This window comes from Pseudomonas laurylsulfativorans, assembly GCF_002906155.1.
In the GTDB taxonomy this organism is placed as follows: domain Bacteria; phylum Pseudomonadota; class Gammaproteobacteria; order Pseudomonadales; family Pseudomonadaceae; genus Aquipseudomonas; species Aquipseudomonas laurylsulfativorans.
This window is the reverse complement of sequence record NZ_MUJK01000001.1, coordinates 1,325,384-1,383,054: the sequence shown is the minus strand read 5'-3', so window position 1 is coordinate 1,383,054 and position 57,671 is coordinate 1,325,384. Positions and strand designations below refer to the sequence as shown.

48 protein-coding genes (1 of these 48 cut by a window edge) are annotated in these 57,671 nt (G+C 61.0%); 34 read left to right on the top strand and 14 right to left on the bottom strand.

Annotated elements, in window-relative coordinates:
* Together B0D71_RS06095 and B0D71_RS06090 are read left to right on the top strand one after the other, a co-directional pair.
* Positions 1–372 carry the 3' portion of a hypothetical protein gene (locus tag B0D71_RS06095; protein ID WP_103393942.1) on the top strand. The gene continues 693 nt to the left of window position 1, outside the view, so the window shows 372 of its 1,065 coding nt (coding positions 694–1,065); its start codon lies beyond the left edge, outside the window; its stop codon occupies positions 370–372.
* Between the two features lie 17 nt (positions 373–389).
* Positions 390–743, top strand: a complete 354-nt coding sequence (locus tag B0D71_RS06090; RefSeq protein ID WP_103393941.1) for a DUF1428 domain-containing protein — start codon at positions 390–392, stop codon at positions 741–743.
* A 14-nt stretch (positions 744–757) separates the two neighbouring features.
* On the opposite strand, the gene B0D71_RS06085 is transcribed toward B0D71_RS06090, so the two are convergent.
* Positions 758–952 (bottom strand): hypothetical protein, encoded by a 195-nt coding sequence (locus B0D71_RS06085; protein WP_103393940.1) that lies wholly within the window; start codon positions 950–952, stop codon positions 758–760.
* A gap of 121 nt (positions 953–1,073) precedes the next feature.
* On the opposite strand from B0D71_RS06085, the gene thpR reads away from it, so the two are divergent.
* Positions 1,074–1,616: an RNA 2',3'-cyclic phosphodiesterase gene (gene thpR / locus B0D71_RS06080; protein ID WP_103393939.1), complete on the top strand. Its 543-nt coding sequence runs from the start codon at positions 1,074–1,076 to the stop codon at positions 1,614–1,616.
* A gap of 413 nt (positions 1,617–2,029) precedes the next feature.
* Here the strand turns inward: thpR and B0D71_RS06075 are convergent, their stop codons facing one another.
* The 5 genes from B0D71_RS06075 to B0D71_RS06055 all read right to left on the bottom strand — a co-directional run bounded on the left by B0D71_RS06075 (position 2,030) and on the right by B0D71_RS06055 (position 7,389).
* On the bottom strand, positions 2,030–3,127 hold the full coding sequence (locus B0D71_RS06075; RefSeq protein ID WP_103393938.1) for a polyamine ABC transporter substrate-binding protein: 1,098 nt from the start codon (positions 3,125–3,127) through the stop codon (positions 2,030–2,032).
* A 214-nt stretch (positions 3,128–3,341) separates the two neighbouring features.
* A complete protein-coding gene (locus B0D71_RS06070) occupies positions 3,342–4,226 on the bottom strand; it encodes an ABC transporter permease subunit (RefSeq protein ID WP_103393937.1) in 885 nt (294 codons plus the stop codon).
* Entirely contained in the window at positions 4,223–5,137 is a 915-nt protein-coding gene (locus B0D71_RS06065; RefSeq protein WP_103393936.1) for an ABC transporter permease subunit, read from the bottom strand. The genes B0D71_RS06070 and B0D71_RS06065 overlap by 4 nt, the downstream gene beginning before the upstream one ends.
* Positions 5,134–6,276 (bottom strand): polyamine ABC transporter ATP-binding protein, encoded by a 1,143-nt coding sequence (gene potA, locus B0D71_RS06060; protein ID WP_103393935.1) that lies wholly within the window; start codon positions 6,274–6,276, stop codon positions 5,134–5,136. Before potA ends, B0D71_RS06065 begins: the two co-directional genes overlap by 4 nt.
* A gap of 351 nt (positions 6,277–6,627) precedes the next feature.
* On the bottom strand, positions 6,628–7,389 hold the full coding sequence (locus B0D71_RS06055; RefSeq protein ID WP_103393934.1) for a gamma-glutamyl-gamma-aminobutyrate hydrolase family protein: 762 nt from the start codon (positions 7,387–7,389) through the stop codon (positions 6,628–6,630).
* A gap of 283 nt (positions 7,390–7,672) precedes the next feature.
* On the opposite strand from B0D71_RS06055, the gene B0D71_RS06050 reads away from it, so the two are divergent.
* The 7 genes from B0D71_RS06050 (at position 7,673) to B0D71_RS06020 (ending at position 16,622) form a co-directional block, all read left to right on the top strand.
* The gene (locus B0D71_RS06050; RefSeq protein ID WP_103393933.1) at positions 7,673–9,049 is read left to right on the top strand and encodes a glutamine synthetase family protein; all 1,377 of its coding nucleotides are present in this window, start codon (positions 7,673–7,675) and stop codon (positions 9,047–9,049) included.
* Positions 9,050–9,258: 209 nt separating this feature from the next.
* The gene (locus tag B0D71_RS06045; RefSeq protein WP_103393932.1) at positions 9,259–10,749 is read left to right on the top strand and encodes an aldehyde dehydrogenase; all 1,491 of its coding nucleotides are present in this window, start codon (positions 9,259–9,261) and stop codon (positions 10,747–10,749) included.
* 53 nt (positions 10,750–10,802) lie between these two features.
* Positions 10,803–12,101: an NAD(P)/FAD-dependent oxidoreductase gene (locus B0D71_RS06040; protein WP_103393931.1), complete on the top strand. Its 1,299-nt coding sequence runs from the start codon at positions 10,803–10,805 to the stop codon at positions 12,099–12,101.
* A 338-nt stretch (positions 12,102–12,439) separates the two neighbouring features.
* The gene (locus B0D71_RS06035) at positions 12,440–12,988 is read left to right on the top strand and encodes a cupin domain-containing protein (RefSeq protein ID WP_007982140.1); all 549 of its coding nucleotides are present in this window, start codon (positions 12,440–12,442) and stop codon (positions 12,986–12,988) included.
* Positions 12,989–13,395: 407 nt separating this feature from the next.
* Complete coding sequence (locus tag B0D71_RS06030) at positions 13,396–13,842, top strand: anti-virulence regulator CigR family protein (protein WP_103393930.1); 447 nt, start codon at positions 13,396–13,398, stop codon at positions 13,840–13,842.
* An 88-nt stretch (positions 13,843–13,930) separates the two neighbouring features.
* Positions 13,931–14,419: a hypothetical protein gene (locus B0D71_RS31555; RefSeq protein ID WP_205885969.1), complete on the top strand. Its 489-nt coding sequence runs from the start codon at positions 13,931–13,933 to the stop codon at positions 14,417–14,419.
* A gap of 283 nt (positions 14,420–14,702) precedes the next feature.
* Complete coding sequence (locus B0D71_RS06020; protein WP_103393928.1) at positions 14,703–16,622, top strand: tyrosine-protein phosphatase; 1,920 nt, start codon at positions 14,703–14,705, stop codon at positions 16,620–16,622.
* Between the two features lie 291 nt (positions 16,623–16,913).
* Here B0D71_RS06020 and B0D71_RS06015 read toward each other — a convergent pair whose 3' ends face one another.
* The 7 genes from B0D71_RS06015 to B0D71_RS05985 all read right to left on the bottom strand — a co-directional run bounded on the left by B0D71_RS06015 (position 16,914) and on the right by B0D71_RS05985 (position 24,235).
* Positions 16,914–17,861: a helix-turn-helix transcriptional regulator gene (locus B0D71_RS06015; RefSeq protein ID WP_420825130.1), complete on the bottom strand. Its 948-nt coding sequence runs from the start codon at positions 17,859–17,861 to the stop codon at positions 16,914–16,916.
* A gap of 281 nt (positions 17,862–18,142) precedes the next feature.
* A complete protein-coding gene (locus B0D71_RS06010) occupies positions 18,143–18,595 on the bottom strand; it encodes a hypothetical protein (RefSeq protein ID WP_103393926.1) in 453 nt (150 codons plus the stop codon).
* 209 nt (positions 18,596–18,804) lie between these two features.
* Positions 18,805–20,178: a DUF1329 domain-containing protein gene (locus tag B0D71_RS06005; RefSeq protein WP_103393925.1), complete on the bottom strand. Its 1,374-nt coding sequence runs from the start codon at positions 20,176–20,178 to the stop codon at positions 18,805–18,807.
* Between the two features lie 34 nt (positions 20,179–20,212).
* Positions 20,213–20,626: a GFA family protein gene (locus B0D71_RS06000; protein WP_103393924.1), complete on the bottom strand. Its 414-nt coding sequence runs from the start codon at positions 20,624–20,626 to the stop codon at positions 20,213–20,215.
* A gap of 31 nt (positions 20,627–20,657) precedes the next feature.
* Positions 20,658–22,046, bottom strand: coding sequence for an MFS transporter (locus tag B0D71_RS05995; protein WP_103393923.1), 1,389 nt, complete (start codon positions 22,044–22,046; stop codon positions 20,658–20,660).
* A gap of 54 nt (positions 22,047–22,100) precedes the next feature.
* Positions 22,101–23,093, bottom strand: coding sequence for a flavin reductase family protein (locus B0D71_RS31720; protein ID WP_240635675.1), 993 nt, complete (start codon positions 23,091–23,093; stop codon positions 22,101–22,103).
* Between the two features lie 74 nt (positions 23,094–23,167).
* Positions 23,168–24,235 carry an LLM class flavin-dependent oxidoreductase gene (locus tag B0D71_RS05985; RefSeq protein WP_103393922.1) on the bottom strand — a complete coding sequence of 356 codons (1,068 nt, stop codon included), beginning with the start codon at positions 24,233–24,235 and terminating at the stop codon, positions 23,168–23,170.
* Between the two features lie 83 nt (positions 24,236–24,318).
* On the opposite strand from B0D71_RS05985, the gene B0D71_RS05980 reads away from it, so the two are divergent.
* The 24 genes from B0D71_RS05980 to B0D71_RS05865 all read left to right on the top strand — a co-directional run bounded on the left by B0D71_RS05980 (position 24,319) and on the right by B0D71_RS05865 (position 55,365).
* Positions 24,319–25,233 (top strand): LysR family transcriptional regulator, encoded by a 915-nt coding sequence (locus tag B0D71_RS05980; RefSeq protein WP_103393921.1) that lies wholly within the window; start codon positions 24,319–24,321, stop codon positions 25,231–25,233.
* Positions 25,234–25,277: 44 nt separating this feature from the next.
* Positions 25,278–26,999: a SulP family inorganic anion transporter gene (locus tag B0D71_RS05975; protein WP_103393920.1), complete on the top strand. Its 1,722-nt coding sequence runs from the start codon at positions 25,278–25,280 to the stop codon at positions 26,997–26,999.
* Between the two features lie 58 nt (positions 27,000–27,057).
* Complete coding sequence (gene ppk2, locus B0D71_RS05970) at positions 27,058–27,876, top strand: polyphosphate kinase 2 (RefSeq protein WP_103393919.1); 819 nt, start codon at positions 27,058–27,060, stop codon at positions 27,874–27,876.
* Between the two features lie 470 nt (positions 27,877–28,346).
* Positions 28,347–28,850, top strand: a complete 504-nt coding sequence (tssB, locus tag B0D71_RS05965) for a type VI secretion system contractile sheath small subunit (protein WP_103393918.1) — start codon at positions 28,347–28,349, stop codon at positions 28,848–28,850.
* A gap of 34 nt (positions 28,851–28,884) precedes the next feature.
* The gene (gene tssC, locus B0D71_RS05960; protein WP_103393917.1) at positions 28,885–30,423 is read left to right on the top strand and encodes a type VI secretion system contractile sheath large subunit; all 1,539 of its coding nucleotides are present in this window, start codon (positions 28,885–28,887) and stop codon (positions 30,421–30,423) included.
* Between the two features lie 41 nt (positions 30,424–30,464).
* The gene (gene tssK / locus B0D71_RS05955) at positions 30,465–31,820 is read left to right on the top strand and encodes a type VI secretion system baseplate subunit TssK (RefSeq protein WP_103393916.1); all 1,356 of its coding nucleotides are present in this window, start codon (positions 30,465–30,467) and stop codon (positions 31,818–31,820) included.
* On the top strand, positions 31,817–32,494 hold the full coding sequence (gene tssL, locus B0D71_RS05950; RefSeq protein WP_103393915.1) for a type VI secretion system protein TssL, short form: 678 nt from the start codon (positions 31,817–31,819) through the stop codon (positions 32,492–32,494). Before tssK ends, tssL begins: the two co-directional genes overlap by 4 nt.
* A gap of 10 nt (positions 32,495–32,504) precedes the next feature.
* On the top strand, positions 32,505–34,244 hold the full coding sequence (locus B0D71_RS05945; RefSeq protein WP_103393914.1) for an OmpA family protein: 1,740 nt from the start codon (positions 32,505–32,507) through the stop codon (positions 34,242–34,244).
* 15 nt (positions 34,245–34,259) lie between these two features.
* Complete coding sequence (gene tssD, locus B0D71_RS05940) at positions 34,260–34,751, top strand: type VI secretion system tube protein TssD (RefSeq protein ID WP_046042388.1); 492 nt, start codon at positions 34,260–34,262, stop codon at positions 34,749–34,751.
* Positions 34,752–34,901: 150 nt separating this feature from the next.
* Complete coding sequence (gene tssH / locus B0D71_RS05935; RefSeq protein ID WP_103393913.1) at positions 34,902–37,544, top strand: type VI secretion system ATPase TssH; 2,643 nt, start codon at positions 34,902–34,904, stop codon at positions 37,542–37,544.
* A complete protein-coding gene (locus B0D71_RS05930) occupies positions 37,541–40,435 on the top strand; it encodes a type VI secretion system Vgr family protein (protein WP_103393912.1) in 2,895 nt (964 codons plus the stop codon). The genes tssH and B0D71_RS05930 overlap by 4 nt, the downstream gene beginning before the upstream one ends.
* The gene (locus B0D71_RS05925) at positions 40,432–40,851 is read left to right on the top strand and encodes an arginine:ornithine antiporter (protein WP_103393911.1); all 420 of its coding nucleotides are present in this window, start codon (positions 40,432–40,434) and stop codon (positions 40,849–40,851) included. The genes B0D71_RS05930 and B0D71_RS05925 overlap by 4 nt, the downstream gene beginning before the upstream one ends.
* A gap of 75 nt (positions 40,852–40,926) precedes the next feature.
* The gene (locus B0D71_RS05920; RefSeq protein WP_103393910.1) at positions 40,927–42,963 is read left to right on the top strand and encodes a lipase family protein; all 2,037 of its coding nucleotides are present in this window, start codon (positions 40,927–40,929) and stop codon (positions 42,961–42,963) included.
* 27 nt (positions 42,964–42,990) lie between these two features.
* Entirely contained in the window at positions 42,991–43,767 is a 777-nt protein-coding gene (locus tag B0D71_RS05915; RefSeq protein WP_103393909.1) for a hypothetical protein, read from the top strand.
* Positions 43,764–43,997, top strand: coding sequence for a hypothetical protein (locus tag B0D71_RS05910; protein ID WP_103393908.1), 234 nt, complete (start codon positions 43,764–43,766; stop codon positions 43,995–43,997). Before B0D71_RS05915 ends, B0D71_RS05910 begins: the two co-directional genes overlap by 4 nt.
* A gap of 3 nt (positions 43,998–44,000) precedes the next feature.
* Positions 44,001–44,276 (top strand): PAAR domain-containing protein, encoded by a 276-nt coding sequence (locus B0D71_RS05905; protein ID WP_338066707.1) that lies wholly within the window; start codon positions 44,001–44,003, stop codon positions 44,274–44,276.
* Between the two features lie 3 nt (positions 44,277–44,279).
* Positions 44,280–45,431, top strand: a complete 1,152-nt coding sequence (locus tag B0D71_RS05900) for a hypothetical protein (protein WP_240635674.1) — start codon at positions 44,280–44,282, stop codon at positions 45,429–45,431.
* Entirely contained in the window at positions 45,428–48,793 is a 3,366-nt protein-coding gene (locus B0D71_RS05895) for an ImcF-related family protein (protein ID WP_240635673.1), read from the top strand. Before B0D71_RS05900 ends, B0D71_RS05895 begins: the two co-directional genes overlap by 4 nt.
* Positions 48,790–50,376, top strand: a complete 1,587-nt coding sequence (gene tssA, locus B0D71_RS05890; RefSeq protein WP_103393906.1) for a type VI secretion system protein TssA — start codon at positions 48,790–48,792, stop codon at positions 50,374–50,376. Before B0D71_RS05895 ends, tssA begins: the two co-directional genes overlap by 4 nt.
* 27 nt (positions 50,377–50,403) lie before the next feature.
* A complete protein-coding gene (gene tssF / locus B0D71_RS05885) occupies positions 50,404–52,167 on the top strand; it encodes a type VI secretion system baseplate subunit TssF (RefSeq protein WP_103393905.1) in 1,764 nt (587 codons plus the stop codon).
* The gene (gene tssG, locus B0D71_RS05880; RefSeq protein ID WP_103393904.1) at positions 52,131–53,228 is read left to right on the top strand and encodes a type VI secretion system baseplate subunit TssG; all 1,098 of its coding nucleotides are present in this window, start codon (positions 52,131–52,133) and stop codon (positions 53,226–53,228) included. Before tssF ends, tssG begins: the two co-directional genes overlap by 37 nt.
* A complete protein-coding gene (gene tssJ / locus B0D71_RS05875) occupies positions 53,209–53,745 on the top strand; it encodes a type VI secretion system lipoprotein TssJ (protein WP_103393903.1) in 537 nt (178 codons plus the stop codon). Before tssG ends, tssJ begins: the two co-directional genes overlap by 20 nt.
* Positions 53,746–53,747: 2 nt before the next feature.
* A complete protein-coding gene (gene tssE / locus B0D71_RS05870; RefSeq protein WP_103393902.1) occupies positions 53,748–54,188 on the top strand; it encodes a type VI secretion system baseplate subunit TssE in 441 nt (146 codons plus the stop codon).
* 37 nt (positions 54,189–54,225) lie between these two features.
* Positions 54,226–55,365, top strand: a complete 1,140-nt coding sequence (locus tag B0D71_RS05865; protein WP_240635672.1) for an OmpA family protein — start codon at positions 54,226–54,228, stop codon at positions 55,363–55,365.
* 63 nt (positions 55,366–55,428) lie between these two features.
* On the opposite strand, the gene speF is transcribed toward B0D71_RS05865, so the two are convergent.
* The gene (speF, locus tag B0D71_RS05860) at positions 55,429–57,612 is read right to left on the bottom strand and encodes an ornithine decarboxylase SpeF (protein WP_103393900.1); all 2,184 of its coding nucleotides are present in this window, start codon (positions 57,610–57,612) and stop codon (positions 55,429–55,431) included.
* Positions 57,613–57,671 lie beyond the last annotated feature (59 nt).

The following is a 57,671-nucleotide window of genomic DNA, read 5'->3' as shown; positions in this document are numbered from 1 at the left end:
GCCAAGCGCGCCAGCGAGCGCATGGAAGCCGAGATGGCTCCGCGCGGGGCCGCCAGTGCCGTGGCCGCCGCCGCCGGCAAACTCGCCGGCGGATTGATCACCGTTGGTGTAGCGGCCATTCGCGCGATCATTCAGGCTAACGACCGGCCAGACAGCGAGGCGTTGATCCGCAGCAGTCTGGGCAACACCTTCGACAAGGCCTGGATGAAACTGGTGCAGAACCCGACCACCGGCGTCATGGCCGGCACGCTTTACATGGCGGGGCAGATCGAAGGCAGCCTGGGCGGCAGCGCACAACCGCCGGTCGGTTTGAGCGCCGGCACTGTCGATTGGACACCAGCGCAATCGACTACCCAGCAGAACACCCCATGACCCAAGGAGAATTACTCATGTCTTACGTCGATGGTTTTATCGCTGCCGTACCCACCGCCAACCGTGAGCAATACATCAAGCACGCCAAAGTCGCCGCCTCGATCTTCAAGGAAAACGGCGCCTTGAGCGTGGTCGAATGCTGGGGCGAGGATGTCCCCGAAGGCAAGGTCACCTCGTTTCCAATGTCGGTGAAGCTCAAGGACGGTGAAACCGTTGCCTTTGGCTGGATCATCTGGCCGGACAAGGACACTCGAAATGCCGGAATGGACAAGATGATGCAGGACCCGCGCATGAAGCCAGACGTCAATCCGATGCCCTTCGATGGCCAGCGCATGGTCTACGGCGGGTTCGAAGTACTCCTCCAGGCCTGACGCCGCACGCGGGATCACTCCGGCGTCGGGGTGATCCTGCAACTCTTGCGCTGGTGGATCTCGTCGTCCGTCGGCCGCTCGCGGATGAACTCGAAGCGCGGCTCACCTTCGTTGTAATGCACCAGCCAGCCCCATTCCAGCGTGAGTTCATCCTGGCCTGGCTCGGGCGGCCTGGCCCACCACGGCTCTTTGCTGATGATCTGTCGCATGGCCCCTCCGGTTTTGCGGGATGCCAGAACTATAACTCGCCTGCCGCCCGACGCCACAAATGCGCTGGCCGGCTGGCGGGTGTTGAGTACACTCAGACAGTCTTTGATCAAGGAGTGCGGTATGAACGACGAAACCCGCGAGCCGTTCAAGCGCCTGTTCTTCGCGCTGGACTGCGCCCCGGCCCTGCGCCGGGATATCGCCCAGTGGCGCAGTGCGCTGCAACTGCGCAACGGCCGTCCGGTACCGGCGGACAACTTTCACCTGACGCTGAAGTTTCTGGGGGCTGTGGGGGTGGCGCAAATTGCCGATATCTGCACCGCTGCGGCGTCCATCCGCACGCCGGGCGAGCGTTTGACGGTGGTGCTGGACCGGCTGGATGTGTGGCGCAGGGCAGGGGCGTTGGTGCTCGCGCCGCAGCAGGCGACCCCCGCATTGCTGCGTCTGGTGTATGACCTGGAACAGGCGATGTTGCCGTTCGGGCTGGAGCAAGCCCCAAGGGAATACCGTCCGCACCTGACCCTGGCGCGGGATTATCGGGCGTCGGTGCCGGAGTCCGCGACACCGCCCGGGTTCTTCCTGCGGGCTGATCGATTCACCCTGTTCGAATCCCACAAGGGCCGTTATCGGGCGCTGGCCGAATGGTCGTTGGTTGATCACCAATAAAAAAGGTTCTTCACGCAATCCCGGGAAGGCAGATAACGCAATACCCTTAGGAGCCGGCTTGCTGGCGATGGACTCAAGTGCACCGCGTTTATCCGGTTCATACGCGTTATCGTTAACGACCATCGCCGGCACGCTGAAAATGAAGTGGGCTCCAAACCATTGAAAGCCCCAAAAAAAGGCGCCCGAGGGCGCCAAATTCACCTGAACCGAGGGAGCCAGGTGAGGCCGTTCTACTTGCAGGAGAGGCAGCGGTGGTAAGGCGCTGCGTGAACGGAAATGGGTAAAGCTGAAATGTGTGCTGGCTGTTCTGGCCTCTTCGCGAGCAGGCTCGCTCCCACTTTGGATTGCGTCCTCCTGTGGGAGCGAGCCTGCTCGCGAAAGCGATTCCAGGTTCAGCCAATCTGCTCAGTGAATTACTGCCCGAGTTTCACCTTGGTCCAGCCACGGGTCATGATCCGCTGGATGGCGATCGGCTGGTCCGGCACGGCATAGAGCGTGGCCATCACCGCTTCCGATGGGTAGGAACCCGGTTCGTTGCGGATGGCTTCATCCACCAGTGGCGTGGCCGCGGCGTTGGCGTTGCTGTAGCCGATGCTGTTGGTGATGTCGGCGATCACGTCGGGGCGCATCAGGAAGTTCATGAACAGGTACGCGTTCTCGACGTTGGCGGCATCGCGCGGGATGGCGAGCATGTCGTAGAAACTGGCGGCGCCTTCTTTCGGGATGCTGTAGTCGATCTTCACCTTGTCCCCGGCTTCCTGGGCGCGGGCCTTGGCCTGCAGCACGTCGCCGGAGTAACCGACAGCCACGCAGATGTTGCCGTTGGCCAGGTCCGAGATGTATTTCGACGAATGGAAGTACGCCACGTTCGGGCGAATCTTCATGAACAACGCCTCGGCTTCGGCGATGTGCTGTTTGTCCTGATCGTTCACCGGGTAGCCCAGGTAGTGCAGGGCGGTCGGGATCATTTCTGTTGGCGAGTCGAGGAAGCTGATGCCGCAGGCTTTGAGCTTCTCGGCGTACTCCGGTTTGAACAGCAGGTCCCAGGAGTTGGTCGGGGCGTTGGCGCCGAGCACTTCCTTGACCTTCTGCGGGTTGAAGCCGATGCCGATCGAACCCCACATGTACGGGATGGCGTGGGCGTTTTCGGGATCGCTCGCGGAGGCGTTTTTCAGCAGCACCGGGTTAAGGTTTTTCCAGTTCGACAGCTTCGATTTGTCCAGCGTCTGGTAGACGCCGGCCTTGATCTGCTTGGCCAGGAAGCTGTTGGACGGCACGACGATGTCGTAGCCGGATTTGCCCGCCAGCAGGCGTGCTTCCAGGGTTTCGTTGCTGTCGAACACATCGTAGGTCACCTGGATGCCGGTCTCGTCTTCGAACTTCTTGACGGTGTCCGGGCCAATGTAATCCGACCAGTTGTAGACGCGCAGAACCTTGTCGTTGGCCTGGGCGCCGGTGGCGATTGCGCCCAATAAGGACAGTGTCAGCAGAGTCCTGCCAAACATTTTCATCGGTACAACTCCATTTCTTTTTTATTCAAAAACAGTGAACACAAAACCTGTGGCGAGCGAGCTTTTGTGGCGAGGGGGCTTGCCCCCGTTGGGCCGCGAAGCGGCCCCAAAACCAGACACCGCGGTGTTTCAGTTACACCGCAGTCACTGGTTTTACGACTGCTTCGCAGCCGGACGGGGGCAAGCCCCCTCGCCACAGTTAACCGAGCGACGATTAGGCCGTCGCGCCTGCCATTTGTTTTTTCGGTTGCTGCCAGGATTCGCTGGCAGTCTGGTCCATGGCTTCCTGGATCGCGCGCTTGCGGCTTTCTTCGGCGCGGCGGCTGAAGTACCAGACCATGAAGGTCACGATGGAAACCGCCAACAGGATCAGGCTGGCTACGGCGTTGATCTCGGGTTTGACCCCCAGACGTACCGCCGAGAACACTTCCATCGGCAGGGTCGTGGAACCCGGGCCGGACACGAAGCTCGCCAGCACCAGGTCATCCAGCGACAGGGCGAACGACATCATGCCGCCGGCCGCCAGTGACGGCGCGATCATCGGGATGGTGATCAGGAAAAACACCTTGAATGGCTTCGCACCCAGGTCCATGGCCGCTTCTTCGATGGACAGGTCCAGCTCGCGAAGGCGGGCGGAGACTACCACCGCCACGTAGGCAGCACAAAACGTGGTGTGGGCGATCCAGATGGTGACGATGCCGCGTTCCTGTGGCCAGCCGATCATCTGCGCCATGGCCACGAACAGCAGCAACAGCGACAGACCGGTGATCACCTCAGGCATCACCAGCGGCGCGGTGACCAGGCCACCGAACAAGGTGCGACCCTTGAAGCGGGTAACGCGGGTCAGGACGAACGCCGCCAGTGTACCCAGGGCCACCGCCGCGATGGCGGTGTAGCAGGCGATTTCCAGCGAGCGCACTACCGAACCCATCAGTTGGGTGTTGTCGAGCAAACCGGCATACCACTTGAACGACCAGCCACCCCACACCGTCACCAGCTTGGAGGCGTTGAACGAGTAGATCACCAGAATCAGCATCGGCAGGTAGATAAACGACAGGCCGAAAATCAGCATGAACTTTGAAAATCCGAAGCGTTTCATCCCCGTGCCTCCATCTCTTTGGCCTGACTGCGGTTGAACAGCAGAATCGGCACAATCAGGATCAACAGCATCACCACCGCCAGGGCAGACGCCACCGGCCAGTCGCGGTTGTTGAAGAACTCTTGCCACAACACACGGCCGATCATCAGGGTTTCCGGGCCGCCGAGCAGTTCCGGAATCACGAACTCACCGACCACCGGAATGAACACCAGCATGCAGCCGGCGATGATGCCGTTCTTGGCCAGTGGCACGGTGATTTTCCAGAAGCTGTTGAAGGTGCTCGAACCCAGGTCCGACGCGGCTTCCAGCAGGCTCTGGTCATGCTTGACCAGGTTGGCGTACAGCGGCAGCACCATGAACGGCAGGTAGGCGTAGACGACCCCGATGTACACGGCGGTGTTGGTGTTGAGGATCTCGATCGGGTGCGAAGTCAGCCCGGTCCACATCAAAAACGCGTTGAGCAGGCCGTTGTTGCTGAGGATGCCCATCCACGCATAAACGCGGATCAGGATCGCGGTCCAGGTCGGCATCATGATCAACAGCATCAGGACGTTCTGCGCTTCCTTGCTGGCCTTGGTGATGGCGTAGGCCATCGGGAAGCCGATCACCAGGCACATCAGCGTGCTGAAAAACGCGACCTTCAACGAACCCAGGTAGGCGGACAGGTACAGCTCGTCCTGGCCCAGCAGGGTGTAGTTGCCGATGTTGAGCAACAGCTGGAATTTCTGCTCGGCGTAGGTGTAGATCTCCGAGTAGGGCGGAATGGCCAGGGCCGCTTCCGAGAAGCTGATCTTCATCACCAGGAAGAACGGCAACATGAAGAACAGGAATAGCCAGATGAAGGGAATCCCGATGACGAGCTTGCGCCCGCTGGGGACCAGTCTCAGAAATTGCTGATTGAAGGTTTTCATGCGCGCAGTACCACGCCGCTGTCGTCTTCCCACCACACGTAGACCTGGTCGTCCCAGGTTGGACGTGCGCCACGGCGTTCGGCGTTGGCCATGAACGACTGGACGATCTTGCCGCCGGGCAGCTCGACGTAGAACACCGAGTGACCGCCGAGGTAGGCGATGTCATGCACCTTGCCGCTGGACCAGTTGTAGCGGTTCTCCGGCTTGACGGTGCTGACCAGCAGTTTTTCCGGGCGGATCGCGTAGGTGATCGACTTGTCCTGCACCGAGGTGCTGACGCCGTGGCCGACGTAGATCTTCTGCTCCAGGTCCGGGCTGTGGATGATCGCGTGACCTTCCAGGTCTTCTACAACGGTGCCGTCGAAGGCGTTCACGTTGCCGATGAATTCGCAGACCATGCGGCTGACCGGTGCTTCATAGATGTCGACCGGGCTGCCGATCTGGGCGATCCAGCCCAGGTGCATGATTGCGATGCGCTCGGCCATGGTCATGGCCTCTTCCTGATCGTGGGTCACCATCACACAGGTCACGCCGACGCGCTCGATGATCTCGACCAGCTCAAGCTGCATTTGCGAACGCAGCTTTTTATCCAGTGCGCCCATCGGTTCGTCGAGCAGCAGCAGCTTCGGACGCTTGGCCAGGGAACGGGCCAGGGCCACGCGCTGACGTTGACCGCCGGACAGTTGGTGCGGCTTGCGCTTGGCGTACTGGGTCATGTGCACCAGGCGCAGCATTTCCTGCACGCGGGCGTCGATTTCGGCGGCTGGCAAACGGTCCTGCTTGAGGCCGAAGGCGATGTTCTGCGCCACGGTCATGTGCGGGAACAGCGCGTAGGACTGGAACATCATGTTGATCGGTCGTTCATACGGCGGCATGTCGGTGATGTCGACACCGTCGAGCAGAATCCGGCCTTCGGTCGGGCGCTCGAAGCCGGCGAGCATGCGCAGCAGCGTCGATTTGCCGGAGCCGGAACCGCCGAGCAGGGCGAAGATTTCACCCTGGTGGATTTCCAGGGACACATCGTCCACGGCGGTGGTTTCGTCGAATTTCTTGGTGACGCGATCGACTTTCACCAACACCTTTTTCGGTGCCTGGTGACCTTCAAGAGCCTTCCTGTAAATGCTGGAGGCGTTTGCCATGTGAAACTCCCAACAGGTTTCAGTCGCCAGGCCAACGCGGCCCGGCTTAATAGTGGATTGCAAACCCGTGAAGCCGGTCCGCGCTGATCCCTTGTAGGAGCGAGCCTGCTCGCGATGGTCGCCAACGATGACGCTGGCAGTCTGAATGCCCGCGGTGTCCGGACATCCATCGCGAGCAGGCTCGCTCCTACAGGGAATTGCGTTTCCCACCTCCGGGTTAATTCGGCGCCGCCGTCCTGGCTGCCTGGTAGTACTTGTTGTTATCGCAGTGTGTTGTTCTGGCGAGCGGGACGCGCAAAAGCGCCTGCCCGCTCGCGTGGGCAGTCAATCGTTGAATGTGGGTTTGGGTCGTCAGCTCGAGTGACGCAGCGCCGCCCGTTGCCGGCAGGCTTCGCCGAACGCCTGGAAAATACTCAAGTAAGGAGGGTTATCCAGCACTTGCCATTCCGGGTGCCATTGCACGCCGAGGGCGAAGGCCTTGCTGTGTTCGACCGAAATCGCCTCGATCAGGCCATCGGGGGCGACGGCTTCGGCGCGCAGTCCGGGTGCGAGGCGGTCGATGCCCTGGCTGTGAATCGAGTTGACCTGGAACACCGCAGGCAGGTCCAGCGCTTCGAACACGCCACCGGGCTGCACGTTCACCGCATGGGCCGGCGCGTATTGCACAGCCAGGTCCGGGTGGTTGGCTTCACGGTGATCAAGGAAGCCCGGCAGCTCATGGACTTTCTGATGCAGGCTGCCACCGAACGCCACGTTCATTTCCTGGAAGCCTCGGCAGATGCCGAGCACCGGAACGCCGGCAGCGATGGCTGCGCGGATCAGCGGCAGGGTGGTGCGGTCCCGTTGCGGATCGTGCTCCGTACCGGGGGTGCTGTCGGGGCCTTGATAGTGGAAGGGTTCCACGTTCGACGGCGAGCCGGTCAGCAACAGACCGTCGAGCTGCGGCAGCAGGTCATCGATTTCGGTCAGTTCAGCCAAAGAAGGAATAACGACAGGCAGCCCCAGCGCCGCAACGCTGACAGCACGCAAGTACTTGTCGCCGCTGATGTGGTAGGGGTGCAGGCCAATCTGTTTGACGCACGCAGTAACGCCGATCAATGGCTTGAATGCCATTTTTATCACCTCGAAGTTTGACACTTGAACGAGCTTTTCCGGAGCTTAGCCTTGTTGATTTTAATTAACAACTCTCATGTAAAAAATTCTAAACGCCGCACGTCCGATCTTCAGGATTTACGGGCGTTTTAGGGAGTATCTGGCACCCTCGTGCCTCTGAAGTGCCCGAAAATAAACGCTGAAAGGCCAAGTGTTCGCTATTGACTTCACTTTGCCTTTCGGATTGACTGGGCTCGTGAAAGGGCGGTGAACATAATAATTAACAGTAAAAAATAGGTGCATCATGTCGGTCCCTCTGCGTGCCGTTCAACTCAACGAAGCAAACGCATTCCTTAAGAAACATCCTGAGGTTTTGTACGTCGACCTTCTGATTGCGGATATGAACGGTGTGGTGCGCGGCAAGCGCATCGAGCGCACCAGTCTTCATAAGGTTTACGAGAAAGGCATCAACCTGCCAGCGTCTCTGTTTGCTCTGGACATCAACGGCTCCACGGTGGAAAGCACCGGCCTGGGTCTGGACATCGGCGACTCCGACCGGATCTGCTACCCAATCCCGGGCACCCTGAGCATCGAACCCTGGCAGAAGCGCCCGACCGCGCAACTGCTGATGACCATGCACGAACTCGAAGGCCAGCCATTCTTCGCCGACCCGCGTGAAGTACTGGCCAATATCGTGCGCAAGTTCGACGACATGGGCCTGACCATCTGCGCCGCGTTCGAGCTGGAGTTCTACCTGATCGACCAGGACAACGTGAACGGTCGTCCGCAATCGCCACGTTCGCCGGTATCCGGCAAGCGTCCGATGTCGACCCAGGTGTACCTGATCGATGATCTCGACGAATACGTCGACTGCCTGCAAGACATCCTCGAAGGCGCTAAAGAGCAGGGCATCCCAGCTGACGCCATCGTCAAGGAAAGCGCCCCGGCGCAGTTCGAAGTCAACCTGCACCACGTGGCTGACCCGATCAAGGCGTGCGACTACGCGGTCCTGCTCAAGCGTCTGGTGAAGAACATCGCCTACGACCACGAGATGGACACTACCTTCATGGCCAAGCCGTATCCGGGCCAGGCGGGTAACGGTCTGCACGTGCACATTTCGATTCTCGACAAAGAAGGCAACAACATCTTTGCCAGCGAGGATCCCGAGCAGAACGCCGCACTGCGTCACGCGATCGGCGGTGTGCTCGAGACCCTGCCGGCGCAGATGGCGTTCCTTTGCCCGAACGTCAACTCGTACCGTCGTTTCGGCGCACAGTTCTATGTGCCGAATTCGCCGAGCTGGGGCATCGACAACCGCACCGTGGCCGTGCGTGTGCCGACCGGTTCGCCAGACTCGGTGCGCATCGAGCACCGCGTAGCGGGCGCCGATGCCAACCCGTACCTGCTGATGGCGTCGGTATTGGCCGGTGTCCACCACGGCCTGACCAACCAGATCGAACCGGGCGCACCGGTGGAAGGCAACAGCTACGAGCAGAACGAGCAGAGCCTGCCGAACAACCTGCGCGATGCCCTGCGCGAGCTGGACGACAGCGAAGTCATGGCCAGGTACATCGACCCGCTGTACATCGACGTGTTCGTGGCGTGCAAGGAAAGCGAGCTGGCCGAGTTCGAGAACTCCATCTCGGACCTTGAGTACAACTGGTACTTGCACACCGTTTGACGGCGTTGGCGGCGTACACAAAAACTGTGTACGGCGCCGACCCTGTAGGGGCTGGCTTGCCAGCGATTGCGGTGGATCAGACGCCATCAATGTTGACTGTGATGACGCCATCGCTGGCAAGCCAGCTCCTACAGGGATCTCATTTCATTTTTTGATTGGGCGGGCGTCCGTCCGACGATCACTCAATTCCCCTGCGTCGAGTCACAACCATGACAAACACTCGCAGCGATTGGGAGCAACGCTTCCAGTCCCTCTCTATTGAAGGTCGCGCATTCATTGACGGCCAATACTGCGCGGCCGCCAGTGGCGCTACGTTCGAATGCATCAGTCCGGTGGACGGTCGCTTCCTGGCGAACGTCGCCAGCACCGACGAAGCCGACGCCAATGCAGCCGTCGCCGTGGCGCGCCGTACCTTCGAATCCGGCGTCTGGGCCAACCTGGCCCCGGCCGAGCGCAAGCGCATCCTGATCCGTTTCGCCGACCTGATCCTGGCGAACCAGGAAGAACTTGCCCTGCTCGAAACCCTCGATATGGGCAAGCCGATCAGCGACGCCATGAGCATCGACATTCCGGCGACCGCCAACGCGATCCGCTGGACCGCCGAAGCCATCGACAAGGTCTACGACGAAGTCGCCGCCACGCCCCACGATCAGCTTGGCCTGGTGACGCGCGAAGCGGCCGGCGTGGTCGCGGCCATCGTGCCGTGGAACTTCCCGCTGATCATGGCCAGCTGGAAATTCGCCCCGGCCCTGGCGATGGGCAACTCGTTCATCCTCAAGCCTTCGGAAAAGTCCCCGCTGACAGCGATCCGCATCGCGCAGCTGGCACTCGACGCCGGCATTCCGAAAGGCGTGTTCAACGTCCTGCCGGGCTACGGCCACACCGTTGGCAAGGCACTGGCGTTGCACATGGACGTCGACGTACTGGCCTTCACCGGCTCCACGGCGATTGCCAAGCAGCTGATGATCTACGCCGGGCAAAGCAACATGAAACGCGTCTGGGCCGAAGCGGGGGGCAAGAGCCCGAACGTGGTGTTCGCCGACGCGCCGGATTTGCGCGCGGCTGCACAGGCAGCGGCCAGCGGCATCGCCTTCAACCAGGGCGAAGTCTGCACCGCCGGTTCGCGCTTGCTGGTGGAGCGTTCGATTCGCGAGCAGTTCATCCCGCTGCTGGTGGAAGCCCTGCAAGCCTGGAAGCCGGGTCACGCGCTCGATCCTGCGACCACCGTTGGTGCGGTCGTTGACCAGCGTCAACTGGATAACGTGCTGCGCTACATCGGTATCGGCAAAGAGCAGGGCGCCGAACTGATCGCCGGCGGCAGCCGCACCCTCGAAGAGACCGGCGGCCAGTACGTGGAACCGACGATTTTCGACGGCGTGACCAACGCCATGACCATCGCCCAGGAAGAGATCTTCGGCCCGGTGCTGTCGGTCATCACCTTCGATACCGCTGAAGAAGCCCTGGCGATTGCCAACGACAGCATCTTTGGCCTGGCCGCCGGTGTGTGGACCAGCAACCTGAGCAAGGCCCACACCTTCGCCCGTGGCTTGCGTGCCGGCAGCGTCTGGGTCAACCAGTACGACGGCGGCGACATGACCGCGCCGTTCGGCGGGTTCAAGCAATCGGGCAATGGTCGGGACAAATCGCTGCACGCGTTCGACAAATACACCGAACTCAAAGCGACCTGGATCAAGCTCTAACACCTTTTAAACGGCGGTCGCCGGCACGTTGCCGGCGGCCATCGGAGAAACCTATGAAACAAGACTCTGTTAAACAAACGCATGTAAACAGCTACTACGCCGCCACCCGTAACTTCACCGGCGATTTCCCGGTGCTGGAAGGGGCCGTGGACTGTGACGTCTGCGTGATCGGCGCTGGCTACACCGGCCTGTCCTCGGCGCTATTCCTTGCCGAAGCGGGCTACAGCGTGACCGTGCTGGAAGCGGCCAAAGTCGGCTTCGGTGCCAGCGGTCGCAACGGCGGCCAACTGGTCAACTCCTACAGCCGCGACGTCGATGTCATTGAAGAGCGCTACGGCGACAAGACCGCCGAAGTCCTCGGCAGCATGATCTTCGAAGGCGCCGACATCATTCGTCAGCGCATACAGCACTACGACATCCAGTGCGATTACCGTCCCGGCGGCATTTTCGCGGCGATGAACAAGAAGCAACTCAAGGGCCTGGCCGAGCAGAAGAAGAGCTGGGAACGCTACGGCAACAAGAACCTGAAAATGCTCGACGCGGCCGACATCAAGCGCGAAGTCGGTTCCGACGCCTACGTCGGCGGCCTGCTGGATATGCAAGGCGGGCACATTCACCCGCTGAACCTGGCCCTCGGTGAGGCTTCGGCGATCATTGGCCTGGGCGGCAAGATCTACGAGCAATCGGCGGCGGTGGAAATCACCTACGGCGAGCCGATCACCGTGCGCACCGCCAAAGGCGTGGTGAAGGCCAAGTACCTGCTGATCGCCGGTAACGCCTACCTGCCGCAAGGCCTGGACAACCGCGTGACCAGCAAGAGCATGCCGTGCGGTTCGCAGATCGTCGTCACCGAGCCGTTGTCGGAGCAGCAAGCGCGTAGCCTGATCAAGAACAACTACTGCGTCGAAGACTGCAACTACCTGCTCGACTACTACCGCCTGACCGCTGACAACCGCCTGCTGTACGGTGGTGGCGTGGTCTACGGCGCACGTGAGCCGGATGACATCGAGCAACTGATTCGCCCGAAGATCCTCAAGACCTTCCCGCAACTCAAGGACGTGAAGATCGACTACCGCTGGACCGGCAACTTCTTGCTGACCATGTCGCGCATGCCGCAATTCGGCCGTATCGAGAAAAACGCCTACTACATGCAGGGCTACAGCGGCCACGGCGTCACTTGCTCGCACCTGGCCGGCAAACTGATCTCGGAAATGATCCGTGGCGACGCCGAGCGCTTCGACGCCTTTGCCTCGCTGCCGCACATGCCAATGATCGGCGGGCGCACCTTCTCGGCGCCGCTGACCGCCCTCGGCGCCTTGTACTACTCGCTGCGCGACCGTTTCGGCATCTAAGCTTTACCTCGCCGGCGGCATCTCCCCAAAAGGTGCCGCCGGCTTTTTAACACCTGAAACACCGCCGTCCCCTGTAGGAGCTAGCTTGCTAGCGATGAGGCCATATCAGCCAAAGTAGATGTCGCCTGATACACCGCTTTCGCGAGCAAGCCCGCTCCCACAGGTTGTGCAACTTCATGGCGAATGGCTATTTATCCAGCCGTTTATCGAACCTGCTGAGCATTACGAACAAACGTGATTTAATAGCCGCCTTTCACGTTTCCGGGACCGGAAAACGGCGTGATCCGCGCCTGCTCTCCACCCCCATTACCCTTAAGCGGTACGCACATAAGGCTGTCATGGACACGGGCTCACGACTCAAATTAGTACGCGAAAGCTACAAACTGTCCCAGCGCGAGCTGGCCCGGCGTAGCGGCGTCACCAATGCAACCATCTCCCTGATCGAACAGAATCGGGTCAGTCCTTCCGTCAGCTCCCTGAAGAAATTGCTGGAGGGCATCCCCATGTCCCTGGCCGACTTCTTCACCTTCGATCAGCCGCCCCGCGAACACCAATACGTCTTCCGCGCCAGCGAACAGCCCGACCTCGGCCGCCATGGCCTGCGCCTGCTGCTGATCGGCGCCTCCGTGCCAAGCCGGCAGATGCGTCTGTTGCGCGAGCAATACGCGCCGGGCGCCAGTTCCGGCGAAGAGCCGATCGTGCATTCCGAAGGCGAGGAGTGTGGGTTGGTGACGCGCGGCACGGTTGAATTGACCGTGGATGGTCAGGTGAGTGTGCTGAACGCCGGAGATGGCTATTACTTCCCGACGACCTTGCCGCATCGGTTTCGCAATATCGGGGCGGATGAGGCGGAGATTATCAGCGCGAATACGCCGGCGAACTTCTGATGACGACCAGGCGTGATTCGGCTGCTCGCTGAGTCTGCATTGACCGTGGATGATAAAAAATCCGATGCCCATTCAGGCATCGGATTTTTTTATGCGCCCAAAGATCATGCAATCGGGCTTGAATTGACCGATTTGAGGCCGTTCTATCAAGGCGTCACGGCACTGCCCTGGTTGCGTAGGTCGTCGTTATGGATATCTGAAGGCGGGCCAGAAGGGGGCGGATCATGGCGATCTCTCCACAGAGGCGCAGTGAGTTGCATACACTGAAGATGCCCCATCTTCGCTAAACGCCTGCAACGCTTCGAGCGGATGAGCGTAGTCGGTTTGGCGGTCGGTGACTCGATGGAACCAACTTCGTCAATGGCGTCTAAATTTCAGGGAATATTCCCGCCAAGAAGGAACGACTCATGTTCAAGTCTCGATCGTTGATTGCAGCAATCACCTGTTTGGCCTTGGTCAGCGGCTCAGTGACTGCGCTGGCTGATCCAGGTAACGGCCAGGGCAACGGGAAGGCAAGCCATGGCAACCAGGGGAGTCATGGCAACAAAAACAAGAATTCCGGCGGCGGGGACTGGAGTAATGGCCCCAGCATCAATCGCGGCAGCGTGCTCGAGATCATCGGCGTGAATACGGGCTACTGGAGCCCCGGCCCTGCGTTACCACCGGGTATTCAAAAGAACCTTGCCCGGGGCAAGCCGCTTCCACCTGGCATCGCCAAAAAGCTGGATGGTCGACTGGTCGGCAGGCTGCCCCACTATGACGGTTACGAGTGGCAGCAAGTCGGCACGGATTTGATCCTGGTCGCGCTGGCCACCGGGCTGGTTTATGAAATTCTCAACGGTGCGTTCGATTGATGTGTGCAGCCACCTGTCGTCGAGCTTGAACTGTTTGAGGGATATCGCGTCATAAGCCACGCGATATCAACCTCCTACGGAAGCAATCATGCTTTTCAAAAACAAGAGTCTCGTTGCTGTAATGTCATGCGCCATGATGCTTGCAGCCGCCCCTTTACTGCCTGATGGCCTGTCGATCATGGGTTCCGCATACGCGAAGGACGGCGGTGGCGGAAACGGCGGTGGAAACGGTGGCGGCGGTGGTGGCGGAAACGGTGGCGGAAATGGCGGTGGCCACGGCGGCGGTGTGGGTGGCGGGCATGCCGGTACAGGCCACTCCGGCAGCAACGGTCGCGGCAACGGGCTGGACAGTGACCATGCCGGCAAGTCTGTTCGTGATCATGGCCTGAGCGGCAACCATTACGGCAGTGAGCGCAATGATGATAATGGTCATGGCACCACGACCTCAGGACTCGCCCATTCCAAAGATACCCGCGGCATCGCCAAGGCCAGGGCTATTTCGGGCTCGACGCCCGGTGATCACAACACCAAAGGCTTGAGTAAAGCCGGACTGTCGAGCTCGAAGAAAACCCATTGAGTTCACGGTTGTAGAAATCAGTTTTTGAAAAGCCAAAAAACCGCTGAAAAGCGGTTTTTTGCACCTTGAATTTGATCGCGGGACATTGCCCGGCACGTTTCCCATCCGGCATATCAGTGGTTTGCGGCAGCAAAACTGGTCGCATAACGGGCATTACATGGACAGAAAACGAGCCACCCGGACACATCGCGCAGTGATTTGCGTCCGCAGGCGTTTTGTCATGTTCAGCGCCGATTCAGCGTAGATATTAGTCAGCCCAACGCTATTCCAATGAGGCTGCACTGTGTTCCAACGACTTGTGTGTTCGCTGTCTGTTTTGAGCCTGTCCATCGCCGCCGCCCAGGCTGCCGAGACTGTCCCCCTCAACACGCCACGCCTGAAGAGCATCGACAACTTCCGCGATGTCGCAGGTCTCACCACCGCCTATACCACGGCCAATGACGGCACAATGCGGGGCGGAGTGTTTTATCGCTCCAATGCGCTGACCCCGTCGGCGGCGGATCTGGCGACCCTCAATGGTGTGGGCATCAAGGCGGTCTACGACCTGCGCACGCCCACCGAGATCGCCGCCACGCCCGACACGATGCCCACGGGCGCGACGTACACCAACATCGACATCATCGGCGGCTCAACGTCTGGCGCGAACATCACCAACATCGCGTTTCATAGCGCCACCGAAGCCATTGCGATGATGCAGGACACCAACCGTGATTTCGTCAGGAACGCGGGGATGCGCAGCGAGTTCAACCAGCTGTTCAATGAACTGGCGACGGTCGACGGTGCCGCGCTGTTCCATTGCACCGCCGGCAAGGACCGTACGGGCTGGACCGCCGCTGTGCTGCAAAGCATCGCCGGGGTCGACGATGCCACCATCATGAGCAACTACCTGGCGACCAACGACTACACCGCTGCGCGTATCCAGGCGACTTTGGCGGCGTTGCCACCGAGCCTGGCGACCATCTATGGGCCGCTGATCGGTGTGGATGCCAGTTACCTGCAAGCGGGCCTGGACCAGGTGACCGCGCAGTACGGCACGATGGACAACTACCTCAAGGAAGGTCTCGGCCTGTCTCAGGAAACCATCTACGTGTTGCGCGGCAAGATGGTGTTCTACAACAGCTTGCCTGGCGCTGCGGACCTGGCGGGCAACGCCGCGGCCGGCGCGCAGTTGTTGCAACAACTGCAGAACAGCAACCTGTCGGGCACCTACAGCGCCTACAACTACTACCTGCAGTCGGCCATTGATGCGGGCAGCCTCGGCGGCGTCGAGTCTACTGTCGGCGGTCAGGTGCACGCCGACGCTGCCAGCTATCTGCTGCGCCAGGGCGCGATGATCGAACAGGCTGCCGCGCCCTTCACCAGCGGCATCGACCTCAAGGCCGGGCAGTATCGCCTGTGGAGCACCGCCCTGGCGGGGTATCTGGGCACCGACGGTTCGTCTCAGGCTTCCAGCAGCAACGAGCATAGCCAGGGCATGATGATTGGCCTGACCCAGCGCTTTTCCGAACAGCTCAGTGCCCATGCCGGCTTTGGCTACAGCAGCGGCAATGTCGGTGGCGCAGGTGGCGAGGCGGATACCGACCTGACGTTCTTCAGCGTTGGCGCACGCTTCGCACCGAACGGCCTGGAACGAGGTCTGTTTGTGGATGCCAATGCCAGCGCCGGCTATCTCGATTACGAGAGCAAGCGCGAACTTGGCGGCGGTCTGGGCACGGCCAAGGGCGACAGCCATGGCAACCTGACCGGCGCGACCCTGGCACTGGGTTACCGTGTTCCGGTGAACGGCGTGACCCTCGAGCCGAGCCTCGGCGTGCGGGTCAGCCACGTCAACCTGTCGGGTTTCCAGGAGAAAGGCAGCGAACTGGCCCTGGACGTCGACGGCATCCACGAGACCCGCAAGAGCGCGGTGGCCAACCTCAACGCAACATTTGCACCGGTCGCCCTGGGCGCCTGGCAGGTGGTGCCGGGCGTGCAGGTGGGCTACGAGCATGTGTTGGGCGATCAGGACATCGACAGCGAAGGGCACCTGCTGGGCCTGGACATTGAACAGCAAGCCGCCTTCGACAACCGTGACCAGTTCACCGGTGGCGTCAATGTCACGGCCAACCTGGGCCCATGGAGCGTGGGTGCGCAAATCGGCGCCAGCGGTGGCGGCGACAGCCACGGCTTCAATGGCGGCCTGAAGGCCAGTTATCTGTTCTGACGAACAGTTTAGGCAATCTGTGGGAGCGGTGTTACGCAGGATGGGTGGGCAACACGGATTGAATGTGTGCGAGCTTGCTCGCGATCGCGATGTTGCATTCAACATCCATATTGCCTGAGACGACGCCATCGCGAGCAAGCTCGCTGCCACAGTGTTTTTTTGTCGTACGCGAGAATTGTGTTCGGCACCAATCAATGGTGGGAGCGAGTCTGCTCGCGAAGAGGCCGTGTCAGTCGACTTGGATGTTGAATGTCACTCCGCTTTCGCGAGCAGGCTTGCTCCCAAAAATCCTCAATTGACGGGTATTGGCCGCGTTCGCAGGCCCTTTCTCACGTCTGCGGGGCTGATGCCGTAGGCACTCTGGAAATACTGGCAAAACCGGCCGACATTGCTGAAGCCGTGTTGCAAGGCCACGTCCGTCACCGACGGCGACACACCCTGGGACAGTGCGACATAGGCGCGCTCCAGGCGTACCTGGCGCTGATAGGCAACGATTGACGTGCCCATGAAACGCTGAAAACCCTCCTGCAATGCGCGCAGGCTGACGTTGGTCAACTGCGCCAGTTCCTTACCGCTGGCCAGGTGGTCGGGATGCGTCTGAATGTACTCGACGGCCAGCTTCACATGTCGCGGCGCTATCAGTGGAGAAGGGCGCTGAAGGGCTTCGGTGAAGTTGTGCGGCCAGGTTTCGAGCACCGCGTCGACCAGCATCTCGCGAAGCCGTGAAGGCATCAGCGAGCCCGTATTGATCAGCAGGTCGAACTCGGTTCCGGTGGCCAGGTCCACCAGTGCCTTGATGCCCTGCAAGGCGGGTACGCTCAGATCCACCACGGGCTCAAAACAGATTTTTTGCAGGATCGGCTTGCCGAGCAGCATCGACAGTCGTTCGGTGATCAGCGCCCGGCTGATCGAAATTCCGTGCTGCGCATGATTGTCGACAAAGCGCGCCGAGCGGACCTCGGCCTTGTCGATGGCCAGGCCGATCTGAGCGAAACCAACCGACTCGCTGACGTGGTTGAAGATGATCTTGCCGGCGGTGGGAATGACGAAGGTGATTTCATCAAGGGGGGCGGGGAAAGCCACCGTGAAGTCACCGTGAAAGTGCATGCGACGAAAGCTGACACCTTCGTGCCTGCCGTAGACCCCGCCGATGCTGATGCTTTTGGGCGGCGGCGCAGAGTCGGAGTAAAGGTTGCCGAACAGGTTCAAGAACAACGCACCAAAGTCGTCGCAGCTCATGTCGGTGGATCTGATGATGATTTGCTTGCGCGTCGTGCTTGAGTACACCTGAAGTGTCACCTTGAGCGGTTGGGCAAAGCCCGGTACGGGGAACTGCCGATCGGAGATCGAACGGATGCGGTTCGGGAAAGCGCTAGGACGTTATCAGTGAGTAATGACAGGTTTGTTACCGGTTGTTGCCGCTGTCGTCGCCAGCTCCGTTCACCCGACGCCACCGCTCGTACTGCACAACGGGTGGCACGAGCGGTACCGGGGCGCGGGCTGGCCTGCAATGGCCGCGGCTATTTCACCGGCTCTGTTGCCTTGATATCCCCGCAAAAGATATCGGCGTTGCCATCGGTCGAAGCCGTTCGCACGACCACCGAATACTTGCCGTCCAGCAGGGTTTGCAAGGGCACAGGCGCGGTTCTGGTAAAAGACCAGCCGCGTACGGGTTGGCGTTCGGTGTTGACGGTGTCGTTCATCGCGTAGGCGACTGACCCGGGTTGCTCGCAGCTGCCGTTATTGATGAACGAGTAAAGACGCAGGGGCAGGGTAACCCCGGTTGGAGCACCGCTGATGAAGAAACTGAGCCCGGTTTTCTTGTCCCAGTCGGTCAAGGTGACGGTGCCGATCTGACCGGCGTTTTGCCGGGTGGCGACCAACGTGACGTTCACGCCGTGGTTCGATGAAGTGGTGCAGCCGAAAAGGCTTGCCGCCACCATGAGTGCTGCCAGAGAGGTTCTGAGCTTCATTGCCAAACTCCTGAGTTGAAGAACTGCAATGGGGGGAATTAGCGGGTATAGCTCATTTATCGCGTTCATGGCGTCGTCCGTTCGAGGCTTCCCCTTTCTGGAAGGACGTGATGGGCGTTTGTCAGCGGATAAAACGCATTGCCCCCGCAAGGGTGCCGGGCATCCTGCGAGGGCAAGCGGTCATGTGCTACGACGTTTGCGGGTCCGAATCAGCGAATGCCTTCCTGACGCAACGCCGCCGGGGTGTAGTTGGCGGCGGACGCCGTGGCGCCGAACTCAATGCTGCGTTTCTCTTCGTTTTTCAACCCGAGCACCGAGTAGCGGCCCGATTGCAGGTCGTAGAGGGCTTCGGCGGTGTAGCCGGGCACCTGCTTGTGGTAGTACTGCTGGGCATGTCCTTCGCCTACGCGCCACAGTTGGCCGCGCCCGTCGTAATGGTCCACTTCCGCCAGTTGCCAGGTGTCTTCATCGAAGTACATGTGGCGTGTTGCATAGATGTGGCGTTCGCCCGGCTTGAGTTTGGCGACCACCTCCCAGACCCGGTGCAGTTCGTAGCGGGTCAGGTCCGGATTGATGTGCCCGGCCTTGAGGATGTCGGCGTACTTGAGGCTTGGCGAGTCGAGCTTGTAGCTGTTGTAGGGGATGTACAGCTCTTTCTTGCCGACCAGTTCCCAGGTGTAGCGATCCGGCGCGCCGTTGAACATGTCGTAGTTGTCAGTGGTGGCCAGGCCATCGGCGGCGGTCGCCGGGCCGTCATAGGCCACTTGCGGCGCCCGGCGTACGCGGCGCTGGCCGGCGTTGTACAGCCATGCCTCGCGGGGTTCCTTCACCTGATCGATGGTTTCGTGGACCAGCAATACGTTGCCGGCCAGGCGTGCGGGCCCGGTCACGCGCTGGATGAAATAGAACAGGATGTTGTCGGCCTTGCCCTTGTCCAGGTCTGGTAACTCTCGCGGGTAGGCGATTTCGTCCTCCAACTCGACCATGTTGAACGCGCCGTCGGCCTGGGGCTGGACGCGGGTGGCCAGGCGGATGAGGTTGCCGCCGCGATAGCGGGTCAGGTGGTTCCAGAGCACTTCGACGCCGCTCTTGGGAATCGGGAACGCGTAGTAACGGCTATCGGCAAAACCGCTCAGCCCGTTGCCGCCATCCACTTCTTGCGTGTTCAGCGCGCTGGCCTTGATCACCGTCTGGATGTCGGTCGGTACCGCCGCTGTGCGATGGGTGGGGTAGACCGGGATCCTGTAAGTGTTCGGGTAGCGCTTGAACATGGCCAGCTGGCCGTCGGTGAGTTTGTCCTTGTACTTCTCGGCAGTGGCCACCGTGATGACGAACAGGGGCTTTTCGCTGGCAAAGGGGTCACTCAGAAAACCCTTGCTGTCGACCGTGCCGGCGTTGGTGGACAGGCCACCGGTCCAGGCGGGAATACTGCCATCGGCGTTACCGGTTTTTACCGCGCCCATGGGGGTGAGGGTCGCGCCCAGTTGTGCAGCTTCGTCAGGGGACACCTTGGCCATGACCACGGTAGCTATCAGCGACAGCGCCAGGGCGCCGGTTTGCAGCATCGTTTTTGTTGTTTTCATGTGCAGTTTCGCTCGCAGGATTCGAGGGACGGGTTTACTCGGTGACGGCCTGCTCATAACAGGTCAGGGTGCGGTCGATGGCCACCCACGGTTGGGCCGATGCGCAGAACATGTGCAAGGCGGGTGTGAGCGCCGAGGCATCGCTGAGGGTCCCGGCCTTGACCGCGAACAGGCCGGGCATGGTGGTGATTGCGCTGTACAGCGCAGAACCGCAGGTGCTGCAGAAAAACCGCCGTACCGGCAGGCCGCTGCCGCCATTGCTGGCGTAGCTGCTCAGGCTCCGGCCTTCGACTTCGAAACCCTCTGTCGGCACCAGCACGTTGACGGAAAAGGCACTGCCCGATTGCTTCTGGCAATCGCTGCAGTGGCAGACCGCAGTCATCAGCGGTGCTGCGAGGGTGGAGTACTGAACGTTGCCGCACAGGCAACTGCCATTGAGGGTGCTCATGGATGTTTTCTCGTTGGGGTGAATAAAGGGATTACGGCTGGAGGAGGCGATCGGCTTCCCATTGCAGGGCTTTTTGCGTGGTCCGCCGAAAGCTGTTCCAGGCGCTTGCAAAGAACAGGGCGGCGAGACAGCAACCGGCCAGGATCACGTACAGGATCGAGAACCTGATCGCGCTCGGGCTCTTGAATACATAGTCAGTCAGGACCCCGACCATCACCGGACCACAACCGGCGCCGAGCAGGCTCAGCGCCCCGGTGAACATCGCCATGAACTGGCCGCGCATGGGCGTCGGGGCAACTTCGACGACCAGCGCGGCACCGACGCCGAACAGGCAGGTCCAGAGGGTAGCGGCCATGGCCAGGAATGGCAGGGCGTGCTCGACGCTGGAAGCCGTCAACAGTGGAACACTCACCAGTGCCAACCCCACGCTGGCCAGCAAGGCAATGCGCAGGTTGGCGTTGGCGACCCCGCGATTGCGCCAGTACTCGCCCAGCCAACTGGCGATGATCACGCCGAGGGGGCCGCAAACGCACATGATGGCGCCCATCAAGGCGCCGATCCGGGCGTAGCTCCAGCCGAACTCACGGACGAAGTAGGTCGGCACCCAGCTGCCACTGCCATACACCGCGCTATAGAAGCAGCCGGCACCGGCAAAGATCGCCACGAAGGTGCGGGCGTTTTCCCGCAGGAACGCGAACACGTCGCGCAGCGGTACGTCTGCCCGGGGGGGCGGTCTCAGCCCTTGGGCGTTTTTGCGCAGGCGCGGTTCAGGGACGCCGGTCATCAGCAGCAACACCAGCAGGCCCGGCAGGCCGATCGACATCAGCGTGGTTTGCCAGGGTTGCAGCAAACCCAGCCAAGGCAGGGTCAGCGGATGCGCGGTGAAGTAACCGAGCACCAACCCGGTGGCTAGCAACCCTGCACCGGCACCGAATGACGCGCCGGTGCCAAATACACCCAGGGCGCGACCGCGTTTTTCCGGGGTGAACAAATCGCTGATCAGCGACACCGCGCCTGGCAGCAGCACCGCTTCGCCGACCGCCACGCCGATTCGCGCCAGCAGCAAATGCCAGAACTCCGTGGCCAAACCGCCGGCCGCCGTGGCCAGGCACCACAAGCCGATACCGATGGTGATCACCAGGCGGCGATTGCCACGGTCGATCAGTCGCGCAATCGGCAATCCGACCAGTGAGTAAAACGCGGCGAACGTGAAGCCGTGGAGTACCCCCATCCAGCTGTCGTTGACTTGCAACGATTGCTGTATCGGGCCGACCAGCAACGTCAGGATCTGCCGGTCCATGATGGAAAAGATGTAGGCAATCAGCAGGACGCTGACCGTGTAATACGCCTGCCCGCGATTGGGCAGGTCCACTACGGCAGGTGCGGCAGTGGTGGCCTGGATACCGGTTGAACTCGACATCTCGTGTTGACCTCATGGCATGGGTTGTTCTTGCTGTCGGGTGCCAAAAATCGTTCAACCAGGTTGTTGCCAGAGGTTGTTGTCCTGCCAGATGTTTTCCTTGCGCCAATGCGCCGGCAGTGTTTCGCCGGTTTGCTGGATCACCCGGCCGATCAGCAGTTTCAATTGTTGGGCCTCTTCGTAGTCGAGTGACTCCAGCGCGGTCATTTCCGCTGCCTTGGCGAATGCCAGCCACTCAATGGTCAGTTGTCGTCCGGCCTCGGTGAAGTAAATCCGTTGCGCCCCATCGACAGGCGTTTCCGGGATGAGCAGGCCTTTGTTCACCCAGGTGTCCAGCTGTTCCTGAAGCAGCTCCTTGCCGACGAATTCAAACAGCCGGCGCAACTCGGTCAGGGTTTTTCCCTCACCAAAACTGAGCATGCCCAGCAATTCGAAATCCAGGTCACTCATGCCCATGGCTTTCAGTTGCTGACGAATTGGCAGCTGCATCTGGTAGTACGCGCGCCCGAGCAGGAAGCCCAGCCAGTTATCGCCGTAGACGCTTTGGTCCACCGTGGCGGCAGGCTCCAGCAGACGCCGATAGCCGCCGCCATGGAACACCAGCGGCGAGCTGTCGAAGCGATCGAACGCCAGCACTTCGCCGACCAGGATAATGTGGTCGCCACCTTCATACTGATAGGTGGTGCGGCACTGGAAGCGTGCCGAGCAGCCATCGAGCAACGGGACCCCGTCGTGGCCGCGTGTCGTGGTCAGATCCGCGAACTTGTCCGTGCCGCGCTTGGCGAACCGGTTGGACAAGTGCTCCTGATCGGTGGCCAGGATGTGCACGGCAAAATGTTTGGAACCGGTAAAGGCGTGGGCCGATGACGAGTCCTTGTTCAGACTCCAGAGCACCATCGGTGGGTCAATCGACACTGAGTTGAAGCTGTTGGCGGTCAGACCGTAGTCCTGTCCGTCGGCGCCACGGGTGGTGACGATGGTCACGCCGGTGGTGAAGGCGCCCAGGGCCTGGCGGAACTGTCGCGGATCGAAGTTCGAAGGGTTCATGCAAGGACACTCCATCGCCGCGCCGGGGGCGCGGTGAATTTATTGTTGTTTTTGTTTTCGGATGACGTTGTGGTTCACGGGCACAGCAAGGGCATGACCAGACGGCCAAAGCGCTCGGCTTCCTCGTGATGCGGATAACCCGACAGGCAGAAACCGGTGCAGCCGGCCTCGACGAATTCCATCAGTTGCGCGGCAACCTGTTGTGGGTTGCCCACCACTGCGACCCCCGCACCCGGACGCACTTCGGTGATCCCGGTCCACAGGTGCGGTGTCATCTTGCGGCCGACGGTTTTGGACAGTTCGGCGGCGCGTTGGCTGGCGACGGAATTGCTCTTGGCCGCCAGTTGCACGGCGGCGGCCAGCGCTGAGTTTTCCGCCCCGGCAATCAGTGCATCGGCAGCCGCCCAGGCGTCCGCCTCGCTTTCGCGGCAGATGATTTGCAGGCGCATGGCGAACTGGATCTCGTCCTCGCGCCCGTATTTGGCGGCGCGGGCACGCATTTCGACGATCTGCCCGGCGATGCGCTCCGGGTAGTCACCCCAAAACAGATGGACCGACGAATGCTTGGCGGAAATCTCCGCGGCCTGCTCCGAGCCACCGCCGAGGAAGAAGGGCGGGTGAGGCTGCTGGACTGTGGACGGCATGATCTTCGGGCCATGGACCTGGAAGTATTTGCCGTTGTGTTCGACGTCTTGCTCGGTCCACAGGCGCTTCATCAACTCGACTTCTTCGAGCAACTGATCGTAGCGATCCTCCTTGGCCGAGAACTGGCCTTCGGCATAGGCGTCCTTGTCGCTGACGCCGGCGATCAGGTTGAGGTAGATGCGGCCCTGGGACAGCTGGTCGAACGTCGCGATCATCTTGGCTTGGGTGACCGGGTGGATATAGCCGGGTTTCAGTGCAGCGAGCATTTTCAGGCGCGTGGTGCGCGCGGCCAGGTAGGAAGCCACGACCCAGGCGTCCCAGCAAATCGCGCTTACCGGGAGCAGCATGTAGTCGAAACCTGCGTTTTCCGCCGCGATGGCCACGCGTTCGAAGTGCTCCAGGGAGCGCGGAATGTCCTGGCTTGGATCACCAAATGCCGTGGTGTCGCCGAGGGTTGGGCAGAACCAACCCATGCTCAGGGGGATATTCTTATTCATTGTGAGGCTCCCGCCGTGTGAACGATGGGTGCACTAAATCAAAGGCCTTACAATGAGTAAAATGAATAGGTAACATTTCAAGAATGCACAATATTAATATCCGTACCCTCGATCTGAACCTGCTGGTGGTGTTCATCACACTCTGGGAAACCCAGAGCGTCACCCGTGCCAGTGAGCGTCTGGCCTTGAGCCAGTCAGCCGTCAGCCATGCCTTGCGCCGGTTGCGTGAACGCCTGGGCGACGAACTGTTCGTGCTCGGCCGTAGCGGCCTGGTGCCCACCTCTCGGGCCACCGTGCTGATTGGCCCGGTACGCGAGGCCCTGGAGAAAATCGACCAGGCGTTGCAGGGCGACGAGTCGTTCTCGCCAGCAACGGCGCAACGCACGTTCCGCATCGCGGCGGGCGACTTCGTAGAATTCCTGATCCTGCCCAAATTGCTCCAGCACATTTCCCTTGCCGCGCCCGGGGTCGTCATTGAAATGGTGCCGCTGCCCGAGCCCGCTACCTTGCCCTTGATGCTCGAGAGCGGGGCCATCGACGTGATGCTCAATACCCCGACCGCGCTCGGCGCCGGCGTGTGTTGCGAATCATTGAGCACCGTGCAGTTGCAGACACTGATCTGGCAACGCGAAGGCCTGACGGCCCCGCGCTTTCCGCTGGACCTGTACCTTGAGCGCCCGCACGTGGTGATCAGCATGCACGAGCGCGGCGGTAACATCATCGACCGCACACTCGCCGCGCAGTCCTTGAGCCGACGGATTGGTGCAGTCGTGCAAAACTTCATGGCAATGCCGATCATCGCCGCGCAAACCGGCTACATTTGTAATCTACCGAGCCCGATTGCCCGGACGTTTGCCGGTGTCTTCAACCTCAGTTGCCATGCCCCACCCTTTGAGTTTCCCGAGCCTGAGCTGATTGCCTGCTGGCACACGCGCTTCGATGCCGATGAAGGTTTGCAGTGGTTACGCGTGCAGTTAAAGGATTGTGCGGTCGGTTGAGCCCACTCATCATCCGCATGGACGATTTGCGATTGGAGTGACTGATGAATCAACACGGCAGCCATCCGCCAGAGCGGATTCCAGGGACTCCACAGCGGGGTACCGTGCGCAGCCTGTTGATCCCGGAGTGGCTTGGCAGTTACCGGCCAGACTGGCTGCGAGGCGATGTGGTCGCGGGGCTGACGGCAGCGGCCGTGGTCATTCCCAAGGCGCTGGCATACGCCACCATTGCCGGCCTGCCGGTGCAGGTCGGGCTGTACACGGTGCTGGTGCCGATGGTGATCTATGCCGTGCTCGGTACGTCGCGCCCGCTCAGTGTCAGCACCACGACTACCTTGGCCATTCTCGCCGGCTCAGCGTTGGGCCAGATCAGCCCTGATGGCGATGCTGCGGCCCTGCTGGTGGGTTCCGCCACACTGGCCCTGATGGTGGGCGCGATCCTGATCGTCGCGGGGTTGCTGCGCCTGGGCTTCGTCGCCAATTTCATTTCCGAGCCGGTGCTGGTGGGATTCAAGGCCGGTATCGGCGTAGTCATCGTGCTCGACCAGCTACCCAAACTGCTGGGTACTCACATCGACAAAGGTGGCTTCCTGCACAACCTGGTGGCCACTGTTCAGAGTGTCGGTCACGCCTCGCTGCCGACCGTGGCGGTCGGCGTGTTCATGGTCTTGCTGCTGGTCGGCATGAAGCGTTTTACCCCGCGACTGCCCGCACCCTTGATTGCGGTAACGCTGGGCATCATTGCCATGAGCCTGTTTGGCCTGGAGAGTTTTGGTGTGTCCGCCGTCGGCCTGGTGCCGATCGGATTGCCAGAGCCGACCCTGCCGGCATGGTCGATGGCCGAAACCCTGTGGCCTTCGGCGATGGGCATCGCGCTGATGAGTTTCACCGAAACCATCGCGGCGGGGCGCGCGTTCGCCCGCAGTGACGAGCCCGCGCCACAACCCAATCGTGAATTGCTGGCCACAGGTGTTGCCAACATCGGCGGTGCGTTTCTCGGGGCCATGGTCGCCGGTGGCGGGACCACCCAAACGGCGGTGAACCGCCTGGCCGGCGCCCGTTCGCAACTGGCCGCACTGGTCACCGCGGCACTGGCATTGGGCACTTGCCTGCTGCTGGCGCCGCTGATTGGCCTGATGCCCAACGCCACGCTCGCTGCCGTGGTGATTGTGTATTCGGTGGGCCTGATCGAGCCGGCGGAGTTTCGCGAGATCCTTTCGGTTCGCCGTACCGAATTCGCCTGGGCCGTGGTGGCCATGATCGGCGTGATGCTGCTGGGCACGCTGCAAGGGATCGTCGTGGCGATTATCGTCTCGTTGCTGGCCCTGGCCTATCAGGTCTCGGACCCACCGGTGCATGTCCTGGGACGCAAGCCTGGCACCAACGTCTATCGCCCACAGGCCACCGGCAACGCAGACGACGAACACTTTGAAGGGCTGCTGTTACTCAGGCCCGAGGGGCGGATTTTCTTCGCCAATGCCGAGCGCATCGCCGAGAAGATCCGGCCGCTGATTGATGTGGCGACACCCAAAGTCGTGGTCCTGGACCTGCGCAGCGTCTTCGACCTGGAATACACCGCCCTGAAGATGCTTACCAGCGCGGAGCAGCGCATGAGCGAGAAAGGCATTTCACTCTGGCTGGTAGGCATGAACCCGAGCGTATGGGACATGGTTATCAAGGCGCCCTTGGGCCATACGCTGGGCGAGGCGCGCATGTTCCTGAACCTGGAACTGGCGGTTGAACATTACCAGCGCAGTCGACGCTGAATGAACGCGGCCGGGCGCGTCCCGGCTGCTGTGCGACGCATTGAAGGAGGTAACGGGCATGGCAAAGAAGAAGGCTGCATCGAAAAGCAAATCGGCCGAAGGCGACAAGCTCAAGAACAAGGTTTATCTCGAGGAATTGGCGCGGCTGCACGTCGAGATGGTCAAGTTGCAGGAGTGGGTACAGCACTCGGGCGCCAAGATTTGCATCATCTTCGAGGGCCGTGATGGCGCCGGCAAGGGCGGGTCCATCAAGGCGCTGACCGAACGGGTCAGCCCGCGGGTGTTCCGGGTGGTGGCGTTACCGGCACCGACCGAGCGAGAAAAAAGCCAGATGTATGTGCAACGTTATCTGCCGCACCTGCCGGCGGCTGGTGAAGTGGTGATCTTCGATCGCAGCTGGTACAACCGCGCTGGTGTAGAACGGGTCATGGGATTCTGCAGCGAAGAGCAGGTGCGCAACTTTCTCACCTCGGTGCCGCGCGTCGAGCAGGCACTGGTCGAATCGGGAATCATCCTGATCAAATACTGGCTTGAAGTAAGCCAGGAAGAGCAGACCCGACGTCTCAAGGAGCGTATCACCGACGGACGCAAGATCTGGAAGCTGTCGCCCATGGACCTCAAGTCCTATAACCGCTGGTACGACTACTCCCGTGCCCGGGACGACATGTTCGAGGCCACCGACACCGACTTCGCCCCGTGGCGGGTTGCCAACTCCAATGACAAGCGACGGGCGCGACTGAACATCATCAGCGATGTGCTGAGCAGCATTCCCTACGAGGATGTGCCACGGGCAAAAGTGAAACTGCCCAAGCGCCAAAGTCCCGGCAACTATCGGGATCCGAACTATCCGTTCAAGTTCATCCCGGAAAAGTTCTGAAGCTTGCCGAACTGTGCAGTCTGTGCTCGGTCCTGGACGGTCGAGCACAGCAGTCGTGAAATCAGGGCCTCGGTATTCCTGAAATACCGTCTCGACTGATTTCACATCTGCTGTGCTGAATGGCAACTAATACACGAAAATAATCTGTCTGTAGGAAGTTTCTTTAAATGTGTTGGGAAATTACCATTTCTAGTGCGGGCAAGTTCTGAGCGTGGAGTAATATGGTTCTGTATTTAACTTTTGCAGATGGAATGACTTCGTAAGATAGTTCAGTATTGCACCTCGCAAGTGTTTGAGCTTTTGTTTCAGTGGTTGCGATTCCCTTTCGAAATGCTCATCTTTTGTCGCTGAGGTAAGCGTGCAAACGGTGTTCGATCGCTTGAATGCGTTATGCCGACTCAAATGTTGAGTTCGAATTTGTCATTATTTTTTGTAACGGTGTAATTGTTGCAAATATCCATGGAGGTTTTATGGCTTCTGGTAGTTTTCAAAACGAAGTGCCCAAGGCTCGAGTCAATATCAAGCTCGATTTGCATACCGGCGATGCGCAGAAAAAAGTCGAGTTGCCGCTCAAGTTGATGGTGATGGGGGACTACAGTAACGGTAAGGAGCAACGTCCGTTATTCGAGAGAAAAAAAGTCGCTATCGACAAGAATAATTTCGATAGCGTGTTGGCCGAATATGCTCCCGAGATCAAGCTGGCCGTGGCCAATACCCTGTCGGAGGACGCCAGCGAGGCGTCGGTCGATCTGAGCTTCCAGAGCATGAAGGATTTCGAGCCGGAACAAGTGGCCCGGCAAATTCCGCAACTGCGCGCGTTGCTGGCAATGCGTAACCTGCTGCGCGACCTCAAGTCCAACCTTTTGGACAATGCCACGTTTCGTCATGAGCTGGAGCGCATCCTCATGGATGAGGCACTCAGTGACGAACTGCGAGACGAGCTGGCAGCCCTGGCTGCGGAAGAAGTCCGTTAATTCACCCCGGCTTGTTTAAAAGGAAGTTTGCAAAATGTCTATTGAACAATCTCACGCGCATTCGCGCGGCACTACAGTGTTGTCTGAAGAAAATAACGGCGTGTATGGCGCGCTGTTTGGCAAGATCAATCTCAGCCCGGTAAAAGTGCTGGGCGAAATTGAAGTGTTTCAAAGTTCCGAGGCGCTGTCGGACGTTTCTGTCGATGAGCGTGTGACAGCCGCTGTCAGTGTTTTTCTGAAGTTGATAAAGCAGTCTTCGCGCAAAGTCCGGCGTCTGGACAAGACACTGCTGGACGAACATATCGCCTCGCTGGATGCGCAGATCAGCCGCCAATTGGACGCCGTGATGCATCACCCGGATTTCCAGCGGGTCGAGTCCACCTGGCGCGGGGTGAAATCGCTGATCGATCAGACCGATTTTCGCCAGAACGTGCGCATCGAACTGCTGGATATCAGCAAGGATCACCTGGTCCAGGATTTCGAGGACGCCCCGGAGATCGCGCAAAGTGGTCTGTATGTGCAGACCTACATCCAGGAGTACGACACCCCGGGTGGTGAGCCGGTCGCCGCTGCCATATCCAACTTCGAGTTCGACCGCAGCCCGCAAGACATTGCCTTGCTGCGCAATATTTCCAAAGTCTCGGCGGCAGCGCACATGCCCTTCATTGGCTCCGTCGGTCCGGCCTTCTTTGGCAAGCGTTCGATGGAAGAAGTGGCCGCCATCAAAGACATCGGCAACTACTTTGACCGCGCCGAATACATCAAGTGGAAAGCGTTCCGCGACAGCGACGATGCCCGTTACATCGGTTTGCTCATGCCCCGTGTGCTGGGCCGTCTGCCGTATGGCCCGGACACTGTTCCGGTGCGCAGCTTCAACTACATCGAAAGCGTCAAGGGGCCGGACCACGACAAGTACCTATGGACCAACGCCTCGTTCGCCTTCGCTGCCAACATGGTCAAGAGCTTCATCGCCAACGGCTGGTGCGTGCAGATCCGCGGTCCGCAGTCTGGCGGCGCGGTCACCGACCTGCCGATCCACTTGTACGATCTGGGCACTGGCAATCAGGTGAAGATTCCTTCGGAAGTGATGATTCCGGAAACGCGCGAGTTCGAGTTCGCCAACCTCGGTTTCATCCCGCTGTCGTACTACAAGAATCGTGACTACGCGTGCTTCTTCTCGGCGAACTCCGCGCAGAAACCGGCGCTTTACGACACCGCGGACGCCACTGCCAACAGCCGGATCAATGCGCGCCTGCCATACATTTTCCTGCTGTCGCGCATTGCCCATTACCTGAAACTGATCCAGCGCGAAAACATCGGCACCACCAAGGATCGCCGTGTGCTGGAGCTGGAGTTGAACAAGTGGGTCAGCGGGCTGGTCACCGAGATGAACGATCCGGGCGACTCGCTGCAGGCTTCGCACCCGTTGCGGGCTGGCCGGGTCACCGTCGAAGACATCGAAGACAACCCGGGTTTCTTCCGCGTCAAGTTGTATGCCGTGCCGCATTTCCAGGTGGAAGGCATGGACGTCAACCTGTCGCTGGTTTCGCAGATGCCCAAGGCGAAAGCCTGAGTCCTGCTCACACCCACGCCACTTCGCAGGGATACGACCTCATGAAAATCGACCGCCCCTTGTGGGCCGCGGGGGCATTGCTGTCCCCACAGCAATTCCAGCAGCAGGCGCGCTGGGAGGCCTGGGCCAACGAGTGCCTGGCTCGTCTGTGCCTGGTGCACCCTTGGGGCGTTCGCAGTGTCGCCTTCGACCTGGAAGCTCTGCGTCTGGGCACGCTCAAGGCCACCCGACTCAATCTGCGCATGCCGGACGGTACCCTGATCGACAGCGATCAAGTAGATCGGCTGCCCCCCGGTCTCGACCTGTCGCGCCTGCAGACCGGTGACAGCCAGACAGCTACCTTGCTGCTGGCCCTGCCGCTGGAGCAGGCCAATGGCAACAACTGCCTGTTCGATGGCGGGCAAGGGGATCGGCCTACCCGATATCGCCAGGACTGGCGTCAGGTGCAGGACATCTACGCCGATGAAGTGCAATCGGTCGGCGTGCTGGAACAGGTGCTGAGCCTGCGCTTCGTACACGACGAGAACGGCGATTACCTGACCTGTCCCATCGCGCGGCTGTTGCGCGACGGGCAGGGCGCCTGGAGCCTTGACCTCGATTACATTCCGCCGTTGCTCAGTTTCGCCGCGCACCCGGGGCTGCTTACGCAATTGGATAACCTGTTGAGCCAGCTGTCCTCCAAACGCCAGCGACTGATGGGCATGCGCCGCGAAAGCAATCAACGCATGGCCGACTTCGCCGTTGCCGACGTGTCATTGTTCTGGCTGCTCAATGCCTTGAACACTTACCAGCCGGTGTTGGCCGATCTCAAGGCCTGGCCTGCGCGACCTCCCGAGCAGGTCTATCTGGAGTTGACGAAACTGGCCGGCAGCCTGCTGACCTTTTCCCTCGAACACGATGTCGAGCAGATTCCGCCTTACCGCCACGAAGACCTGGAAAGTGTGTTCCCGCCGCTTTTGCGCATGATCTCCACCTTGCTGGAGGCCAGCCTGCCTTCGCGGGTCATTGCCCTGGACCTTGAAGAAATTTCGGCTAATCGCTGGCAGGTGCGCCTCGATGACCATCGACTGCGCGAGCCTGACAGCGCCGACTTCTACCTGTCGGTACGCTGCCGCCTGCCAGCAGTGCAACTGCAGAGTCAGTTTCCGCGCCTGTGCAAGATCGGTACACCGGACGAAGTCGATCAACTGGTCAACGCCGCCCTCGACGGCGTGCCGTTGCACTCCCTCAGCCATGTGCCGGCGGCCATTCCCCTGCGCCTGGAAAACCAGTACTTCGCCCTCGACCTCAACCATGTCAAGGGCAAAGCCATTCTGGCTCAGGGCGTTTGTGCCTTCTACGTCCCGAGCACCCTGGCCGACGTCAAACTTGAACTGTTCGCGGTACTACGTGCATGAACCTGATCGAAACGAAAAAACACGGCCCGGTTGATATCGACGCATTGCTGCAGGACAGCTATCTGCTGGTGGTCGAGTTGCGGCAGGGGGCCTCGGCGCAAAACAGCGACGTGGTCAAAGCGCTTTGCGTGCAGCAGGTCGAGGGCGTTCGCCAGTCGCTTGAAGAGGCCGGCCTGGCGCAACGCAGCATCGACCATATCAGCCACGCGCAATGCGCGTTGCTGGACGAAACCATGCTCAACCTCACGTTTGATAAAGCCCATGCCAACTGGGCCAGCGAACCCTTGCAAACGAAGTTCTTCAACCGCCATCAGGCCGGGGTGTTCCTCTACGAGGACATGCGTGAGGTACTGCGCGAACCAGCAGCGGACCTACTTGTGCTGACAGCGTTCCAGCGGGTACTGACCCTGGGTTTCAAGGGCCGTTATGCCGATATCAGTGACCCCGAGCGCGAGCAATTGCTGACCGCCCTGAATGAGCGTGTCGCGCCTTTGAAATTGCATCGGCGCTCGACCGCAACGGTCAGTGGCAGTCGGGGCATGACGCTGTTCCCTGGATTGCGCTCGCCCCTGGTCAATGCCCTGGCAGCCGGCCTGTTGCTGGTCGCTCTCTGGTACGGGCTCGATCAGTGGCTGGGTGGCTTGGCGGCGACCCTGTTATCCGTGGACGCCTGAGGTGGGGTCAATGACGCTCAAACTCAAACAGGGGCTCTGGCTGTGGGCCGGTGTACTGGCCCTGACGCTGCTGGCGATCATCCCGTTTGGCGGATGGACGCGCGGGGTTGGCGTCTTGATTGTTGTCGGCAGCGTCGCGCTGGCGTGGGTGCGGGCGGTGCGTCAGACAGCAAAGCAACAGGAACTGCACGGTTCCCTCGATGATTTCACGCTGCCACCGGCGAGCTTCCGCCAACCCGTTGTGCTGGTCTGTGGCGATGGCCTGTCCAATCTGTTTGGTGAAGCGGACGCCGATCATCCGGCGCAGCGTTTGACCCAGCAGGGGTGTTACCTGCGGGTTTCCAGTACGGAGCAACTGCCGGGGCTGGTCGACCGCATCATGACCATGCGCCCCCAGTGGGGCGGACAGCTCGGGGTATTGCTCATCGTCAACCCGGGTGAGCACACTGATGCCGGGGTGTTGGCCGGGCAGGTGCGCACCTTCAATCATCAGGTCGCGCTGACGCGCAAGCGCGGCTTTACCTTGCCGTTGATGCTGGTCAGCTATCTGCAGTCCCCTGCAGCCAAAGGGGCCTGGTTCAGTTGGGGCGCCGGCCAGGACCACTGCAACATTCTGCAGGCGGGGACCAGCTTCAGCCCGAACGACTGGTACCGGCAGTCCGCGCGCAGTGCAGTCCATACCCAACGTTTGCAGGCCGGCATCCAGCTCAACAGTGCAGCTGCCTGGCTGGACGAACATGTCCTGGCGCACTTCACCCGCCGTGAAGGTCGGCACGCTATCGGCCTGCCGCTGGTGTGGGGCTGCACCCTGGTGCCGACACTGCCCGGTTATGTGCCCGGCAACTTGTGGCGGCAATGGCAGCGGGACAAGACCGCGCTGCTGGATGCAGATGGCGCTAGTCAGGCAACGGGGGAGCCGTTGCCGTTTCCTGACCCTCTGCTGAGTCTGCTGCCCCGGCAGCCTCAACCTTCGACCAAGCGTGACGCAATCGTGATCGCGGTATGGCTGTTCACGTTTGCCACCGTTGTCGCCCTGATCAGCTCGGCCTGGCAGAACACCATGCTGCTGCGCCAGGTCAGTGACGACCTGCGGCGCTACACATCCATTGCCCCGCCGACGCGTCTTGAGCAAGCCGAATTCGCCCGGCGCGAGGATGCGTTGAACGTGCTGCGCGAGGACGCGGTTCGCCTTGACGCCTACTACCGCCTGGGCGCGCCCCTGGCGCTGGGGCTGGGCCTGTATCACGGCGAGCGATTGCGTGAACGGCTGTTGACGACCATCGCCGATCACAAGCAACCGTCGACCCGCCCGCTGGCGGCACGTACCGCGCGAACGGTGCGCCTGGACAGTCTGTCGCTGTTCAGCAGTGCCAGCGCCCGGCTCAAGCCCGAATCAACCAGGGTGCTGATCGATGCCCTGGTCGGCATCAAGGCCCAGCCTGGCTGGCTGATCGTCATCGCCGGGCACACCGATGCCGTGGGCAGCGACGAACACAATCTGCAGTTGTCCCGCGCCCGTGCGGCAGCGGTACGTGACTGGATGCAACGCATGGGCGGCATCCCCGACAGCTGTTTCGCGGTGCAGGGCTTTGGCAAGAGCCAGCCCATCGCCAGCAATGACACCGAGGCGGGGCGTCAGGCCAACCGTCGCGTCGATATCCGTCTGGTGCCGGAAGCGGGGGCCTGCGCGCTACCCACGGTCGGGGCCGACGTTCAACTCCCTGCCGCAAACGCGGCATTTGTGTACTGAGAAAAGGAGCTTCACATGGCAATTCCCGTTTATCTGTGGCTGAAAAATGACGGCGGTGCGGACATTAAAGGTTCAGTGACCGTGCAAGGTCGCGAAGGCAGTATCGAGGTGGTCGCTCACAACCACAGCGTCTACATCGCCAGCGACGACAACACCGGAAAATTGACCGGTACGCGGACCCATGCTCCGTACGTGTTCACTAAGGAAATCGATGCTTCCAGCACATACCTCTATAAGGCTGCTACTACAGGCCAGACACTCGAAAGCGCCGAGTTCAAATTTTATCGCATCGACGACGCTGGCCAGGAAGTCGAGTACTACAACACCCTGCTTAAAAAAGTGAAGGTAGTGAAGGTCGAGTCGAAAATGCACGACGTCAAAGATCCGGACAAGGCGAAACTCAACCACCTGGAAGAGGTTGAGTTGCGCTACGAGGAGATCTTCTGGGACTTCAAGGACGGAAACCTCAAACACGACGATAAATGGGACAAACGTAGTAGAGGGTAACGCTGAATAACCAGCAGGCAGGCCTCTGCCTGCTGGTTCCGGTGCACTGGGTTGAGCGTCTGTGCGCGGACGTTCAACCCAGCCCATCCCGACACTTTCCATCGCCCTGACCGATTATCCGCTGACCCTTCAGCACAAGGACGTACCTCCATGACCGACAACTCCTCGCGCCTGCTTCGCCGTCTCAATCCCTACTGCGCCCAGGCGCTCAGCGCGGCGGCGTCGTTGTGCCAAAGCCGTGCCCATGGGCGGATCAGCATCGAACACTGGTTGCTCAAGTTGCTGGAGCAGGGCGAGGGCGACTTGACCCTTATCGCCCGTCGTCATGAGTGGGACATGGACGGGCTTTGGCGCGGTCTGCTTGACCATCTCGACACGCTGCCGCGCAGCGTGCAGGGCAAGCCACAGTTGTGCGGCAAATTGCAGAAACTGATCGAGTCCGCCTGGTTGCGTGCGTCACTGGAAGGGCATGACAGTCTGCGCTCGGCGCACCTGCTGGGTGCGTTGCAGGACAGTCCGCAGCTGCTGGCATGCGATGCGGCCTGGCCCCTGCTAAGCCTCAATGAAATCCAGTTGCAGCAGCTGTCAGGGCTGCTCGATCAGCACTCCGAGGAACGCCCGCACGTCCAACAGCAAAGTGCGTTGGACCAGCCCCCGGCGTTACCTGTCCCAGGCGCAGCCGTGCACGATGCCTTGCAAGCGGTACTGGACAGGTTCACCCAGGACATCACCGCCAAGGCGCGGGCCGGGCAGATCGACCCGGTGTTCGGACGTGACGATGAAATCCGCCAGGTCATCGATATCCTCAGCCGGCGGCGCAAGAACAACCCGATCCTGGTGGGCGAACCCGGCGTCGGCAAGACCGCGCTGGTCGAAGGCCTGGCCTTGCGCATCGCCGACGGCAACGTGCCGGACAGCCTCAAGGCGGTCAGCGTGCGTACCCTCGACCTGGGTCTGCTGCAAGCGGGCGCCGGGGTCAAGGGCGAGTTCGAGCAACGCCTGAAAAACGTCATCGACGCCGTGCAGCAATCGGCCAACCCGGTGTTGCTGTTCATCGACGAAGCCCACACCCTGATCGGCGCCGGGAACCAGGCGGGTGGGGCGGATGCGGCGAACCTGCTCAAGCCGGCCCTGGCCCGTGGTGAGTTGCGCACCATCGCCGCGACCACCTGGAGCGAATACAAGCAGTACTTCGAGCGCGATGCCGCCCTGGAACGGCGCTTCCAAATGGTCAAGGTCGACGAGCCGGACGATGCCAGCGCCTGCCTGATGCTGCGTGGCCTCAAGGCCCGTTACGCCAGCCATCACGGCGTGCATATTCAGGATGCCGCGGTGCAGGCCGCGGTGAGCCTGTCGCGGCGCTACCTCACGGGCCGCCAGTTGCCGGACAAGGCCGTCGACCTGCTCGACACCGCCAGCGCGCGGGTGCGCATGAGCCTCGACTGCGAGCCCCAGGCACTGGTGCGGCTCAAAGCCCGGCAGGCCGCGCTGGAGCTGGAGCGGCGTGCGCTGGAGCAGGATGTGCAACTCAATGGTTGCGACTTGAGTGAGCGTTTGACCCTTATCGCCGGGCAACAGGTCGAGCTGCAACAGCAGCAGGACGACCTGCTGCGCCAGTACCGCTACGAACTCGACCTGACTCGGCAACTGCTCGATGCGCGCCAGGCCGAACCGGCCCGCAGCGACCTCTGCGCGAAACTGCAGGAGCAATTGCTGCGGGCCCAGGGCAGCCAGCCAATGCTGTCCCTCGACGTCGATGCACGCAGCGTTGCCGAAGTCATCGCCGACTGGACCGGCGTGCCCCTGGGCAGTTTGCTCAAGGACGAACAGGCCAGCCTGCTGGACCTCGAACAGCAACTGGCCGAGCGAGTGATTGGCCAGGACCATGCCCTCGGTGCCCTGGCCCAGCGCCTGCGCGCGGCCAAGACCGGCCTGACCGAAGAGCAGGCGCCGCTGGGGGTCTTCCTGCTGGTGGGCACCAGCGGCGTCGGTAAGACCGAAACCGCCCTGGCGCTGGCGGACTGCCTGTTCGGCGGCGAAAAATCGCTGATTACCCTGAACCTTTCCGAGTACCAGGAAGCCCACACCGTCAGCCAGCTCAAAGGTTCGCCACCGGGCTACGTCGGTTACGGCCAGGGGGGAGTGCTCACAGAAGCGGTGCGCCAGCGGCCCTACAGCGTGGTGCTGCTGGATGAGGTGGAGAAGGCGCACCGCGACGTGCTCAATCTGTTCTATCAAGTGTTCGACCGTGGCTTCATGCGCGATGGCGAAGGGCGCGAAATCGACTTCCGCAACACCGTCATCCTGATGACCTCCAACCTCGGCAGCGATGAGCTGCAAAACGGTCTGCGCGAACAGCCCGAAGCCAGCGACAGCGACTTGCACGAATGGCTGCGACCGCTGCTGCGCGAGCACTTCCAGCCGGCGTTGCTCGCCCGCTTCCAGACCCTGATCTACCGCCCGCTGCTGGCCGACGCGCTCAAGCATATCGTCGCCCTGAAACTTGCCAAGGTCGCCAGGCGCCTGCACAGCCATTACGGCCTGACCTGCCAGATCGAGGATGGCCTGCACGATGCATTGGTCACCGCCTGCCTGCTGCCCGACACCGGTGCGCGCAACATCGACAGCCTGCTCAACCAGCAGATTCTGCCGGTCCTCAGTCAACAGCTGCTGCAGCGTCAGGCCACCAAATACAAAACCCTTGGCGTAACCCTGGGCTACAGCGATGAGGAGGGCATCACGCTGCAATTCACCGACGGACCTTCAGTCGTTGCTCCGGAGGGCCGAGCATGAACCCTGTCTTCGACCACAACCGCCACACACTCAAGATCGACCAGCTCGACACCCACCTCGACGTCCTCGCCTTCGAGGGCCATGAGTACCTTAGCCAACCCTACCTCTACCGCATCGAATTCACCGCCAGCGACCTCGACATCGGCGCGGAAAAGTTCATCGGCCAGTACGCCGAGTTCAGCCTGTACCACGCGCTGTCCAACGTACCCGTGTTCTCTTGGGAGGTGCCCAAGCCGCCCAAGCCCATGCGCACCGTCTATGGCCGCATCACCGCCTGCCAGCGCCTGTCCGGCTCAATCGACGAAGCCCGCTACGAGGTCACCCTGCAACCGCGCCTGGCCCTGCTCGATCGCGGCCAGCAAACGCGGATCTATCAGCACCAATCCGTACCGGACATCGTCAAAAGCATTCTGCGCGACCGCCATGGTCTGGACACCGGGCACTTTCGCTTCAACCTCAAGCGCGAGTACCCGCAGCGCGAGCAAGTCATGCAGTACCAGGAAAGCGACCTGGCTTTCATCAGCCGGATCCTGGCCGACGTCGGCATCTGGTACCGCTGCATCCAGCACGAAGAGCTCGCCTTCGACGTCGTCGAGTTCTGCGACGACCAGCGCTGCTACCAGTTCGACGTCGAACTGCCGCTGCGCTCGCCGTCGGGCTTCAGCAACAGCGAGCAGGACAGCGTCTGGGCCCTGAAAACCCGCCATCGGGTGGTGGAACAGCACGTCAGCGTGCGCGCCTATCACCCCGACGACAGCCGCGCCTACCTCGACGGCGAGGTCGACCAGACCCTCGGCGAGCCCACCACCCACGGCGTGGCCACGACCCGCGGCGTCGCCGACAACACTTACGGCGAGGCCTACCACTACGCCGAACCCTACCGCGTGCTCGGCAAGTCCCACCTGCGCGACGAAGACCTGCAAAGCGAAAGCGGCTTTTTCTACGCGCGCCTGCGCCACGAACGCTACCTCAACAACCAGACCCACCTCAGCGGCACCAGCAGCAGCGCCACCCTGGCCCCGGGTCAGGTCCTGACCATCAGCGGCGACGTACCCAAGGCCTTCACCCCCCGCGTGGTGATCACAAAAATCACCACGCGCGCCGCCCGCGACCGCAGCCTGACCTGCGATTTCGAGGCCATGCCCTACGCCTTGCGCCTGTGCTTTCGCCCACCCTTGCTAGCCAAACCGCAAATCGCCGGCACCCTCCCGGCACGCATCACCCACCCCCAAAGCAACCCCCTCTACACCGAAATCGACATGCAAGGGCGCTACCGGGTCAAGTTCCTCTTCGACCGCGACACCTGGCCCGCCGGCCGCGAAAGCAAATGGCTGCGCCAGGCCCGCGCCTACGCCGGCGACACCTACGGCCTGCACCTGCCACTGATCGCCGGCACCGAAGTGGCCATCGCCTTCGAACAGGGCGACCCGGACCGCCCCTACATCGCCCACGCCCTGCACGACGATCAGCACCCCGACCTGGTGACCCAGCGCAACGACCACCGCAACGTGCTGCGCACGCCGGCCAACAACAAGTTGCGTATGGACGACACGCGGGGGCAGGAGCACATCAAGCTCAGTACCGAGTATGGCGGCAAGAGCCAGCTGAATCTGGGGCATCTGGTGGATGGCCAGCGGAAGAAGCGGGGGGAAGGGTTTGAGCTGCGTACGGATGATTGGGGCGCCATTCGTGGCGGCAAGGGCCTTTTCATCAGCGCGGACAAACAGGAGAAAGCCCAAGGTGCGCAACTCGACATGGAGGCTGCCGTCGCCCAATTGGAAAGTGCCTTGTCACTGGCGCGTTCTCTGGCCGATGCGGCTCGCGCGACCAAAGCCACTCCCGGCGACACCGCCAGCCAGGAACGGCTTAGACAAGTCCTCGATGGCTTGAAGCAACCGGGTCTGTTGCTGCACGCCCCGGCAGGTATAGGCATGGTCAGCCCGGAGGCGGTGAGCCTGTCCTCGGGTAGCGAAAGCGTGAGCGCCGTTGCCGCGCACAACGTCGACCTCAGCGCCGGGCAGAACATCACCGCCACCGCCGAGGACGGCATCAGCCTGCTCGCGCACAGCGCGGACATGCAGCTCAAGGCGGCCAAGGGCAACATCGATTTGCATGCTCTGGAAGGCCTTCTGCACGCCCTGGCCAAGGGCGATATCAAGATTGAGAGCGTGGATGGCCGGGTGCACATCCGCGCTGAGAAAGAGCTGATATTGGAATGCGGAGGGGTCTTCGTCCGCTTGAAAGACGGCGACCTCGACCAGGGCGCCCCCGGCAATATCTATCAACGGGCCAAGCATGTGCAAAAGCTTGGCAGCGCCAGGCTGGATACGCCGGCAACACCGTTACCCGGAGGTTACTCCGCGAAATACGTCCTGAAAGATGAGGCCCAGGCACCGTTGGCATATACACGCTACCGGATCACCACTGAACAGGGCGAGGTGTTTAACGGCGTAACCGACAAGGAAGGGCGAACCATGAGCGCTCATACCTTGTTGCCGGGTGGACTGAAGATTGAGTTTCCAAACGAAGCGTCAGAGTCGGGTCCGGGACACTGGGTGACAATTGATCACGATTATCACGCTCTGAAGAATACGGCCCTCATGGCTATTAATCGGCTTACATCTTTAGGCGACGAGGGAAGACTGTTCGGGTCTGAAGGTAAGGATTATATGAACACCAAGCGCGACAAAATTCAGGAGTGGACTCCGCTGGGCGATGATGTCGAAGAATATTTAAAAGCTCAGTCTGTACTTCGAACTTACGGTGAAATAAGGCAAATAACACAAACCTTTCTGGAAGGTGACGACTCATGGGCTGTTGGCGGTAGTTCGTGGCATTGGCAACCTGTTATTACCGATAAGGTTTATGAGAAAAAGGAAGGGGTCAAATGAAAATAAAATGGCTTTATTGGTTCTGGGGTGCGATGGATTTCTTTTATATTATCCGGTTCGGCTACCTCAATTTTTCCCAGGGCAAGGTGCCGTTTTATAGCGATATTCAATCCTATGTTCAGTTAAGGTCAGAGCATGGGGTGAGTTCGGATGTGCTCTTATTGTTGTCAGTTCTTCTGAACGTGTCGATAGTTGTTTCAATGGTTTTGTTTTTCGTCGGTTCGCGAACGATTCCGTATCTAATTTACGTTCAGTTACCACTTCGGTTATTGCTTGTTGTGCCTTCGCTATCGATTTTTTTATGGCTTTCGAAAGCTGCAGGCGCAACGTCAGTTATATGGTTGATTAGCCTGCTGTTGTTTTCTGAGGCTGTTAAATTGTTTTCCATTTTATTCAGGAAAAAATGGTGTGTTTAGTTGTTTTGTGCAGATCAATCGCTGGCGACTTGCGGCGGTTTCAGAATAAATAACTAACAGCATTAAAGGACTGACATGAACGATAGGTTGCACCGTACGGACACACTGGGCTCCTGCAAGACTGTGATCTGCGGTAAACAGAAAATGCACTGGATCGAGTTCCAGTTGCTCGATGAACAGGGAGAGCCCCTAGCGAACCTGCCTTTTCGCGCGCTGAACGAGGCGACCCGCAGCGACTTCATTCCGGAGTACAGGGGCCGCACCGATGCCGAGGGAGTGATCCGCCTTGTCGGCCTGCTCCCGTTGGCCATCAACTTGCTGATAGACGCCGAACTCTTGGCCGAGCTACTGCAAAATCGCCGCCTGCGTGCCCAGCGAGCGGAACCCGAGCGCCCCGGCTTTGCTGATCGCACACCGCTGTATGGTCCGCAACGTTCGGGCTTCTCGCCCATCGAACAGCAGGCAGTCGCAGCCGGTCATGGCTATCACTACCTGCGTATCGGCCAATTGTGTGATCGGCTGCCGACATTCGACCCGCCCTTGGCGGACGCCAGGCAACCCCCGGCCTACCATTTTCCAGACCCGAAGTTTGGCGGGTTCACCATTGGCGACGATCAACTCGATCGTCGGCATGTGCTGGAAGTCTGCCCGTTGCGCGCCTGGTCTCTGACCTTGCATCACCAGGCTCAGTACAGCCTGGCCAATGCGTACAACTTGGGGTTGATGAGTATTCTGGCTTACAGCCTGCTGCCTGAAACGGAACGCGGTTCAGCTGAGGAGTTTTTTCTGCAGCAGTGTCTGGACCTCTCCCGTACACCTAGGGTATTGGATGCCGGACAAAATTGGCCCAGTTTGGTAACTGATGTGCCGTTCAATCAGCGTTATACGCTGGCACTCATGCTCGACACGCAAAAAGCCGATCCACCAGAGGGGGATACTCAGCTGTTTTATGCCATCAGCGCCACTCAGGTGTTGGTCGCTTGGCGCGGCACTGAAACTAACGGTATTGCCGACCTCATCACCGATGTCACGTTTCGACCGACCGAGTCGAAGGTGGCGGCCTACTGTGAGCCCAAAGTCCCCTGTGGCGATCTGAGTCCGGAAGGCAGCGTGCACATGGGCTTTCGCGAGGCCTTTGAAGTTGCCACGAGGAGTTACCGCAAGGATCTTGGCGGAACGATTCCTGAAAAGGCTGACGACAGGAAGCTGTTTATTTGTGGTCACAGCCTGGGTGGTGCCTTAGGTATGATTCACTCCGCATCGCTCAAGCAACACAATCCATTGCTGTACACCTACGGCATGCCTCGCACCTTCACGCTCAAGGCCATCCAGTCCTTGAGTGGGCTCTGGCATTTCCGCCATGTCAACGACACCGACGTCGTCCCGCGCGTCCCTCCCGAGGCGGCGCTGGACAATTACCTCTATGACCTCTACGGCACGATGGGCACAGTGATAGGGTTAAGCTGGTCGATCGGCCAGTCGTGGCTCAGTTCATTGTTCAAACACGGCGATCCCTACAGCCATCACGGCGAAGTCGCCATGTTTTTCCGCACTGAACAGCATCAGGAACAGTCAATCGCACCGTATCCGGCCTACCGCAACCCACAGGGCCAACCCTATCGCAGCACCATCTCCTACAAATTGCAGGAAATGGCTAAGTTGTACCTGGTGCCCAGCCTGAGTGCGGCCGAAGAACAGCAAGTCGAACAAGCCCAGAAACGTCTGCATGCGTCGCTCGATGCCGCAAGCCGCGCTCGGTTTTTTCCGCCGTACAGCAACCCAGCGGTGGGTCGGTTGCTGAGCATAGGCGATCACTTCATGTCGCAGTACCAGCCCTATATCCACAACCAGCTAATGGAGTCGATCAATCCCGAGCGCGAGCCGTTGCTGGAGAGGCAGGTGCGGCGGCGCAAGTTTGAACAGCAGATGAAGGAGTACTACGGCAGCATCCCTGCGGATGAGTACAGCCGCAATAGCGCTTTCCTCGAACTGCAAAAACTGATCGACCGGGCTTTGCAGGTGACGTGGCAAACCGAGGGCGGTACCGAGGCGTTACAGCGATTTGATGCGATCGCCGACCCTATGGCCTTTTACGAAAAAACCTTCGGATAACTCCGTAATACGGGAAAGAAAAAAAGCATGCGCCAAAAAGCCTTCGTTGGTTTGTTCGTTGCGTTGTTTAGCCTAAATGGTTGTGGTCAGGATTACAGCGGGTCTCCGCCTGTAGGTAGTGAACAGGTCACAGTAACAGTGAAAGTCCCTAAGCAATTGAAAGCGGAGACCATGCAGGTCATGTACCGCTCGGCCGCCTGCAAAAGCAAGACCCATGGTGCCAGCGGTAAACGTATTGAGGTGGACGGTCGTCACGGGTTTGATGTGGAACTACAACGTTTAGGACAAAGCGATCTCTATCAAGCCAAGTTGCCAGTTGACGGAGGCGGCGCGTGCCGGTGGCGTCTGAGCAATGTGATGTTTGGCGTCGCCTATGATGAACCGACAACTTTTGGCGAAAACGTAACGTCCGGTGGTGGTGGAGGTGTTTTGGTAAAGTTTGATCGAAACCGCCCCATGCGAAGCACTGGTATACCAATAGAAATTATTGGGAATTTGACCATCAAGAAGGACTATTACCCTTGGGTTAAAGAGAACTTTATCGGGGGTTACCGTAAACGTATTAGCCTTGCGGGAGAGGGCGATATCTATCTCGGTTATCAGGCGTTGCAGGCGCGGCAGGTGTATTTCGAGCCAGTCCTGCATTCCGAGTTTGTTGTTTATTCAGCTGGTCCAGAAGTAAAGAAGGAAGGTAACAACACCACCATTACTTATCCCGATGGCAGTGTCGAACTGGATGGTCGCTGGGGACCGAATTTCCGCAAATTGCAAGCAATCCGCCAGGCAGCGGAGAACCAACAATGAGCCTTGTTTTTCCTGCACAGATCAACCCCTTCGAACTGGCACGCAACCAGGCGTTGCTCCATTGGCAAAGTCGTCTCGGCGAAACCTTGCGGATGACTCAACAGGCCGATGACGGTGCCGCGATGTGGCAACGCTTCGCCGCCGTAGCCGACCCGAGTGCCTGCTACGAAAGCGTGCACTCATTTCGTGCCTCAAAAATGCTGAGCGCAATTCTCGTTTACAACACTTGACCAATGGAGCTTGATTTTATGTCTCAGGGATTTGTTTTGCTGGGTGACAGGACCACACACGATGGAGAAGTGATATCGGCTTCGTCCACCACATTTGTTAATGGCAAGCCCGTGGCTTTGGTGGGGGATGAGGTCAGTTGTCCAGCCCATGGCACCAATCCCATCGTTGAGGGCTGTTCCGACTGCTGGGAAGATGGCCGGGCAATGGTGGTCGATGGCTGTCGCAGTGAATGCGGATGCCAGGTGATTTCCAGCGCGCCTGACTGTGGGGTGGGTTGAGCCATGGGCTGGGATAGAAAGGCTCCTTCTGTGGTGCAAGCTCCGACGCCGCCGATGCTGGGTCGTTGGGTACTCGCGGCCGTCGTCGCGGTGGTGGTGGGTGTGCTGTTGTTTCTGTTGCACGCCTCAATTCAGTTAGCGCAACTGCAGGCGATCAATGTCTGGTTATTGTCTGGCTTGCCACTGCTGGTCTGGGTTTTGCTGTTCGGTTCCCGTGCCTATTTCTACGGTGGGGCGCTGAGCCAGCATCAATTTCTCGAGGAGGAGGCAGTCAATGCGCAACTGGCCTGGCAAGACTGGGCGCAACGATATCTGGCCGTGCATACCAGCTGTGTGCTGCTGCCGGATCAGGTGTCTGCCAGTGTGCTGCAAGGTCGCCGGGATTTGCCGCTGCGTACAGGACAAGCCAGGCGCATAGCCGCTCTGCCTGAGCAGGGCGATCGCGCGCAGGCGGGTTTGCAGTTGTTGTTGCCAGTGCTCGGTCCGGCGTTGAAGGCCTTGCCCGCTGAAAAGGCGTTGCGCGTCACGCTATTGAGTGACATAGAGCCCGATCACGACGCTGCATTGCGCGACGTCTGGCAGCAGTGGCAAACCTCCCATCTCACGCAACCTGCAACGGTCACCCTGACCGATGAATTGTCGTGCCAATGGATCGACGACACGCTGAAGACCGCCCGCGCAGCCCTCGAGTTGATCCTGGTCGTGCAGGTAAACGGCGGGGAGGCGTACTCCGATGGGCTGGCGGCCTTGTTGCTATGTCCAGACCAGTTGGCCGTTGCCTGGGACCTTCCTGTGCAAGGTGGCTTGTTGCGCCCGATGCCTTTGGATGTCGCCACGTTGAACAGCGAGCTGGCGCTGTTCCAGCAAACCCAGACGATGGCGCTTCAGGCGACGGGGGTGTTGGCGGACAGCGCTGACTGGCAGCCGCTGACCGGCAATGTCTTCGCCATTATCGGTGCTCAGGCTGTCTCGTTGAGTGCGCAGCAACTGTGGGTTCAGGAGCACCTGTGCGGACTGCCCGGACCCTTTGGTCATTGGTTGGCAGCCGCCTTCGGGTTGGAAATGGTTCGACACCAGCAGCAGCCAGTGCTGCTGCTCGCCAAAGATGAGTCACGGTATTGGATCAGTACCGTTATCGCGGGAGAGGTGGCATGAAAGGATGGAGCAACCCATGGCGTCGGGCGGGTGCGGCGGTGTGGATCAGTGTATTGATGGCGGCCCTGGCCTGGGTGATACAGGCATATGGTGAGCGGATGGGGCTGGTGGAAAACCATCACCGGATGCTCGCTTTCTTGTTGATCGTTCTTATTGCAGCGATCGGGCATCTTGCGCCCCGTTTGTTGATGCAGTTGAAGCGGCGAAGTCATCGCGATCAGGGGCAGGCCGACAAGGTGTTTCCCCAGGCGGACGCGGGTTTGGTACTGCCTAAGGCCCCAGAATTTGACAGCACGCCATTGCTCGAGTCCCTGCGTGCCAACCGCGGCCTTTTCTGGCGTCGTAAGATCCGCCTCCTGCTCATCGTCGGCGAACCCGAGCAAATCACGGCCGTTGCCCCCGGCCTGAGTTCGGACCATTGGCTGGAAGACGAGGATACCGTGCTGTTGTGGGGTGGCAGCGTGCAGCAAGCACTGGACGATAAGGTGATCGCCCAGTTCCGCCGCCTGACCCGCTGGCGTGCCTTCGACGGCGTGGTCTGGGCGGTGAATGCCGAGCAGAGCGCCGACGGCAACCGGATGGGCAGCGGCCGGCGTCATTTGCAGGCGCTGGCGCGGGCATTAGGGTGGTCGGTGCCGCTGCACCTGTGGCAGGTCTGCGCCAGTAACTGGGTGCAGGACAAACGCCCGAGTCAGGCGGTGGGTTGTGCGCTGCTGCCACGCCTGACCGCAGCAGAATTGGAAACGTCGCTGCACAGTGTGCTCGGCCCGATGCGTCAGCAAGGTTGGGCGCAGATGAACCTGACAATGGCGCATGACTTTCTGGTGCGCCTGGCGCGGGATCTGGAGGTCGAGGGCGTGGCCCGCTGGCGTAATGCACTGGCGCCGTGGTTTGGGACCGAAAAACAAGATGTACCGTTGCGCGGCCTGTGGTTTAGCCTGCCGTTGGCGGGCAGGTCGGATGGCCAAAAAGAACACTTCTGGTCCATGGATCCGGCTTGGCACGGTGTGCTCGGCGAGCCAAAACAACCGAGCCATCGCCTGGGCTGGAGCGCGCCACGCGTCGCTTATGGCGTGGTGTTGGCCGTGGCCCTGGTCTGGGGCGCCGGCCTGCTGCTGTCGTTCCTCAGCAATCGCGTGCAGATCCACCATTTGCAAACCGCTCTGACCACGCAGCAGCAAGCCGCCCCCGGCGACGCGCAACTGAGCGCCCTCAACGAGCTGACCCGCGAACTCGGCCGCCTGGATTACCGCGCCAGCCACGTCACCCCGTGGTATCAGCGTTTCGGCCTGAACCAGAACGACGCGCTGTTGGCTATGCTGTGGCCGCGTTACATCGAGGCCAATCAGCGCCTGTTGCGTGACCCGGCAGCGGCCACCCTCAAGGCCCGGCTCATAGCCCTGGTCAAGCTGCCACCGGACAGCCCCGAACGCGCCAAGCAGGCCTCGGCCGCCTACGCGCAACTAAAGGCGTATTTGATGCTGGCCCGTCCGGAAAAAACCGATCCGGATTTCCTCACCCAAGCCTTGGTGGACACCGAACCACAAGGCACCGGATTCTCACCAGGCCTCTGGCATGCGCTGGCACCGACCCTGTGGGCCTTTTACGCCGAACAACTGGCCGCCCACCCAAACTGGCGCATCGACGCCGATCCCAAGCTGGTGGCCCAGGTGCGGCAGGTGCTGATCAGCCAACTGGGCCAGCGCAACGGCGAAGCCAGCCTGTACCAGACTGTGCTCGACAACGCGGCCAACCACGCCCCGGCGCTGGCCCTGCAACAGATGGTCGGCGACACCGAGGCCGCGGCGTTGTTTGCCACTTCAGCGGAGGTGCCGGGCGTGTTCACCCGCCAGGCCTGGGAAGGCCAGGTGCGCCCGGCCATCGACGCCATCGCCGAGGCGCGCCGCGAAGAAATCGACTGGGTGCTCAGCGACAACCCGGCGCGTCTCGCCGCCGACCTGAGCCCGGAGCAGCTCAAGCAACGCCTGACCGAACGCTATTTCCAGGACTACGCCCACGCCTGGCTGGACTTCCTCAACCAACTGCGCTGGCAACCGGTGGACAGCCTCGGCGAGGTGATCGACCAGTTGGCGCTGATGAGCGATGCGCGCCAGTCGCCGCTGATCGCGCTGATGAACACCTTGGCCTATCAGGGCCAGGCTGGCACCCGTCGTCAAGCGCTGGCCGAGTCATTGGTGCAATCGGCGCAGCAACTGCTCGGCAAGGAGCCAGTGCCGGTGATCGATCAGGGCATGCCCGGCAGCGGCAGCCCGCTGGACGCCACCTTTGGCCCGCTGTTGACCTTGCTGGGCAAAGACGTCGACAACCAAAACGACAGCGAACGCCTGAGCCTGCAAGCCTTCCTCAACCGCGTCACCCGGGTGCGCCTGAAGCTGCAGCAAGTGAGCAACGCGCCCAACCCCCAGGCGATGACCCAGGCCCTGGCGCAATCAGTTTTCCAAGGCCACAGCGTCGACCTCACCGACACCCAGGCCTACGGCAGCCTGCTTGCCGCCAGCCTCGGTGCCGAGTGGGACGGCATCGGCCAGACCCTGTTCGTGCAGCCGCTGGAACAGGCCTGGCAACGGGTGCTGCAACCCTCGGTGGCCGGTCTCAACAGCCAGTGGCAACGGGCGATCGTGCGGGACTGGCAGGGCGCCTTCGCCGGGCGTTACCCCTTCGCCGCCACCGGCAGCGATGCCTCGCTGCCGATGCTCGGGCAGATGATCCGCGCCGACGCCGGGCGCATCGACCAGTTCCTCCAGCAGCAACTGGGCGGCGTGCTGCGCAAGGAAGGCAGTCGCTGGGTGGCCGACGCCCGGCACAGCCAGGGCCTGCACTTCAACCCCAAGTTCCTCGCGGCGATCAACCAGCTCAGCCACCTCGCCGACGTGCTCTACACCGACGGCGGCATGGGCCTGAGCTTCGAGCTGCGTGGCAAGCCGGTGCGCGACGTGGTGCAGACCACCTTCATCCTCAACGGCGAAAAACATGAGTATTTCAACCAGAAGGAACGCTGGCAGCGCTTCAGCTGGCCGGGCTTCAGCCAGCATCCGGGCACGCGTTTGCTGTGGATCAGCGTGCTGGCCAACGAGCGCCTTTACGGCGATTACGAAGGCACCTGGGGCCTGATCCGCCTGCTCGAACAGGCAAAAATCACCGCGCTGAACGACACCGACAGCCAATACCGCGTGCAGCTTCGGGCCCCGGACGGCCTCGACCTGACCTGGCACCTGCGCACTGAGCTGGGCGCAGGGCCGCTGGCGTTGCTCAAGTTGCGCGGCTTTGAATTGCCGGCGCAGATTTTTCTCGGCGAAGGCACTCAAGCGCAGCCTTATGCGCAGAATGGAAGTTACCCATGAGCCTGCTCAAACTGATCACCCGTTGCCTCGGCGAACGTGACCCGCTGGCCCTTGCCCGTACCCAGGCCGACTGTTGGCAATCCTGGTTGCAGCCCATCAGCGCGCAGTCGCCGGTCGGTGAAGACCCGGGTTACGACGATGACTTCCAGCGCATGCGCGAAGAGGTCAACAAGCTCTCCGGCGCGAACGTCGACGAGGTAATTCAGCTGGCGGAGAAGTTGCTCGGCCAGCGCAGCAAGGATTTGCGCATCGCCACTTATTACCTGTGGGCACGCCTGCAGAAGGACGGTGAGACGGGGTTGGCCGATGGCCTTGGTTTGTTGGCGGCACTGATCGAGCGCTATGCCGGCGAGGTGTTTCCGGAACGGGCCAACAGTCGCAAGATGGCCCTGGAATGGTTGACCAGCGCCAAGGTGCTGGATTGTCTGTCGCTTTACCCTGAAGTGGTCAAGGCCGAGGCGGAACGCACGGCGGCGGCGCTGGCCTGGCTTGAACATGGGTTGCAAGCCTGGCCCGAGGATCAGCGGCCGCAGCTGGATGCGTTGCATGGGGCGTTGTCGGCGCGCCTGGCACAGTCTGGTGGGGTCGATGCGGTGGTGCCGCAACACAGCGCCAGCCACGAGTCCGTCAGCCAGGCCAGCGCGCCGGGCAGCCTGGCCATCAAGTCTGGGCGCGACCTGCTGGACAGCGGCCGGACCTTGGCCGGTTACCTGCGCGACCAGCCACAAGGCTGGCTGGCGGCGCACCGCCTGATGAAAAGCCTGCGCTGGGACACCTTGCACGAGCCGCCCCTGCAGGACGCCAGCGGCACCACGCGCCTGGCGCCGCCCCGGAGCGAATCCCGGGCGCAACTAAAGCGCCTGTATCAGCAGCAGAACTGGAGCGAATTGCTCGATCAGGTCGAGCGCACGTTCGCCGAGGGGGTCAACCATTTCTGGCTGGACCTGCAGTGGTACCTGGTCCAGGCCCTGAGCAAACTACCGGCGCCTCACGACGGCTGGGCCGACATCGTCAAGCGCGACCTGGGTATGTTCCTCGAGCGGCTGCCGGGCTTGGAGGCGCTGGGGTGGAACGACGGTACACCGTTCGCCGACGAGACCACCCGTGAATGGATCGCTCAGCACGTAAGCGCGCAACAGTCGCGCCAGCTCCTGCCCGCGGCGGCCCCGGCTGCGGTCATGGCCGATGGCGAGATTCTGTCCCTGGAAAGCGAGGCGTTGGCCCAGGCCGATAGCGACGGCGTCGAACATGCACTGGCCTGGCTGGCCGCGCGCCCGGACATTCACAGCGGTCGCCAGCGCTGGCTGCTGCGCCTGCTGATGGCGCGCGTGGCCGAGCAATGTGGCAAGAACGACCTGGCCCTGCACTTGCTCGGTGAACTGGATGCCACGGCCGAGCGCCAGGCCTTGGCGGACTGGGAGCCGGAATTGAATTTCGAGGTCAAGGCCCGCCTGCTCAAGCTGACCCGCCTGAAAGCGCAGCGTAACGACGCCGACAAGCCGGCCCTGAACCGGCGCATGGAGACGTTGCTGGCGGCGCTGGTTGCCATCAATCCGGTACGCGCCGCCGTACTGTGCGGTTGAACCCCATTTATCAGGATCATTTACAGCATGGACAATCTGACACTGCGTTATTACGACGCCGAGATGCGCTACCTGCGCGAAGCCGGGCAGGAGTTTGCGCAAGCGTTTCCCGACCGCGCGGCGCAGTTGAACCTGGACAAACCCGGCGCCCGCGATCCCTATGTGGAGCGCCTGTTCGAGGGCTTCGCTTTCTTGATGGGGCGCCTGCGCGAAAAGCTCGACGACGACTTGCCGGAGTTGACCGAAGGCCTGGTCAGCCTGTTGTGGCCCCATTACCTGCGCACCATTCCCTCGCTGTCGATCGTCGAGTTCCAGGTGGAACTGGCACAGATCAGGCGCAGCGAGCTGATCGCCGCCGGCCAGGAGGTGCTCTCGCAACCCATCGGACCGCAGCGTACCGTATGCCGTTACACCACCACCCAGGACCTGCGACTGCAACCCATCGAATTGCAATCCTTGCACCTGGCCCATGAGCCCGACGGCCGCTCGCTGCTGCGCCTGCGGTTTGCCTGCGCAACGGCGATCGACTGGAGCCAGATCGACCTCAGCCGCGTGCCGATGTACCTCAACGCCGATGCCCCCCTGGCCAGCGCGCTGCATCAGGCACTGACCCTGAATGCCGAGGCGTTGTATGTGCGCCTGCCGGGCGAGGCGCAACGAGTTGCACTGGCAGGTCATTTCGCGCCCAAGGGCTTTGCCGATGAGGACCGCTTGTGGCCAAAGGGCGACAGCGCGTTCAGCGGCTATCAGCTGCTGCTGGAATATTTCACCTTCCGCGAGAAGTTCATGTTCGTCACCCTCCATGGCCTGGACCAGGTGAACATCACTGCGGATATGCCCTGGTTCGAACTGGAGGTGCTCCTGCGCGAGTCGTGGCCGCAGGCATTCAACCTGAGCGCCGAACACCTTCGCCTGCATGCGGTGCCAGTGATCAATCTGTTCAACCTGGATGCCGACCCGATGACGCTGGATCCGTTGCAAACCGACTACCTGCTGCGCCCGATGCGCCTGCAGGATGGTCACACGGAAATCTACTCGGTGGACCGGGTCACCGCATCGAAGAATGCCGAGAGCCTGGACTATGTGCCGTTCAGCAGTTTTCGTCACAAGGGCGGAATGTTGCGCGACGAGGCGCCCGAGCGGTACTTCCATACCCGCCTCAAGCGTGGCGCCAATGGCCTGCACGATACCTGGCTGATTCTCGGGGGCGACGGCTTCGATCAGGATCGCTTGCAAGGCAGCCAGAGCCTGTCCCTGCAACTGACCGGGACCCACGGGCTGCTGCCACGCAAGGCGCTGCAAAGCACCCTGCTTGACGGGCTGGTCAACACCGCCTTGAGCGGCTTGCGCGTGCGCAATCTGAGCGCCCCGACCTTGCCTTGCTATCCGCCGAACCGCGACCGCTTCCACTGGCGAGTACTCAGTCACCTGGGTTCCAACTTCCTGCCGATGCTCGATAACGCCGAAGTGCTGCGCGGCACCCTGGCGCTGTACGACTGGAGCGGCAGCGAGCTGAACCGCCGTCGCCTGGCGGCTATCGTCGAAGTCAGGCACCACCTGGTACAGCGGTTCGAAAAGGGCTTTCTGCTACGCGGCGTGGACATCGAAGTGACCCTCGACGCCCATGGTTTTTGCGGCGAGGGCGACGTCAGCCTGTTTGGCGAAATGCTTCATCGCTTCTTCGCGCTGTACGCCGACATTCACCTGTTCAACCAGCTCACGCTGATCCTTCAACCTACTGGAAAGTGCCTGCGATGGAACGAGAACCACAGTCAGCGTATTCCCGGCTGAAAGCCGGCGGATTGCTCGAAGCGCTGGAAGGGCGGGTGGCCGAAGCGAGTCTGTACCGGTTCTGCCAGTTGCTCGAGCAAGCCCTGCCGGGCCATCCACCCCTGGGCAGCACCAGCCACCCGGCGGACGACCCGGTACGCTTTCGCCCGGACCCCGGCATGGGCTTTCCTGCCGGTGAACTGAAGGCCATCGAAATCGACGACCGCCAACCGCTGCGCCCGGCGACCGTGCGCACCCGGCTGTTGGGGTTGTATGGCGTGGACTCGCCATTGCCGACGGCTTTTGTCGATGACATTGCCCAGCGCCGCGACGGGCATGAGGCGCTTGAGGCGTTTCTGGATATTTTCAACCACCGGATCTTCACCCAGTTCTATCGGATCTGGCGCAAGTATTCCTACCCGGCCACCTTCGAAGCCGGCGGCAGTGATGCGACTTCCCAGTGTCTGCTGGGCCTGGTCGGGCTGGGGATTCCCGGCACGGCCAAGCGCATTGCCACGCCGGTTTCGCGGTTTCTCGCGCTGCTTAGTGTGATGCGCATGCCCACCCGCAACGCCGAGGGCATCACCGCTCTGGTGTCGCTGCTGGCCCCAGAGACCCGGGCCAGGATCACGCCGCACTGGCCACAGAAAATCCCCCTGGTTCATCCGGCGAGTCTGTCCGTGAGTCGTCCGGTCAGTCTGTCCCAGGGCACGCCGCTGGGCAGCAACGGATTCGACGCCAACAGCCAGCTGCACCTGGCGCTGTTCACCAGGGACCGGGACGAAGCACGGGGCTGGTTGCCCGATGGCCAGTTGTACAACGATCTGCTGGTGTTGCTGCGGGTCTACCTAGGCTGGCGCTGCACCGCCAGGCTGCAGTTATCGCTGCCGGTGCGCAGCTTGCCGCAACCGGTGCTGGGGCGGGCGCCGATCCGCCTGGGCATGACCGGCATGCTGGGTTCGGGCTCTGACACCTGGCAGGGCACGGAACACGACACCATCACCATCAATCTGGGCCGCTACCAGGGCCTGTTGAAAAACACTCGGAACAGGGAAGCACAGCATGTCGCGTACCGTTGGTAATTCATTGATCCTGACGACGCTGGCGGTAGTGCTCGCCGGCTGTGGTGTCACTCAGACTGTCTCGCAAGGCACGGCAACTGCCACCCGCTCGATTTTCTACAAACAGGTGAAAGACCTGCGCCTGGATTTCAGTGCCCGCACGGCCATCAACACTGATGTTGCGGACATGAATGCAATGTCGGTCCCGACGCTGGTACGGGTCTATCAACTGAGCGACAGCGAGGCGCTGCAGAGGGCTTCCTACGACAGCCTGCTCGGTGGCGACGAGCAGGCGCTGGCCGGCGAATTGCTCGATACCCGGGCACTGGTGATCAAGCCGGGCGAGGGCGCGAAACTGGATGTGCCGCTGGACAAGGACGCGCGTTTCGTCACGGTGGTCGCGCTGTTTCGTAACCCCGATGTGCAGATGAACACCTGGCGCCTGACCTTGAACCGCGACGACCTCGACCCCGACCGGGCGCGGGTCATCGAGCTTGGGGACAACCAATTGACCCTGCGCGCATTCGCCCGGGACTGACCATGCCTGACCTCAATCCATCGCTTTACGAAACACTGCTGCAGAACTTCGACGGTGACCTGGACCTGCATCAAGTCAATGAAGCGGACCAGCACACGCTGTCGGTACTGGACAACCTGCAACGCATCCTCAACAGCCGGGCCGGAACACTCGCGCACCTGCCCGATTACGGTCTTCCCGACATGGGCCAGATCCTCCAGGGCCTGCCGGGTTCGGCGCACGTGTTGAAGAGGGCCATGCAGGACACCCTGAGCAAGTACGAACCGCGCCTGGCGACCGTGCACATCGAGTTGCTCGAGCAGGCTTTGCCGGGCCATCTGGACTACAGCCTCGACGTCCAGCTCAAAAGCGGCCGGCAGGTGACCTTCGGTACCACACTGGCAGCGGAGGGCAAAGTCCTGGTGCGCCATCTGAAACGACAGCAATGGCTGTCGAAATCCTGAACTTATAAAGCAACGGAGGCTGACGGTGCTATTTGAAATGCGTATTCGACTGGGCGGTGATCCGCGCGGTCATGGTGAGTTTATTGCGCTGCGCGAAGAGCTGGCGAAGTTGAGTCATCCGGCCTGTCCCGATGTGGATTGGGCCAGAGTGGAGCAGTGGTGCCTGGCACTGTTCGAACACAACGGCGCAGACCTGCAGACGGCCGCCGCGTTTGCCCTGGCGCGCAGCCAGCGGCATGGCGTGGAAGGCATGACCCAGGGGGTGACGCTGATCGAAACCCTGTGCGGCCAGTGGGCGGCCTGTTGGCCACCCATGGCGTCTGTGCGCCTGGATATCCTCGCCTGGCTGTGCGTGCAGTGGCAGGCGTTGTTGCGCAATCTGGCGCCGGGAACACAACACTTCCCCGAGTTGCTTCAACTGGACAGCGGGCTGGCGCGTCTGCAGCAGCGTCTGGAGCTGCAGGCACAAGCGCCGGTGGTGGCCCTGCATGCCTTGCGCCAGCAGATCGAGAGCCTGATCCGGCGCATGCAGCGCAGCAGCGTTGTGGTGGGGACACTCTCGCCGCCTGCAAGGGAGCCGGCGCCGCCCGGGTTGATGCCCGTGGTGATATTGCCGCCCAACCCCTTGCCCATGCCTGAAATGCCGCCGGCGAAGCGTCCCGTGGCCCGGTGGCTTTGCGCTGCGGCCGTTGTGACGGGCCTGGTCAGCGGAGCCTGGTGGCTGGGCTCGACCGGCGTCGCCGAGCAACGCCTGGCGCATCTATTGCAGCCGCCACCGACTATTGTCGCGCCTGTGCGCCTGGACAGCCTGTCGTTGTTCGAGGCCGGCAGCGCCGAGCTCAAGCCGGGTTCGACCAAGATCCTGATCAGCGCCCTGGTCGACATCAAGGCTCAGCCGGGCTGGCTGATTGTGATAGGCGGGCACACGGATGGCCGCGGCAGTGCGCAGCACAATCAGCAACTCTCCCACGCCCGGGCCTCGGCCGTGCGTGACTGGATGCAACGCATGGGTGATATTCCGGACAGTTGCTTTGCGGTGCAGGGGTTTGCCGCCAGCCAGCCTGTCAGCAGTGATGACAGCGAAACCGGGCGTGCGGCGAACCGACGGGTTGAAATCAGCCTGTTGCCACATGCGGGTGCATGTGGGCAAACGGCGTCAGAGGAGCGCCCTGTGTAAGCGAGGGGGAGGGAAATACAGGCGTAGCCGCGGTCCGTTCCCGCGGCTACGCCTGCACAGGGTTCAAGCCTTGATCACATATCCATAAGCGCGAATACGCCCCTCATGCTCCTTCAGATAAACCCCCTGCAACTCCGGCGTGAAACCGGGCAAGCGGTTGATGCCTTCCTCCAGCGCCAGGAAGTACTTCAACACCGCGCCCCCCCAGATTTCCCCCGGCACCACGCACAAGACGCCCGGCGGGTAAGGCAACGCGCCCTCGGCCGCAATGCGCCCATCGGCATCCGCCAGCGCCACCAGTTCGACGTTGCCGCGGATGTATTCGATTTGCGCTTGTTGCGGGTTCATGGCCTTTTTCGGGAAGTGTTCCTTGCGGAACATGTCCTTCTGCAGTTGCTGCACGTTGTGGTGGCGGTACAGGTCGTGCATTTCCTGGCAGAGCTGGCGAATGGTGTAGTTGCGATAACGTTCCTGATGCTGCGCATAGATCGCCGGCAGCACCCGGCTCATCGGCGCGTCATCGCTGATGAATCGTTCGAAGCGGGCGATCTGTGCGGCCAGGTGGGTCATCTTCGCCCAGTCTTCGGCCGGGGTGAGCAGGAACAGGATCGAGTTGAGGTCGCATTTTTCCGGAACGATGCCGTTCTCGCGCAGGAAGTTGGCAAGGATGCCGGCGTGAATGCCGAAGTCGGTGTAGCTGCCATCGACCGGGTCGATGCCCGGGGTGGTGAACAGCAGCTTGCACGGGTCGATGAAGTACTGCTTTTCGGCATAACCAGCAAAGGCGTGCCAGCGATCCTTGGGATGGAACTCGAAGAAGCGGATGTCGCTGGCGATTTCCTCCGTTGGATAGTCTTCCCACGCACGCCCTTCAATGGTGTACGGCACGAACGGGCGGACCATGGTGCAGGCTTCGAGAATCAATTTGCGCGCCTCGATGCCGAACTTCACGCAGTCTTCCCACAACCGCAGGCCGCTACGGCCTGAGTGGATGCGCGCATTCACATCCAGCGAGGCGAACAGCGGGTAGAACGGGCTCGTCGAGGCCTGGGCCATGAAGGCGTTGTTGAGCCGGTGGTGGTTGCAATAACGCGCCTGGCCCTTGATGTGACGGTCTTTCTTGTGCACCTGGGAGGCCTGGGAAAAACCGGCCTGCTGTTTGTGCACCGATTGGGTGACGAAGATGCCGGGGTCGTTTTCGTCGAGGTCGAGCAACAGCGGCGAGCAGTCTTTCATCATCGGGATAAACTGCTCGTAGCCGACCCACGCCGAGTCGAACAGGATGTAGTCGCACAGCTTGCCGATGCGGTCGACCACTTGCCGGGCGTTGTACACGGTACCGTCGTAGGTGCCCAGTTGAATGATCGCCAGGCGAAATGGCCGCGGCAGTTGCGCCTTGTCCGGGGCGACTTCGGCGATCAGCTCGCGCAGGTAGTCTTCTTCGAAACAGTGGGCGTCGATGCCGCCGATGAAACCGTAGGGGTTGCGCGCGGTTTCCAGGTAGACCGGCGTGGCACCGGCCTGCAGCAGCGCGCCCTGGTGATTGGACTTGTGGTTGTTGCGGTCGAACAGCACCAGGTCGCCGGGGGTCAACAGGGCGTTGGTCACCACTTTGTTCGACGCCGAGGTACCGTTGAGCACGAAGTAGGTCTTGTCGGCGTTGAACACCTGCGCGGCGTGTTTCTGCGCCAGCAGCGCCGGGCCTTCGTGGATCAGCAGGTCGCCGAGCTTGACGTCGGCGTTGCACATGTCGGCACGAAACAGCGTTTCGCCGAAGAAGTCGAAAAACTGCCGGCCGGCCGGGTGCTTGCGGAAAAACTGGCCGCCCTGGTGACCGGGGCAGGCAAAGGTCGCGTTGGCCGCCTCGGTGTAGTGCTTGAGCGAATCGAAGAACGGGGGCAGCAGGCTTTCTTCATAGGCCTTGGCCGCTGTCTCCAGTTGGTTGCCATGGTATTCGACGTTGCTGGGTGACAGGTCGAAGATCCCGTTCACTTGCAGCAGCACGTCATTGAGGTGTTTGTAGACTTCCCGGGGGCGGGTGCTGGTGCCGGGGGAGGCCACGAGGAAAATCGGGATATCGAAACCGGTGCGCTGGATGACATCCAGGGCACCGGCGAGCACATCATTGACCGACACCACGGCCACGGCCACGTCGGTGAAGTCGGTGTGACCGAGCGGAACCACCTCCCGGGCGTTCAGGAAACATTCGGATGCGCCTTCACTGGCAGCGATTTTCAGGGCTTTCATGGGGTGGTGTCTCCTGGCGGGCACTCAATTGTCCGCAACTTTTTGAGAGATCAACTTCC

Bases quoted from the DNA above. Each gene is read 5' to 3' on its own strand.
- tssH (WP_103393913.1), top strand. From the start codon at position 34,902: ATGACCGACAACTCCTCGCGCCTGCTTCGCCGTCTCAATCCCTACTGC.
- B0D71_RS06045 (WP_103393932.1), top strand. From the start codon at position 9,259: ATGACAAACACTCGCAGCGATTGGGAGCAACGCTTCCAGTCCCTCTCT.
- B0D71_RS06055 (WP_103393934.1), bottom strand. From the start codon at position 7,389: ATGGCATTCAAGCCATTGATCGGCGTTACTGCGTGCGTCAAACAGATT.
- B0D71_RS31555 (WP_205885969.1), top strand. From the start codon at position 13,931: ATGCTTTTCAAAAACAAGAGTCTCGTTGCTGTAATGTCATGCGCCATG.
- speF (WP_103393900.1), bottom strand. From the start codon at position 57,612: ATGAAAGCCCTGAAAATCGCTGCCAGTGAAGGCGCATCCGAATGTTTC.
- B0D71_RS05865 (WP_240635672.1), top strand. From the start codon at position 54,226: ATGCGTATTCGACTGGGCGGTGATCCGCGCGGTCATGGTGAGTTTATT.
- tssG (WP_103393904.1), top strand. From the start codon at position 52,131: ATGGAACGAGAACCACAGTCAGCGTATTCCCGGCTGAAAGCCGGCGGA.
- B0D71_RS06000 (WP_103393924.1), bottom strand. From the start codon at position 20,626: ATGAGCACCCTCAATGGCAGTTGCCTGTGCGGCAACGTTCAGTACTCC.
- B0D71_RS05985 (WP_103393922.1), bottom strand. From the start codon at position 24,235: ATGAATAAGAATATCCCCCTGAGCATGGGTTGGTTCTGCCCAACCCTC.
- thpR (WP_103393939.1), top strand. From the start codon at position 1,074: ATGAACGACGAAACCCGCGAGCCGTTCAAGCGCCTGTTCTTCGCGCTG.
- B0D71_RS06015 (WP_420825130.1), bottom strand. From the start codon at position 17,861: ATGAGCTGCGACGACTTTGGTGCGTTGTTCTTGAACCTGTTCGGCAAC.
- B0D71_RS06065 (WP_103393936.1), bottom strand. From the start codon at position 5,137: ATGAAAACCTTCAATCAGCAATTTCTGAGACTGGTCCCCAGCGGGCGC.
- B0D71_RS06085 (WP_103393940.1), bottom strand. From the start codon at position 952: ATGCGACAGATCATCAGCAAAGAGCCGTGGTGGGCCAGGCCGCCCGAG.
- B0D71_RS05910 (WP_103393908.1), top strand. From the start codon at position 43,764: ATGAGCCTTGTTTTTCCTGCACAGATCAACCCCTTCGAACTGGCACGC.
- tssE (WP_103393902.1), top strand. From the start codon at position 53,748: ATGCCTGACCTCAATCCATCGCTTTACGAAACACTGCTGCAGAACTTC.
- potA (WP_103393935.1), bottom strand. From the start codon at position 6,276: ATGGCAAACGCCTCCAGCATTTACAGGAAGGCTCTTGAAGGTCACCAG.
- tssK (WP_103393916.1), top strand. From the start codon at position 30,465: ATGAAAATCGACCGCCCCTTGTGGGCCGCGGGGGCATTGCTGTCCCCA.
- B0D71_RS05905 (WP_338066707.1), top strand. From the start codon at position 44,001: ATGGAGCTTGATTTTATGTCTCAGGGATTTGTTTTGCTGGGTGACAGG.
- tssL (WP_103393915.1), top strand. From the start codon at position 31,817: ATGAACCTGATCGAAACGAAAAAACACGGCCCGGTTGATATCGACGCA.
- tssF (WP_103393905.1), top strand. From the start codon at position 50,404: ATGGACAATCTGACACTGCGTTATTACGACGCCGAGATGCGCTACCTG.
- B0D71_RS06035 (WP_007982140.1), top strand. From the start codon at position 12,440: ATGGACACGGGCTCACGACTCAAATTAGTACGCGAAAGCTACAAACTG.
- B0D71_RS06010 (WP_103393926.1), bottom strand. From the start codon at position 18,595: ATGAAGCTCAGAACCTCTCTGGCAGCACTCATGGTGGCGGCAAGCCTT.
- tssC (WP_103393917.1), top strand. From the start codon at position 28,885: ATGTCTATTGAACAATCTCACGCGCATTCGCGCGGCACTACAGTGTTG.
- B0D71_RS06040 (WP_103393931.1), top strand. From the start codon at position 10,803: ATGAAACAAGACTCTGTTAAACAAACGCATGTAAACAGCTACTACGCC.
- tssD (WP_046042388.1), top strand. From the start codon at position 34,260: ATGGCAATTCCCGTTTATCTGTGGCTGAAAAATGACGGCGGTGCGGAC.
- B0D71_RS05995 (WP_103393923.1), bottom strand. From the start codon at position 22,046: ATGTCGAGTTCAACCGGTATCCAGGCCACCACTGCCGCACCTGCCGTA.
- B0D71_RS06090 (WP_103393941.1), top strand. From the start codon at position 390: ATGTCTTACGTCGATGGTTTTATCGCTGCCGTACCCACCGCCAACCGT.
- B0D71_RS06005 (WP_103393925.1), bottom strand. From the start codon at position 20,178: ATGAAAACAACAAAAACGATGCTGCAAACCGGCGCCCTGGCGCTGTCG.
- B0D71_RS06075 (WP_103393938.1), bottom strand. From the start codon at position 3,127: ATGAAAATGTTTGGCAGGACTCTGCTGACACTGTCCTTATTGGGCGCA.
- B0D71_RS06050 (WP_103393933.1), top strand. From the start codon at position 7,673: ATGTCGGTCCCTCTGCGTGCCGTTCAACTCAACGAAGCAAACGCATTC.
- B0D71_RS05900 (WP_240635674.1), top strand. From the start codon at position 44,280: ATGGGCTGGGATAGAAAGGCTCCTTCTGTGGTGCAAGCTCCGACGCCG.
- B0D71_RS06070 (WP_103393937.1), bottom strand. From the start codon at position 4,226: ATGAAACGCTTCGGATTTTCAAAGTTCATGCTGATTTTCGGCCTGTCG.
- B0D71_RS05980 (WP_103393921.1), top strand. From the start codon at position 24,319: ATGCACAATATTAATATCCGTACCCTCGATCTGAACCTGCTGGTGGTG.
- B0D71_RS06030 (WP_103393930.1), top strand. From the start codon at position 13,396: ATGTTCAAGTCTCGATCGTTGATTGCAGCAATCACCTGTTTGGCCTTG.
- tssA (WP_103393906.1), top strand. From the start codon at position 48,790: ATGAGCCTGCTCAAACTGATCACCCGTTGCCTCGGCGAACGTGACCCG.
- B0D71_RS05945 (WP_103393914.1), top strand. From the start codon at position 32,505: ATGACGCTCAAACTCAAACAGGGGCTCTGGCTGTGGGCCGGTGTACTG.
- B0D71_RS05975 (WP_103393920.1), top strand. From the start codon at position 25,278: ATGAATCAACACGGCAGCCATCCGCCAGAGCGGATTCCAGGGACTCCA.
- tssB (WP_103393918.1), top strand. From the start codon at position 28,347: ATGGCTTCTGGTAGTTTTCAAAACGAAGTGCCCAAGGCTCGAGTCAAT.
- B0D71_RS05930 (WP_103393912.1), top strand. From the start codon at position 37,541: ATGAACCCTGTCTTCGACCACAACCGCCACACACTCAAGATCGACCAG.
- B0D71_RS05925 (WP_103393911.1), top strand. From the start codon at position 40,432: ATGAAAATAAAATGGCTTTATTGGTTCTGGGGTGCGATGGATTTCTTT.
- B0D71_RS05915 (WP_103393909.1), top strand. From the start codon at position 42,991: ATGCGCCAAAAAGCCTTCGTTGGTTTGTTCGTTGCGTTGTTTAGCCTA.
- tssJ (WP_103393903.1), top strand. From the start codon at position 53,209: ATGTCGCGTACCGTTGGTAATTCATTGATCCTGACGACGCTGGCGGTA.
- B0D71_RS05895 (WP_240635673.1), top strand. From the start codon at position 45,428: ATGAAAGGATGGAGCAACCCATGGCGTCGGGCGGGTGCGGCGGTGTGG.
- ppk2 (WP_103393919.1), top strand. From the start codon at position 27,058: ATGGCAAAGAAGAAGGCTGCATCGAAAAGCAAATCGGCCGAAGGCGAC.
- B0D71_RS05920 (WP_103393910.1), top strand. From the start codon at position 40,927: ATGAACGATAGGTTGCACCGTACGGACACACTGGGCTCCTGCAAGACT.
- B0D71_RS31720 (WP_240635675.1), bottom strand. From the start codon at position 23,093: ATGAACCCTTCGAACTTCGATCCGCGACAGTTCCGCCAGGCCCTGGGC.